This window comes from Undibacterium sp. GrIS 1.8 (genome assembly GCF_040544445.1).
Taxonomy (GTDB): Bacteria; Pseudomonadota; Gammaproteobacteria; order Burkholderiales; family Burkholderiaceae_D; genus Undibacterium.
This window is the reverse complement of record NZ_JBEONQ010000011.1, coordinates 57,672-115,342: the sequence shown is the minus strand read 5'-3', so window position 1 is coordinate 115,342 and position 57,671 is coordinate 57,672. Positions and strand designations below refer to the sequence as shown.

The window sequence follows — 57,671 nt, the reverse complement described above, 5'->3', positions numbered from 1 at the left end:
CGGATCATTACAAACTCAATTTAAGCGTCGTGAATCCATTGGTAGACACTACATTCCGCTTTGTCACAGTTGACTGGGATGGGCAAATACGCATGGATCCGTCCTCGCCTTATGCCATGCATAACCTGACTGCCTTAAAGGATTGCTTTGATATTGCCTTTGCCTGTGACACCGATCACGACAGACATGGAATCGTCACGCCCAAAGTGGGACTATTGCCGACCAATCATTATTTATCGGTAGCTATCTATTACTTGTTTCAACACCGACCTCAGTGGAGTAAAAACTCTGCTGTAGGAAAAACAGTCGTCAGTAGCCAGATGATTGATCGTGTGTCAGCCAAACTGGGGCGACAATTAATTGAAGTGCCCGCTGGCTTTAAATGGTTTTCTGCAGGATTAGCCGATGGTAGTCTGGCTTTTGCGGGGGAAGAAAGCGCTGGCGCCAGCTTTGCCCGGCGTGATGGCAGCGCCTGGACGACGGATAAAGACGGTATGGTTTTAGCCTTGCTCGCAGCCGAAATCACTGCAAAAATGGGACATGATCTTGGCGATGTGTATAGCGATTTAACCCATGAGTTTGGTGAGCCTGTGGCTGACCGTAAGCAGGCGTATGCTAGCTTCGAGCAAAAAGCCAAGTTATCTAAACTGTCGCCAGAACAAGTGCAATCAACCAGCTTAGCCGGCGAAACCATACAGGCCATTTTGACCCGCGCACCTGGTAACGATGCCGCCATTGGCGGATTAAAAGTGATTACAGCAAATGGTTGGTTTGCTGCCCGCCCTTCAGGTACAGAAGATATTTATAAAATCTACGCCGAGAGTTTTCTCGGCGATGTGCATCTGCAAAAAATACTGGACGAGGCACAAGTTATCGTCGATCAGGCGCTGGCCGCTTAAAAGCTGATCCAGCAGCTGATTGTGTAGCTGGTACTGTCGCTGATTCAGCCGACGATTCGGATGAGTTTTTAAGCGTATCAGCACAAAAACTGGCAAGCTCAATCAGCGTCGTACGTATCGCCTGATTTGCGGCCACTACGCCACCATAGGAATTATCGCTCTCCGCATTGACGTTGGTATCAAACTCACGCCAGGCGATGATTTTATGGCTTGCGGTATCGGACAAATGCGCACGTAAAGTGAAGTGAACACGGCTTGGTTGGCTGAAAAATTCTTGCTGTAGCCGTACCACTTCTAAATCTAGCCGATACTGACTGACGATGGTGGTAGGCGATTGCATTACCGCACCAAATCGCCCGCTCTGCTCTATCGCATTGACCGCTAGTGGAAACAACATAGCAGCAGGCATATCTACCCATTGGCTTTCACGAAAATATTCCAGTAGATGCGGCTGGCGCATATACATCATTTGCTGCGTATCAAAACCGGCGGCCGCACGCGGGATACTCACAGTTAATGTTGGTCCACTTATGGCATTAGCAGATTTCGCTGGTAGCGACACTATTGGTTTGGTGTTTACATTCGTTTGTACCGCATCAAAAGAGTACAGCATCGGTGGTGGCACATTGGCTGGCAATAGGGAGGAACAGGCGCTCAATGTCACTATTGCCACTACAGCCAAACTTATGCTTAAGCCAATAGCCTTATGCGAAGCGGGTTTGCTGAATTGATATTGCAATGACGTACCTGTTTTTGGTTTAGCTAAATTGATCATGGTGTTTTCTTCTCTCCCGTTTTTTTGCCAAAACTCTCGCCAGAGCCATCTTTAGTACTGCCTAGTGATCTATCACCCAGTCCTTCACCTGGACCATAAGGAACTGGTTGGCGACCACGTATCAAGCTGCTTGGATTTTGTTTGGTCTGCTCACTTAAACTTTTTAGTGAGCTTGATAAGTCCCCTAATTCTGTCAGCAATCGATTTAACTCTGGGACCGTGTCATTGCTGATCTGGCGTACTGCAGAACCGGCATCGTCCACTGTTTTTTTAGTGCTGATACTGGCCGATGTCGCCTCTTTCGCCAATTTTTCTATTGCCTCTGCGCTGCTGGAAATACGTTGTAACAGCGGATCAAGCTGTGCCGATGCGCGTGCTGCATTGTCAGCCGTCTTAGACGCATTAGCGATACCACTGCTCATCGCATTTTTTTGCGCTGCCAAAGTACCGGTGACAGCTGATGTATCCGCCAGAATTTTGGTAAACGCAGCGCGATTCTCATCGTTTAACACCGCATTGATATTGGCGGCAGTACGATCAAGATTAGCCAGTACCGAGCTGAGCACATTTTCTAGTCGGGCACCCAATGACGGTTTAGTGCGGATCACCGGCAACTCATCTGGCCCGGTAGCGACCAAAACTGGCGCATTGGGCGAACCACCGCTTAACTCAACATAGGCGATACCCGTCAATCCTTGCGTCTTCAGTACCGCTAAGGTATCGATTTTGATCGGCGTGCCTTGCTCAATCGCAAATTGCAATAGTACTTGCTGCGGGTTGGCCGGATCAAGTTTGATATCTTTCACTTTTCCGATATCGACTCCCAGATATTTAACAGGGGCATCAACGTTCAGTCCGGCAACCGATTCATTCACAATCGCAAGATATTTTTCATAGTGTTTTTGCTTGCCTAAACCGACCGACAACCACAAAATACCCGCAATAAATGCCGCACCAAGCGCCAAGACAAATGTACCTACTGCTGCGTAATTGACTTTTGTTTCCATCATGTTTCCTTTTTACTTTCTTCAATTACGGTTTGCATTGTTTTTGATACTCGCTGCTGTTTTTTTTGCTCCTGGCCTGTCTGTTGCTGTGCCGCACGTCCACGTGCACCATCAAAGTATTGGCGAATAATCGGATGATCCATTTTGGACAATTCACTCATAGAGCCAACAGCAAGCACTCTGCCCTCACCCAATACAGCGACCCGGTCAGTGACTTGCCACAACAAATCCAGATCGTGCGTGATCATCACAATGGTTAAGTTATATAAAGCGTGTAAGTCTCGAACTAGGCTGTCAATACCCGCTGCACCAGCTGGGTCTAGCCCTGCGGTAGGTTCATCTAGGAACAGCAATTCAGGATCAAGCGCCAGAGCACGCGCAAGTGCCGCGCGCTTGAGCATACCGCCGCTTAATTCAGAGGGATACCGCGAGCCAGAGTCTGGCTCCAGCCCGCTAAGAGATAATTTCCACGCGGCGACTTCATCAATGATTTGATCGTCTAATACGGTGTGCTCACGTAAAGGCAGGCCAATATTTTCAATCACGTTGAGCGTGCTAAATAAGCCGCCTTTTTGGAACATAACACCCCAACGCTGGCGTAATAGATTGGCCTCTTCGTCCGATGTAGTGGCAAGGTCGGTTCCAAAAATTTTGATTGATCCGGAGTCTGGCTTATGCAACAAAATCATTTCGCGCAGCAAGGTTGATTTGCCCGATCCACTACCGCCGACAATTGCAAAAATCTCACCTCGCCGGATATCCAGATCAAGATCTGTGTGTACTGTCTTGTTGCCAAATCGGGTGCATACCTTGCGCATCTCGATGATGTTATCGGGCTTGGCGTTGTTATTGACGTTGTTATTGACGTTTGTGTCAGGCTTGCTATCAGCCTTATCCTCATTAGCGCTAAGAATTTTTGAGAAATTTTGTGCTTCCATCACAAATCCAATAAATTAAAAATGACGGAAAACAGCGCATCCAACACAATCACCACAAAAATCGCCTGCACTACACTACGTGTAGTCTGGCGGCCAACACTATCGGCATTGCCTTTTGTGCGGAAGCCCTGAAAACAGCCGATCACTGCAATCGCAATTGAAAACATAGCAGCTTTACCAACTCCAATTAATAAGGTCTTTAGCGGAATTTCTGTGCCAAATCGTTCTGCAAATTCATGAAAACCGACACCCAGCTGTAAGCTTGCCATTACCATGCCGCCCAAGACCCCAATCACATCGGCGAAAATGGTGAGCAAAGGTAGTGCGATTAATAAGGCAATCACTTTGGGTATGACCAGCAAATCAATCGGCACGATGCCGATGGTACGCATTGCGTCTACTTCTTCGGTCACAACCATAGTGCCGATTTGCGCGGCATAAGAAGAGCCTGAACGTCCGGCAATAATGATGGCCGTGATTAAAGGCGCAAATTCACGCAGCATGGAATAGCCGACCAGTTCGACCACAAAGATATTGGCACCGTAATGTTTGAGTTGGTCCGCGCCTTGATAAGCGACTACGATGCCCAATAAAAAAGAGGTAATGCCAACAATTGGCAATGCCTCAAATCCGGCAAGCTGAATATTGTGCAGCACCGGTCGCCAGCGCCAGCGTTGAGGGTGCGGCAATAGTCGTGCAAAGGTCATCGCGATTTCGCCGACAAAGCTGAGCAATGCCAAACTATCTTGCAATACGCTCTCGGCTTTTTCCCCAATATGTTCAACAAAAGAAGAATTTACCGAGACTGGTAGCGCAGCATGTTTTTGCTGGCTGACGATGTCCCACATTTTTTGATATTGCGGCGACCATCCTGATAACTGGATGACGCCCCCTTGATCACGGAAGCTTTGCAAGCGCCTCTGTAAGACCCAAATGCCGATGCTATCAATACTAATTAATTGCGAACCATCGATTTGAATTGTGGGCTGAGCAGCAGGCTTACCGGACGATTGATCCAATACGGCATCAGATAATAGCAAGGCCGCTAAATGCGGGTCGATATCGCCAATGGCGCGTGCGGTCCAACTACCAGAAAGAACAAGTTGGCCAGGCGCAGGCTGAGCAATTGCGGCAACGAGTGTCTCAGTAGTTGGCATAAAACGCGACATCTCTCAGGATTAAATAATTATCCTCAGATTGCCTTAAGGAAGACACCTCATCTGTTCGGCAGCGTACGTAGTTCACGAGACGATACTGCTATTGACGCTGATAAATCAATAGCAGCTAGCCATGTATCCGGTACGCATGTAGATTAACTAAGCTTAACCAAGCTTGATCAGATTTTGTAGCAGTAATGGTCCAGTCAATTGCAAAAGACGTCCACCTTCTGCCACCTTACCTAACAAAATTGGAGCAAAGCCAAGCTGTGCGGCAAGTCGTCCAACAGTCGCGCTAGCGTCATCGTCATTGCCCGATACAAATACAACCCGGCGACCCTCATGTTGAGATGGATTGCTTGCCAGAAGCGCCGCAGGCAATTGATTGAAAGCCTTAACTACCTTAGCACCTGGCAACGCCGCTGCCAACACATCAGAAGACGCAAGTCCGCCCAACTCCTCCATCGGCACGCCATAAGGATTCATCGTATCGATGACGATCTTACCGTCCCAGTCAGTCACTTCGCGTGCAATTTGGCGATGTGCCAGAAATGGAATCGCAAAAATAACGATGTCCGCTTTAAGCGCGTCTTGTACTGTTGCTGGCGTCACTTTTTCGCCAAGTTCTTTTGCTAATGACTGAAGTGTGTCTGGGCCACGGGTATTCGCGATAACGACGTCGATGCCAGTGCGGGCGAAGTGACGAGCAAGTGCGGTACCAACTTTGCCTGAACCGATGATGGAATAAGTCATGATAATTTCCTTGTAGTTTAAAAAAGATACTTAAATCGCAGAGCGCGAAACAAGCTGATGTAATCGTACTGCTCGCAAATAGATCTGAGAAGCCGGGATATTGCGATACAAACCATCTATTTTTGAGATATATCTAATTGCAAATCCGGTTGTAAAACAAGCTCAACACGCCCATTAGCGTGACGAGCGAATCTCTCTGCTCAGATCCGTGAACGGGAGCATTGCTTGGCCAGGGCCAACCACCAAACTGCGTACGGCGGTAGTCAGCGTAGGCCTGTCGGAGCTCTTCATCGGAATTCATCACAAAGAGGCCATGCTGCGCAACTGGCTCACCAATCGGAGTGCCTTGCAGCATTAATATTTCGCTTGGTTCTGAGCCGTTAATCAGCTCGACGGTGCTGGTACCGCGCACTTCAATCGCGGATTGTTGTGGAACGATCTGACCATCAATATTCAGACTCGCGCCCTTGAAGAAAAATAGTTTTCGGCGGGTGTTCGCATTCAATGCAGCGGGAAGCGACCAGATTGCGCCGAGCACTTGGTTGGAACGGGTCACTACCCAACAACGCAGCAGGAAGTTGATTGAAAGTTTTGACCACCTTTGCTCCCGGCAATGCCAGCGCAAGGATATCGCTGGATTCTCTCCCGCTTAACTCTTCCGGCGTAAGATCGCGCGCATTCATCGCATCGATCACAATCTTGCCGCTCCAGTCCACCATAACACTGGCAATTTTTCTATAGGCGCGAAAAGGGACAGCGAAGATCACAACCTCGGCCTTGAGTGCGTCTTGTAAGGTCGTTGGCATCACCTTTTCCCCAACTCATTTGTGAGGGCAGTAAGTGAGTCGGAGCCGCGCGCGTTTGCGATACAAACCTCAATATCGCTGCGCACAAACTGACGGGCAAGAGCAACGCCGACGTTGCCAGAGCCGATGATGGAATAGGTCATGGTCGTTCTTAGTCAGCAATAGCAGCAATATCTTTCAGAGCATGACTAATAGCAGCTTCTTTGGCTTCGGGACTAAATGCCAAGCCTTCAGCGCGAATGACCTTGAGATTAGTAATACCCAGGAAGGAAAGTAGTCCGGCCAGGTAACTGTCGTGATGTTCTAGGGCCGCGGCAGGACTGCCTGCAGCATAAACACTCCCGCGGGATGATGCGATAAACACTTTCTTATCTTTGGATAACAAGCCTTCTGGACCATTAGCGCCATAACGAAATGTTTTGCCTGCGACCGCTACCCTATCTATCCAGGCCTTCAGTTGGGTCGGGATAGAAAAGTTATACATCGGTGCGCCGATTACGATGATGTCTGCTTCGAGCAGTTCTTCTATATAAGCACTCCCTTTGGCTAAATCAGCGACAAGGGAAGCATCTTCGACCGCGCCGCCCTGCCAGACTGCCAGATGTGCTCCCGATAAATGCAAAGTGGGGTCCAAAGCAAGGTCGTGATAAATAACTTGGATATCTGGATGCAAAGCGACTTCGCGCGCGACGATGGCGGAAGACAACTGACGGCTAACTGAATATGCGCCGAGAATACTGGAATCAAGATGTAAGAGTTTCATGATTAAACCTTTAGTGTTTTTGGGGTTGATAGGACATGTTCCGCATCATCTGCTTTTTGTGAATAGCTGAGAAGATGATATATTGAGATGGATACCATCTATATTTGAGATACATTAGGAGGATATATGCTAGACGGCGTGTCGCTAGACCAACTCAGAACCTTTGTTGCCGCTGTCGATGAAGGCAGTTTTTCTGCTGCGGCGCGCAAGCTCAACCGGGTTCAATCCGCCGTCAGCGGCTGGGTAAATAGTCTGGAAGAGCAAATCGGCGTGGTTCTTTTTGATCGCTCGGGCAGATATCCCAAGCTCACAGCAGAAGGCATGCTGCTATTGGCCGACGCACGCAATATCGTCGCTGGTGTAGATACACTGAAAGCGCGCGCCAAGCTGATGGCATCTGGGCTAGAACCCGAACTATCGGTGGTAGTAGATGTTTTTTTTCCTACGGTGATGATCGCCGAGGTCGCTAAGGATTTCTCCAGGCAATTCCCTTATACCCCTTTGCGGCTGTATGTTGAGGGTCTGGGCGCTGCTTACCAGCCTGTTATGGACGAACGCTGTAGCTTAGGTATTTTGGCCTCCTTGCCTATCACTTTTCCGTCATTGACAAGCACACGTCTGGCGGAAATGTCTTTATTGATGGTCGCAGCGCCGACTCATCCCTTGGCCTTGTTGGGTAAAACAATGAGCGGACCTATTCCTAAGAAAGCGTTGGAAAAACATATCCAGCTGGTTCTGACCGATCGTTCCGATTTAATGGCTGGACATGATTATGGCGTGATATCTCCACAGACCTGGCGTTTGGCAGACCTGTCCGCCAAACATGCCTTTCTCCTCAACAGCGTTGGATGGGGCAGCATGCCGCTACATATGATTGAGCAGGATCTGGCATCTGGCGCTTTGCTTGTTTTGAATATGGAAGATACGCCGCAAGATGGCTTTAAGCTGCCGATGTCAGCGGTCTATCCGACTGCCGCACCACCGGGACCAGCGGGACAATGGTTTATTGAACGTTTAAAGCTTTGTATAGAGCAAAGAGAACTGCTTAAAGCAAAGTGAGCTATTTCACTCGCCTATTTTTTTAGGAATGAAGCAAAACCGCCTCAGTTGCGCTGCAATCTCTATTGGAACATCGGGTATTAAAGTATTGTTCTCCTATACGCCTTGCGGAGGCAATTCCACTCAAGTCCTATTCAATAAAAAACATATACTCCCCAATATTGTTTAAAAAATTGACCTATTACCCACTGATTCTATGGACAACTTAAATATACTATTTAGGAGTATATATTTAGCTAAACTATGCTTAGCGTCGAAATGTAGCCTTTGGCACTACCGTTCGATACCGGATAACAAACGCGGTAGCAAACGCAAAAGCCTGTTTATGTACTGACCTCCATCCAGCGCCAATGTCTAATCTCGGGTAAGTCCTCACCGTGCACATCTATGTATTGCTTATGCGCGGTCAGTTTGTCACGCACAAACTGTTTGGCCCCGGCGATCTTTGAGGTCAGTTGTGGTAGCCGCATAATTGCCAGCTCAAATAAATGAAATCTATCCATCTCATTTAACACCACCATATCAAATGGCGTCGTGGTTGTGCCCTCCTCTTTGAAACCGCGTACATGCAAATTGTGATGATTAGTGCGGCGATAAGTCAGACGATGGATTAAGGTCGGATAGCCGTGATAAGCAAAAACAATCGGTTTATCCGACGTGAATAAGGCGTCAAAATCCTGATCGCTTAATCCATGTGGATGCTCGCTGTCTGGCTGTAACTTCATCAAGTCCACCACGTTGATGGTTCTGATTTTTATTTCTGGAAAAAATTCCCATAGCAATTTAACGGCAGCCAAGGTTTCTATAGTCGGTACATCCCCTGCGCAAGCCATGACCAAATCCGGCTCTTGATCGGTATGGTTGCTGGCCCAATCCCAAATGCCGATCCCTGCATTGCAATGCAAAATTGCAGCCTCCATCGTCAGCCATTGCGGTTCTGGCTGTTTGCCCGCAACGATCACATTCACATAATTACGGCTACGCAGACAGTGATCAGTAACGGACAACAAGGTATTGGCGTCTGGCGGCAAATAGACTCGGATCACTTCGGCTTTTTTATTCATTACATGGTCGATAAACCCCGGGTCTTGGTGACTACCGCCGTTATGATCTTGCCGCCATACGTGAGACGACAACAGGTAATTAAGTGATGCGATTGGTTTTCGCCAAGTGATATGATTTGCCGTTTTAAGCCATTTTGCATGTTGATTAAACATAGAATCAACGATGTGGATAAAGGCTTCATAACAAGAAAAAAATCCATGCCGCCCCGTCAGCAGATAGCCCTCCAACCACCCCTCACATTGATGTTCACTTAACATTTCCATCACCCGGCCATCGGCGGCGACATGATCGTCAATCGCAATGACCTCGGCGGTAGAGCAACGATTAGTCACATCAAATATGGCAGCCCAGCGATTAGAGGCAGTTTCGTCCGGGCTAAATACCCGGAAATTAGTCGGATTACTTTTGATAATATCGCGGATAAATTTGCCCTGTACCGCAGTAGACTCAACATCAATAGCACCGGGATAAAGTAGATCAACCGCATAGTCCCTAAAGTCTGGCATCTGCAAATCGCGTAAGAGTATGCCTCCATTCGCATGCAGATTGGCACTCATGCGCTGGTTACCGCTGGGCGCCAGCTGAGCTAAATCGGCGCGTAGTTTTCCACTTGCATCAAACAACTCTTCGGGTTGATAGCTCTGCATCCATTTTTCTAAAATCGCTACATGATCAGCATGACTCATATCGCCAATCGGTACTTGATGCGAGCGAAAAGTCCCTTCTACTTGTTTGCCGTCTACAAACTTAGGGCCAGTCCAACCTTTGGGGGAGCGCAAAATAATCATCGGCCAGCGCTGGCGCTGTGTAAAACCATTAGTACGCGCATCCAATTGAATTGCTTTGATGCTGGCGATTACCGTATCTAACGTGGCTGCCATCAATTGATGCATGGTTTCTGGATCATCGCCCTCGACAAAATACGGAGTGTAACCATAGCCTTGGAATAAGGCCTGCAACTCATCCTGCGGAATCCGTGCAAGTACCGTTGGCCCTGCAATTTTGTATCCATTTAAATGCAAGATCGGCAGCACGGCTCCATCACATACAGGATTTAAAAATTTATTCGAATGCCAGCTAGTTGCCAACGCACCAGTCTCTGCCTCGCCATCGCCGACCACACAAGTAACAATCAAATCAGGATTATCGAACGCAGCGCCATACGCATGTGAGAGTGAATAGCCCAACTCGCCTCCCTCATGAATCGACCCCGGTGTTTCTGGCGCGACATGGCTAGGTATACCGCCAGGAAAAGAGAATTGTTTAAAGAGCCGTTTTAAGCCATCTTCATCTTGTGTAATGACGGGATATACCTCGCTATACGTTCCCTCTAAATAGGCATTCGCAACTAAGCCCGGGCCTCCGTGCCCGGGACCGGTGACGTAAATCATATTCAAATCATCTTGTTTAATCACACGATTTAAATGCACATAAATAAAATTAAGTCCCGGCGTCGTACCCCAGTGCCCCAACAATCGCGGCTTAATATGTCCAAGCTCTAAAGGCAACTTGAGCAAAGGATTATCGTAGAGATAAATTTGTCCGACAGAGAGATAATTAGCCGCCGCCCAGTATTCCTGCATCTTTTTTAAAAGCACTGGCTCTAAGGGCTGATTTTTTGTACCTTGAACTTGTTCAGACTCAATTGGTTTCATTGTTATCTTTAGTAAAAGTAACTGGAGGGGCGCCGGTGGAAATGCTATGAGGAGTTTTAGCAGTATTTTGATGCTTATCTAACATTCGAAAAACAGTTTTGGCGATCATTAATTCTTCATCTGTTTTAATCACACGCACCGTGATTGCGCTACTCTCAGAAGAGATAACTTCGTTGTTGGCGGCATTTTTGATAGGATCAATTTCTATGCCTAAAAAGCCTAATCCGCTACAAATTCTGGCCCGGATTTCTGCTGAATTTTCACCAATACCGCCTGAAAAAACCAAAGTATCCAATCCTTCCAGTACACCGATTAAGCCGCAGAGTGTTTTTTTAGTTTGGTAGCAAAATAGGCCAATAGCCTCAGCGGCACGAACATCATTTAGTTCTTTAGAAATCAAAACCTGCATGTCGGAACTGATTTCTGATACACCCAGCAGACCTGATTCGTGCGTCACCATATGATAAAAATCTTTGATCGCCATTTTTTCTGTGCGCACTAGGTACCACACTAATGCAGGGTCAAGATCACCAGAACGTGTGCCCATCGGCAAACCAGAACTTGGTGTAAATCCCATGCTGGTATCGATACTTTTACCGCCTTGTACCGCAGTCACACTAGCGCCGTTACCAAGATGCGCTAGCACTATCCGGCCTTGTGCTGTGGCGTGGTCAGTAAGTCGTGCTAATTCCTCCATCAAAAAAGCACAAGATAATCCATGAAAGCCATAACGCTGCACACCTTTGTCCTGATACCGCCGCGGAATCGGCAACAGATGCGCCATACGTGGCATATCGTGATGGAACGCCGTATCAAAGCACGCGATCTGGGGCAATTGAGGGAAGCGACGATGGAAGGCCTCTGCCAGTAAAATTTCTTCTGGCAAATGTTCAGTATCAAACGGACTCATATGCAACAAGGTTTTAATCATCGTTAAGTTGATGATTTGTGGCTCCCAATAGTCAGATCCACCATGCACAATGCGATGCCCTACTGCGGTCAAACTTGCGGGATCAATCCGTTTTTGCTGCCACGCCATGAGTAAGCTAATTGCGTTGGTATAGTCAGGGAGATGGGCCGTATGAGTGAAGTTATCCTCGGGTGCCAGACCTTTGGATATAAAGCGGCCAGTTGCCTGCCCTATCCCTTCTAACTGTCCATAGAAAACTCTACGCAAATCTGATCCAGATTCAAATAAAGCGAACTTGATGCTGGAAGACCCGCCGTTAATCGTTAACACGCTTGACTTAGGTGGATTCATATCAAGAACCTTCCGCGATGGACTAAAAACCTGGAGTGGCAATGACTTGGCTGAAATATGCCAAAACGCTTTTGACCTAGCAGGATACAAAATAACAATTCAAGCTAAGCCTATACCTGATCTTGCTTATTGTATGTTCGACAACGTACAGACCCGTCGTATAATCGCGATCATTATTGATAACTATTTAGTCAATAATTAGGATCAACATGCAAATTTTTAGCCTGGAACAAAGCAAGCTAGCGTACCGCGTTGATTTTATTTTCTACAGCATTACATCTATCTTGATGGCGACTTTTCTGATTACATTAAGTCCATCAGAACAATTTTTAAAAACAATCACCTTTATACTCACTGGTTTACTAAGCTGGACTTTTATCGAATACGTATTGCATCGTTTTGTGCTGCATGGTTTACGCCCTTTTAGTACATGGCATCAAGAACACCATCAACGTCCGACAGCCTTAATTTGTACACCGACGATCTTGAGTGCCATGCTTATATTTGGATTGGTTTTTTTACCGACTTTAGTGATAGCTGATTTATGGCGAGCATCGTCTCTTACCTTTGGCCTGCTGACTGGCTATCTTTTATACACAATCACACATCATGCAACACACCATTGGCGAGCGAATTATGCTTGGTTACTTCGACGTAAACGTTGGCACGCAGTGCATCATCATCCATCAAAAAAAATCAGCCACTTTGGTGTAACAAACGCTTTCTGGGATAAGATTTTTGGAAGCGATTCAAATTAATTGAACTTGAACTCCCGATTGTCAGCGTTTAGTCCGACATCACTAAATGCTCCTGAAGAATTTTTTGAAAATCTGCTCCAAGTGGTGACGAAGATCGTTATGCTACAAAGCGAATTTCCAACACGAAGTGTTTGAAAGACTTCACAGATGTTTCAATAAAAAATTAAATCCAAACGGAATTTATCTTAAAACAGTACATTGTTACACTTACTTGAAAACGTAACTAAATCCCTACTTAGAGATACAAATCAATTGAAAAATCCCCCTTATTCTTCGATTTAAATCACCGTAAAAATCGATATACATACAAGATGCCCCAGGGTCTTCTTGGTGCTGTATTAAACGGCGTGCTTAGCGATGTATTTACTCACGTATAAATTATTGAATAAAGGAAAAGATCATGTCTATATCGTCAATTGGTGGAAACATATCGCCTCTTTCAGCTTTACAAACATCCAATGTCTCAGCAATCAACTCCGCAACGCCTACCGTCGATCGTGACGGAGACGGTGGACGAGTTCGCGGTGGTGGCGGTGGCAAATTTGCATCCGCCCTGACTCAAGCGCTAGCGCAGCTTGGCATCAGCGGTACCGCTACTACGGATAGCACAGGCACATCTGGTACATCAGCTACTTCGTCAACTTCTGGTAACTCTAGTACTTCTAGCACCTCGGACGCAACATCGGCACAAGATCCACAGCAGGCATTAGCTGCATTTGCACAGAGTTTATTTGCGGCGCTTCAATCACAATCTAGCTCAGGAAGCTCAAGCACATCGTCCTCAAGCTCGGACTCAGGCACAGATCCCAGCAGCGCAATATCAGGTTCTGGTAGCGGTGGACATCATCATCATGGCGGCGGCGGGATCAGCAAGCTTGAAGGCGGCATACAAAATCTGATACAACAACTATCCTCCTCAAGTACTGACACCTCGGACTCTACCAGCACAGGAACAAGCACATCAGGATCATCTAATTCTGCTATCGACGCACTTAAACAAAGCTTCACAAATTTACTGGCGGCAGATGGTCAATCAGGTAGCAGCGCAACTCTGAGCAGTTTTCTAACCAATATAGAAAAAAATCTGCAAGGTGTGACACCAACCGGCAATGTAGTTAGCACAAAAGTTTAAATCGCTGGTACTTCTAATTTAAAATTAGGAACTGTTAACATTGAAATAAAGATTATGTGTAACTTAAAACGGGTGTTTTGAAGTCAGTGTTAGCAGTGCCTACTACTGTGTAACTGAGTTTTAATTTTTTAAATTGACTTTATTGAATTGCGAAACAGATGAATGACACCGCGTATTTTGTCTAAATCATAGTTCGACCTATTCCAACATCACATTCGCCTTCCAAACACAATTCAGCCTTAGACTTTACCTTAGACCAATTGTCCTAGGATGCCAATTCCTAACACTAGATTACTTGAGCTAGATCAAGCGTTACTCAGATTTTTTATGACACGATTATCTTCGCAATGAAGATTCATAATGCAGACTCATCAATCAAGCTTGTTCGGTACCGAGCAAACCAAAATATAGCCCAACACTATATTGAATCTGGATTTTCGGCTGGATCGCTATCGCCTCATAGAGTCCCTAAAAGCGTACGATGTTGAGAGCAATAACACCATCGTGATTTGCGTGCCGACGCTATAAAGACAATTGTAGATGTACTACTAGAAAATCTGGGTTCGAGCCGGTCTTACCTAAAGATGTGTTTTCATTCGCATTTTTTATATCAAGAATGCTCTCTCTTATGCGGTGCATCAATGTTAGGAAAGAAAACTCATGGCTATCGCAACCAATTCGACTAGCGGCCTAAGTACCGATGATGTAGTAAAAAAATTGCGCACAAATGGATGGAACGATTTACCGTCAGCTAAGCCGCGCTCGTTTCAAGCGATCGCGTGGACAATCGTTAGCGAGCCCATGTTTGTTTTATTGATTGCCTGTGGAGCTATCTATTTGGTCTTGGGTAATATAGAAGATGCCGCGATCTTGCTTGGATCCGTCTTCATCATTATAGGAATGAGCTTTTCTCAAGAGAAAAAAAGTGAACGTGCTCTTGAGGCGTTGCGAGATCTTTCTAGTCCACAGGCACTTGTTTTACGCAACTCTACACAACAGAGAGTTCCAGGACGAGATGTTGTTCCGGGAGACATCATCTTACTAGTTGAAGGTGACCGTATTCCGGCAGATGCCTTTCTTATCGAAAGTCAAGGTCTGACCGTTGATGAGTCTCTGTTAAGTGGCGAATCTATTCCCGTTAGAAAATTGGCGAGCGAGCCGTTCAGCGAAGACGTGCTGGCGCCTGGTGGCGATGATCACCCCTCTATCTACTCAGGAACTTTGGTGGTGCAGGGTACCGGCAAGGCACAAGTAGTGGCAACTGCTGGCAATACCGCGCTTGGACGTGTGGGCAATGCCTTATTTACATTGGAAACTGAGCCAAGTCGAATCCAAACTGAGACTCAGCACGCTGTCAAAGTCATCGCATTATCGAGCATCGCTCTGGTTCTCTTTTTGATGGCATGGTATGGCATCTCCCGCAACGACTGGATGACCGGAATTTTAGCGGGATTGACCTTAGCAATGTCATTATTGCCCGCAGAATTACCTTTGATTCTGACGATTTTTCTAGGGATCGGCTCTTGGCGTATCGCAAAGAAGCGTGTCTTAGCACGACGTATTTCTGCAATTGAGATGCTAGGTGCGACGACTGTTCTGTGCGTCGATAAAACTGGCACCTTGACTGAAAATCGCATGGCTTTGTCCCAGATCATTCTTCCTGCACAAGGGACTGACGAACAAGATCTAGTACAGCAATTTAATGACATACAGTCCTTGAAACCAGAACAGTTTCCAGAGAAGTTCCATGAAACTTTGGAATTTGCCATCCTATCGAGTCATAGAAATCCATTTGATCCGATGGAGAAAGCTATTAACGAAACTGGAAAAATCGCTCTGCGTGGAACCGAACATCTACACGCAAATTGGAGCTTAATTGAGGACTATCCTCTGTCACCTGAATTGCTTGCAATGTCACGCGTGTGGCAATCCCCTGATCTTGTGGATTATGTGATCGCAGCAAAAGGTGCCCCTGAAGCAATCATTGATTTATGCCATCTATCGGAAAGCGCGACGCAACAGATTAACATTCAGGTTAATCAGGTTGCAAAGCAAGGACTACGCGTACTCGCCGTGGCCAAAGCAAGCTTCCGGCGTGGCGACCTGCCCGAAATTCAACATGATTTTAAATTTCAGCTAACCGGATTAATCGCTCTGGCTGATCCCCTGCGACCTAGCGTCAGGAAGGCTGTTACGGAATGTCATGCTGCTGACATTCGTGTGATTATGATTACCGGTGACTATCCAGCGACAGCACTTAGTATAGCAATGCAAAGTGGACTGGACGTTACGTCGGGCGCCATTACAGGATCAGAATTAGAGACGATGAGCGATATTGACTTGGAGCAGTGCTTACAAAGCGAATCATCGAATTCAATCAACGTATTTTGTCGAATACAACCAGAACAAAAATTAAGGCTCGTCGTCGCATTAAAAAATATCGGAGAAATTGTAGCCATGACGGGTGATGGCGTGAACGATGCACCCGCGCTAAAGGCAGCTCATATCGGTATCGCCATGGGCGGACGAGGCACGGATGTCGCGCGAGAGGCATCCGCCTTGGTGTTACTCGATGACGATTTCAGTTCTATTGTGGCGGCGATTTCTTTAGGGCGCCGGATTTTTGATAATGTACGGAAAGCCGTCGTATTTGTCATTGCCGCACATATCCCGATAGCAGGCATGTCGATACTGGCCGTAATGATGGGATGGCCCTTGATCTGGTTGCCGGTACATATCGTTTTTTTTGAATTGATGATTAATCCAACCTGTTCGATTGTATTTGAGGCGGAGCAAGAGGAAGCGAATGTAATGAACCGCCCTCCACGCTCTACAAAGGCGAAAATATTCGATAGGCCGTTGTTCATGATGGGGCTACAGCAAGGCGTTTTTTTGTTACTTATCTTAGTAGCAGTTTATATGGGATCTACGCAATTAGGACTTCATACTGAGCAAGCCAGAGCTTTAACTTTTTCAGCAATGATTGTTGGTGACATTTGGTTGATCTTGATCAACCGATCCTCATCATTACCTTTTTTCGCCTCATTAAAGTTACCCAATCCTGCATTATGGTGGGTGATCGCCTCAGGAGTAACCATGCTGGGACTAGCCCTATTTGTACCCTTTATGAGTCAGTTATTCCATTTTTTGTCCCCACCATCCAGTGTTTTATTGCTGATGCTGATCAGTGTCAATATGCTGTTGACCTTGTTCGTCGTTGCAACCAAATTTCTCTCTCCCAGAGGAGTTTGATTCAAAAATCAAATTTATCTTTGAATATTTTTAACCTACTAAAAAAGAGTATGTATGAAATTACGCAATAACAATTCGAACTACGGTTCGCTGTCGATTGGACTGCACTGGTTTATGTTGATCTTGATTGTGGCCGTGTACGCCTGTATGGAACTGCGCGATATATTCCCGAAAGGAAGTCAAGAGCGGGACGCAATGAAGACCTGGCACTATATGCTAGGTATGTCGGTCTTGTTGTTTGCATTGGTGCGCGTCATAATTCAAGCGATTCAGACAGCACCGATAATTACTCCTGAGCCAGCCAATTGGCAAAAAATGCTCGCCAAATTAATGAAGATTGCGCTCTACGTCCTAATGATAGGCATGCCAATCGCAGGATGGCTGATACTCAGTGCGAAAGGGAAAACAGTCCCATTTTTCGGTTTGCAAATACCAATGTTAATTGGAGAAAATAAATCGACAGCAGGGTTAATCAAGGAAGTGCATGAAACAGCCGCAACAATAGGATATTTTTTGATTGGACTACATGCCTTAGCTGCCCTATTTCATCATTATATTATTAAGGATAATACTCTGATCAGGATGCTGCCACGCCGTGATTGATTGACGACAATCTATTCAACACTCCTCAAAAATATTCTCGATCTCTTCGAGAATATTCTCTTGTCATGTGACATTAATCTAAGCCGTTTATAATCATCCCGGAATAAGCATATGCAAATAAACGCTCACAGGTTGTTTGCTGGATGTGACGTGCGCATTTTCCGTTTTAAAAATAGACTTCCTTGTTATTGCCAAGATTTTCTCCTGACTGATCCAAGAATAATGGCTGATAGTGAAATCAACTACTGTATGGATCGTTCAAATCCGTTTTAAGACGAAAGGAATTCCATGAGCAATGTTGATTTTGACTTTGACTTTTTTGTGATTGGTGGCGGTTCCGGCGGTGTTCGGGCCGCACGTGTCGCAGCAAGTCATGGCGTGAAAGTCGCAATTGCAGAAAGCGACCGTTACGGTGGCACCTGCGTTATCCGAGGTTGCGTTCCCAAGAAACTCTTAGTTTATGCCTCACATTTCGCTGATGATTTCTCCGATGCAGAGGGCTACGGCTGGACAATTTCTAAGCCAACTTTTTCCTGGAAAAAATTAATTACCGCTAAGGACAAAGAAATTGATCGTCTTAGTCGGATTTATCAGGACTTGTTAAATAATTCTGGTGTGAGTGTGCTAAACGGTCGTGCGCATTTTGTTGACGATCATACTGTTGAGGTGAATGGTCAGCGTATCCGTGCAAAATATATTTTGATCGCAACTGGTGGCAGACCTTACCGTCCATCAATCCCTGGAATTGAATATGCCATTACCTCGGACGAAGCTTTTGAACTGGCCGAGCTACCAAAGAAAGTTTTAATTGTCGGCGGAGGTTATATCGCGGTCGAATTTGCAGGTATTTTTAACGCGCTTGGTGCAGAGGTGACTCTGTCTTATCGAGGCGAGCAGATACTACGTGGTTTTGATCCCGATCTTGGCTTACATCTGCAAGAGGAAATGCGTAAAAAGGGAATCACGATTGTACTTAATAGCACAGTAAGCGAATTGATTAAGCAAGACGATGGACTAATCAAGGTCAATATGGACAAAGGTGATCACGGCCATCTTATGTTCGATACTGTCATGTATGCGACTGGCCGAATTCCACAAATTGACAATCTGCATTTAGAGAAGATTGGTGTCGATGTCATAGCGGGCGGCGTGCGCGTTGATCATACGTCGCGTACCAGCGTCCCACATATTTTTGCAGTTGGCGACGTGACCAATGGCATTGCCCTTACTCCTGTGGCAATTCGCGAGGGCGCTGCGTTGGCGAACTCGTTGTTTGGCCCGACTCCAAGCTTACCCGATTTCAGTATTGTTCCTTCTGCCGTATTCAGTCAGCCTCCTGTGGGAACTGTTGGCCTAGGTGAATTAGACGCGCTCGATCAATATGAAGAAATCGATGTCTACAGTAGTAACTTCAAACCACTAAAAAATACCTTATCCGGTAATCATGAGCGAACATTGATGAAGCTTATTGTCGATACCAATACCCAAAAAATACTGGGCGCACACATGATCGGTCCCGATGCGCCAGAAATTATCCAGGGACTCGCAGTCGCAATCCGCATGGGAGCAACCAAAGCAGACTTTGATAAAACAATCGGCATTCACCCGACAGCGGCTGAAGAATTTATGACGATGCGTGAGAAAAAAACGAAGCTAAAATGTGGCTCTTAAAACAGGGTTCTAAAAAACATGAATCTTAAAACCGCCATGTCTGATATAGAAAATCTGCAACGTATCGAAATCATAGAGGGGCTAAGTCAGCCATCTGCACAGATTTCACCAAAATATTTTTATGACACAAAAGGCTGCGAACTGTTTGAAGCGATTACGCGTTTGCCTGAATATTATCTGACGAGAACAGAGCAATCCATCATGGCCAGCTGTAGCGAACAAATCGCACAAGCCGTTGGAAAAGACCGGACTATTATTGAATTAGGTGCCGGCAGTTGCGAAAAAGTTCGTCATTTGTTCCGATCTATTCATCCTGCCAGATTTATTGCCGTTGATATTGCATCCGATTTCTTGGTCGACTCAGTCCGTAATTTGCGACAAGAGTTCCCAGAAATTGATATCCGTCCAGTAGTAGCTGATCTTACCTCTGACGTAGCATTACCAGACGATTTACCTATGGGAAAACGCTTAGTATTTTATCCAGGATCGTCTATTGGCAATTTTGATCGACCAGACGCATTGGCTTTGCTAACCCGTATCCGAACATTGATTGATGTCGACGGCGCATTATTGATTGGTGTCGATTTAAGAAAAAATAGTGCAATTCTGGAAGCTGCCTATGACGATGCAGCAGGCGTTACGGTGGCATTTAATCTCAATGTGTTAAATCATATCAATCGTCTTATCGCAAGTGATTTCAAGCTGAATCAATGGCGACATCTTGCACTTTTCAATATGGACGAGTCACGTATTGAAATGCATCTGGAGGCAATCGAGGACACTCAAGTATCGTGGCGTGGCGGTAACCGTCATTTTAAAACCGGTGAGAAAATCCATACAGAGAACAGCTACAAATATACACCCGAAGCATTTATAGATCTTTTGGCGCAAGGCGGATTTAAACATTCTCAGATGTGGACTGATGAGAATAATTTATTCGCCGTGATGCTGGCCAGACCTTAAAATTTTCATCAAAAATCACTGTAAAAAAATTTAAAATTTCTGCTAATTCGTCAATACAATTTATATTCCATCAATTCAATCAGTTCAACCACTAATCGTCCGGCCAATGATATCTACCAATTCACATCATAATTACACCTCAATCCGTAATCAAACGATGTCTCTGGCTGCACCACTCTCAGCAGAAGATTGTTGCGTGCAGCCTATGCCGGACGCTAGTCCAATTAAATGGCATCTGGCGCATACCACCTGGTTTTTTGAAACCTTTGTGTTAGAGCCTTGGGAGCTAAAATTTACGCCCTATCATCCAGCCTTTCGTGTTCTGTTTAATTCCTATTACAACGCCATCGGTGACAAGCATCCTCGTTCGCAACGCGGTATGCTAACTCGCCCCAGCTTGGATGAAGTCATCGATTATCGCGCTAATGTCGATCAACGGATTCAAGCATTATTAGTGTCCAATATCGATAACCAAGCCCTATTGCAAATGATAGAACTGGGACTGCATCATGAGCAACAACATCAAGAATTGATGCTAACCGATATTAAATATTTACTCTCACTCAACCCTTTATTCCCTGGTTATAAAAATACCTCCAAGTCAGCTGAACTACCGAATAAATTACCGACTAAATTGCCAAAAGCCACACAGGATTTAGTATGGTGTAATTTTGATGCTGGACTTGTTGAAATAGGTCGTAATAGCTCAGAAAATAAGTTAGAAAATACGGAATTTTTCTTTGATAACGAGACACCACGACATCAGGTTTATTTACAAGCGTATCAACTGGCTTCACGTTTAGTGACCAATAGCGAATACGCTCAATTTATTGCTGAGGGTGGTTATCAGCAAGCGCAATATTGGTTATCAGAAGGATGGGATTGGCTTAAAGCACAAGATCGCCATCACCCTTTATATTGGGTGCAAGAAAGTAATGCTTGGAATGAATTCACCTTGAACGGACTAGTTCCACTTAATCCTGATCAACCCGTCGTACATATATCTTATTTTGAAGCCGATGCGTATGCTCGTTGGGCAGACGCACGACTACCGACGGAGGCTGAATGGGAGAATGCCGCTGAGAACTTGCCGTTAAAAGGCTATTTTTCTGACAGCGGATTATTTCATCCTATGCCCGATCAGGATCTTCACAATCCGTTGTCTGCGCATGAGCTAAAGCAGATGTTTGGTGATGTATGGGAATGGACACAATCAAGTTATGCTCCCTACCCTGGCTTTCGCGCAAAAACAGATGCCGTTGGTGAGTACAACGGTAAATTTATGGTCAATCAATATGTATTGCGAGGTGGCTCATGTGCTACACCAATAAACCACCTCAGAGCTAGTTATCGTAATTTTTTCCCTGCGCATACTTGTTGGCAGTTCTCTGGCATCCGCCTGGCACGATAACTGATTACCTAATCAAATTACTTTTTTATACTCATCTGATTAGTTACTTTTTGTACGCCTTCAATCGTTTTGGCTACTTCGGTTGCACGCACAATTTGTGTATCGCTATCGACAAAACCACTGAGTTGAACGTCACCTTTGCTAGTGATCACGGCAATATCTAAACTTTTAATAGAGGCATCAGCGATCAAGGCAGATTTCACTTTTGCGGTGATAACGCCATCGTCAATTTTATTGCCGATGGTTCTTGATTCTTTCAGCATTAATTTATTATCGACAGACTTAACACCTTCTACATTTTTCGCAATCGCAACGCTGTGATCAATCTGACTTTGACTATCAACAAAGCCGCTTAACATTGTCTCGCCTTTACGAGTAGCTACTTTAATGTCATACGCTTTTACCTCATTGTCAGCTAATAAAGCAGAAGACACTTTGGCGCTGACAACAGTATCGTCAACTTGCGTACCGACAGAGATATCCGGTGCTGAACTACCGGCAACATCGGTTGGCTTATTGCACCCAGCCAGTAAGATTAACAGTGCGCCGGTTGCACCCCAATATAGTCCTGTGGATAATTTTTTCATGACATGTCCTTTGATTTTATGAGTACGTAAATCGATCAGCACAATGGAGCACTATCTATAAATGACGTCCATCCGTGCTTTAGAGAGGCTGGTCTTGTTAATGGTTTTGATCTTATTCAGATCATTAAAATTCAGCCCCACTGGTGACTTAATCATGCCTTTAGCCATGTTGATACTCTGTTCGCTAACGCACACAAATTTTTAATTTTTTTATGAAAATAAACATATTCCAACTAAATTAAAGCATCATCAAAAAATCCAAAAAATGAAACAATTTGAGAACATGTCCGAGCAAACTTATAATCAATTAGTAAATCCCAATTCCTCCTTGATCAAAAAAATGATTAAAGTCATTTTTCTTTCTATAAAAGAATGGATAAACCATAGAGCGGCAAGTAAAGGTGCCGCCTTGGCGTTTTACACCTTGTTTTCTATGGCGCCGATTTTGGTATTGGTGTTGGCAATTGCAGGCTTCTTTTATGGCAAACAAGCGGCTCAGGGCGAGATATTTAGTCAGCTGCAAGGCCTGGTAGGTCACAATAGTGCCGAGACGATTCAGATGCTGTTGGCTGGTGCACGTAACCCGGAGGATGGGCGTATGGCGACCATCATTGCCAGCGTATTGTTATTGATTGGTGCGACCAGCGTTTTTGCAGAATTGAAAGAAAGTCTGGACGAAATTTGGCAAGTACCAAAAACACGTCAATCTAGTATTTGGGTAGTGATACGTACGCGCTTATTATCGTTTGGTCTGATATTAGTGCTGGCATTTTTGATGCTGGTATCGCTGGTTGTCAGTGCGGTGCTGGTATTTTTAGAGCATTATTGGGATGCCTTGCAAATCGATGTTGCGGTAGTTTTAATGCCATTGTCCTCATTAATTGGGTTTGGTGTTATTGCCTCACTTTTTGCAGTGATTTTTAAAATGCTGCCGCAGGTAAAATTATCCTGGCGCGATGTCTGGATTGGTGCCGCTGGTACCGCAGGATTATTCACTATCGGCAAATATGGCATCGGTGTGTATATCGGGAACAGCGGCATAGCAAATAGTTTTGGTGCTGCCGGATCGATGATTGCATTATTGCTGTGGGTTTATTATTCAGCGCAAATATTTTTATTAGGTGCAGAATTTACCCGTCAGTATGCGCTGTGTTTTGGTAGCTTGCGTGACCTGAGTTTAGATACAGTCATAACTAAAATTACAAAACCATAAAAATTTTTACAAAGTAAAACGGCTAGAACAATGTTTTGTTCTAGCCGTTTTACCTATCTGAAATAAATCAGAAATAATCTAACTATATTCTCACCGCATATTTTATATATGGGCTAGCAAAACATTACTGAACGCGACGTTCAACAGTAATTTGCTCTACTTCTACGCGGCGATTTGGTTCCAGGCAAGTAATTAAAGCGGCCTTATTCTTTTCAGTACACTGCACGACTGGATTTGTTTCGCCCTTACCTTGCGCTGTTAAACGTGTAGCAGCAACACCTTTATCGATCAAATAGGCTTTGACGACATCTGCACGACGTTGTGACAATTTCAGATTGTATTTAGGCGAACCGATACGATCGCTATACCCGCTGACGACGACATCATTGATTTGCGTATTGTTGTTTAACACGTAAGCAATTTCATCTAATTTCGGTTGTGGCATACCTAGTTTTGCGCTGTCAAAACCGAATAATTCTGTTGCAGACAATGTGACTTTTTCAAAACGTGGTGGCGGTGGCGCAGGTGTTGGCGGCACTGGTGCTGGCATTGTTTCTGTAATTGGCATTGGCTCCGGAGCGGGCTCTACACGGGCAGCACGCTGCACTGGCTTGTCAAATGTATAGACCAGACCGACATTCAAATAATTATTATTCGAATGACTAAATCCTAAATCATCACCACGGATAAAACCATGTACACGACGGATATCAGCTTGCATTGCTAACTGGTCGGTAAAGCCATATTGAAAACCAGCACCTGCGTTGATGTAAGGAGAAGTCGCATCACGTTCGCCAAGTGGCGTGTTGATTTTGTCATATTGAGCGCCGCCGCCGATCAAGACAAATGGGCGGAAACTCTTACGCGAAAACATATACATCGCATCGACGCCTAATGTATTTTGTTGATAACGTGTACCGTTTTCACGCTTACGTCCGTAGCTAGTACCAAATTGCAAATCCCAATCTTGGGAGATCGCTTTACCAAAACGTATTGCAGCAGCTTGACCATGTCCTGTCACGCCATAGTGCGTATCTGCGTCTAATACACCCAAACTAGGTGCGACATACCAAGATGGATTGTAGTCATAATTTTCTGGCGCACGCTGTGCCATGCTGCTGGATACTACTCCGCACAATAAGCTGGCTGCGAGCGCGATTTTATTAAATTTATGCATATAAGACCCTGAGTAGAAAGTAGTTAGAAAACGAATTAGAAAACATTGAAAAAATAAAAATATTGATGACGGAGAAATTTAAAAATTCTTCCTATAAACAACCAGAGAAAATTTCACGGCAACGCATGAGAACGGAGCTTACGGAGTTGTACATATGGCTTCTGTGCGCTAACCAACATAGAAATTAAAAAATTAAATTTTTTAAAAATACGCAATACCGCATGCATATACAGCGCGTACATGAGGTAGCGCGCACTGACTTGCTAAAGGTAATTTGTGGGGAGGTTAAAACGGAGTTAATGCAGCCAAGACCTCTGAAAAATTGAAGTCGACACCGAATTTATTGAGAAATATTTTGAATAATTTTTATTTATCTATGTCGTCCGCTACAGAAAAAATCTGTACATGAGCAATCAGACCAATAGGGAATTATGTTTTTATAGAATAAATTAAAATGATTTCTAACTGTTAGTCGTTTTACCTATACTCCCCATCTATTTTATTAAAAATACCATACTGGCCAGATAATTCATGGACGACTAATAAATACTCGTTATCAGTATATAAAAAAGCCAGAGTAAAAATCCTAACGACGTTGTACACAATGGCGTAAAAAATGCGGTATTTTATGCATCTTCTACGCATTAAGTATCGGATATTTTCTCTGCTTACTATATTACGTTGCGTGTTGCTTTACCTGAGTCATCCACTTAAGTTTCAACACCACCATCAGCCAACGCAAGCGGTTTCAGGTTGACTAACATAATCTCGACAATATGCTCTTGCTGATCATTGATCAGCGGTATAAATGCGGAGTCTTGCATGACGCCATCCACTGAAATTCCTTTACTGACTTCGCTACCGAGTTGTTGTGTCACGTTGATCTTGTAGCTGGTTTCTTTGTATCGATAGCGTAATTTAAATTCTGTCCAATCGACAGGCATACAAGGTGTGCAATATAGTTTTTCTCCATCGAGTGTCAAACCTAATAATGACTCCGTGATAAAGCGGTACATCCATCCAGATGATCCTGTATACCAGGTCCAGCCACCGCGTCCGATATGTGGTGATACTGCGTAGACATCGGCTGCGATCACATACGGTTCTACTTTGTAAGTGGCAACTGCTGCGGGAGTGAGTGCATGATTAATTGGATTAATCATAGTCATTAATTCCCAGGCTTTTTCGCTATCACCTAGTTTGGCAAATGCCATCGCAGTCCAGATTGCAGCATGAGTATATTGCCCTCCGTTTTCACGTACACCAGGTAGATATCCTCTGATATAGCCAGGATTTTGATCAGATTTATCAAATGGCGGATCGAGTAATTGGACTAAATCGTGGTCACGACGAACCAGATGTTGATTGACTGCTTGCATAGCAGTATGGGCACGGACAGGATCGCCAGCCTCCGACAAAATAGACCAGCTTTGTGAGATTGAATCAATCTGGCACTCAGCGTTGCTGGCAGAACCTAAAGGTGTGCCGTCATCAAAATAAGCACGACGATACCAACCTCCATCCCAAGCGTGCTGCTCGATATTAGTTTGTAATTTTTGAGCCTCTAGCTGGCATCGGTAAGAGAAACTTTGATCACCTCGTTGCTGTGCGATAGCAGAAAATTGCATCAAGACTTCGTACAAGAAAAATCCTAGCCAGACACTTTCGCCCTTGCCTGCGGCGCCGACTTTATCCATGCCATCATTCCAATCGCATGAACCTATCAACGGTAATCCATGTGCGCCAAATCGTAAGCCATGTAAGATCGAGCGAACACAATGGTCGTACAGCGAGGCGGATTGATTAGATTGTCCAGGTAAGTCGTAATAAGAATCTTCATCTGCATTCAACTGACGACCCTCAATAAAAATAACCGACTCATCTAGTATCCGATGATCATGGGTACTTGTCAGGTAACGGCAAGTCGCTAGCGGCAGCCACAAATAATCATCAGAGCAATGGGTGCGTACCCCGCGATTCATAGGCGGATGCCACCAATGCTGTACGTCACCCTCAATAAATTGATGCGCGGCGCAGACCAAAATATGTTCGCGAGCCATTTCCGGACGGGTATGCATGATCGCCATCACATCTTGCAACTGATCGCGGTAACCGAATGCGCCACCGGACTGATAGAAGCCACTCCGTGCCCATAAGCGACAAGCGATGGTCTGGTACATCAACCATCCGTTGGTCAACATATTGAGGGCAATGTCTGGCGTCTCTACTTGCACTGCGCCCAAAGTATGTTGCCAATAATTTTTGACTTTAGTGAGTGTCTCCTGGGTCGCTAATTTACTGCGGAAGCGTTGTATTAAATTGCTGACGTCCGCGCTACGTTGTCCCGCAACACCGAGCATAAAAATAATCTCATGCTGTTCACCGTCACCTAATTCAAATGGCACTTGTATCGCGGCACAAGGATCGAGACCAGCACCTAACTTTCCTGACAATCGGGATCGGCTCATTGCTGCAGGATTTTGCAGACTACCATTGCGACCAATAAATTCTGTCCGGTCGCCACTCATCGTCAATTTCATCGCATCGACATAGAAGAAACTTGTGCGATCACAAAATTCTGAGTTATAGAAGTTTCGGGCAAATATGGCGCCTGTGGCAGGATCGGCTTCAGTCACGATATGCATGACGGATTTTTGGCGAACATCACCCAAGACCCATTCCACATAACCGGTTGCGGATAAGCGTCTTGTCTCACCAGTATCATTGCGTATTTTAAGTACCGAAAATTTAACCGCAGCATCCGGCGCAACAAAGACCGACAATTCGGATGTAATACCTGCCTCAGTATGTTCAAATACGCTATAGCCAAAACCGTGGCGCGTTACATAGTCGCCTTGACCACGGCGCGGTAAGGGGCTTGGCGACCAGAAGTGTCCGGTATCTTCATCACGCAAATAAAATGCCTCGCCTCCATTGTCAGAAACTGGATCATTAGACCAAGGTGTCAGTCGGAATTCATGCGCGTTCTCACCCCAGGTATAAGACTGGCCGCTCTCTGAAATGACGGTTCCAAAATGTTGATTGGCTAATACATTGACCCACGGTGCGGGAGTCAGATTGGACTCATTTGTACGGATAATATACTCACGACCATCTTTACTAAAACCACCTAAGCCGTTCGGCAAAATCAAGTCTGCCAGATCAGTCAGTCTACTAGAAATCGGTGACTGATTAGTATTTGACGATACTGAAGTTGCTTGCCAAGCTGCAGGTAACTGTCGGGTCACTGTCAGTTGTGGAGGACGTACTTCCACTTGTCCACGTCGGTTGATTTGCTCTGCCAGAGTACCGCGACTATCAGACAAAATAGCGCGTGCAACAGATTGCAATAAGATCCTGTCATCATTTGGTATCTGATCAGCAAGACGTACAAAAATACCGCCCGGACGCTCCATCGCATGCGCCTCAATACCTGAAGCAACTAAACCCATGATTTGCTCTTGTAATATCTGGCGATAACCAGCACGGTCTTCATTCCAGATCACTAAATCGACGGCTAAACCTTTCATACGCCAATAGGCATGTGCCTGCACCATCTGGCGTACTAATTCAATATTTTCTGCATCACTGATATGCACTAAAACAATAGGTAAATCACCGGAGATTGCATAACTCCACAGACCAGATTGACCACGACGGTTTTTTACTAAAATACTGGCGTCGGCGCGCAACAAAGCATTCGGATAAATAATTGAGCTAGCCAGGCGCTCATACAATTGAGCATCAGCTTCGCTGGCATTGAGCTGGCGCAATACCACCTGACTATGCGTCCAGGCCAATTCAAATACACGGTCAGCCAAATGCATATCTTGATATTTTTCAATCATGCTGAGGACTGCGTCACGTGTCTCTGCTACGCCGGTCACAATATCAACAATCGCAGTTTGTTCTGGCGCTAAGGTGATCTGATGACGAATCGCCACAATCGGATCAAGCACTGATCCCTGGCTGCCAGATAATGTCTTTGTCGTCATTGCAACAGGCGCTGCGACGGTATTGCCGCGTCCGATAAATGCCATGCGATCTGTCTCGTAAGAGACCGCATCACTGGTCGCGCCATGCACCACCATCTGATGGAACATGGTCGGCGTAAAGTCATTCTCAGAACGCGGACGACGTACACACAAAATCGCCTGATGCTGAGACAGGATTTCTGTTTGTACAAACAGATTACTAAAAGCAGGATGCATCGTATCTGCGGCAGCAGGTGCCAACACCACTTCTGCATAACTGGTCAGGTCAATTGTTTTTGTGAACCGGGTCCGGTTGGTGATACGGGTGCGGCGCAATTCGATATCGTCCTCCGGCGACACGACGATTTCGGTATGCATGTCAAAGCCATTATCGTGACGTCGAATTTCTGCCCGACCTTCTGAAAAAATCACTTCATACGTTTTAGGTAATTTTAAAGTCGGGTGATATGAGGTGGACCAATAACTAGAGTCGGACTGATCGCGCACATAGCAGAACGTGCCCCAATTATCGCAAGTACTATCTTCACGCCAGCGTGTAATTGCCAAATCGCGCCAGCGACTGTAGCTGCCGCCGGTATTGGTGACCATGACGTTATATCTGCCGTTGGACAATAATTGAATTTCAGGCAAACGCGTATCGACTCTGTTGATAATGCGCATAGGCATTTGCTGTTCGCTGGCAGTAGAGCGGATATCCGCCAGTTCTGTGGTGTTTGAATAGTGACTACTTGGTTTTGGAATCCGCTCTTTCAGCAATAACAGCGTTGCCTGGAACAGAGGATCAGATTCAAAACGTTTTTGCATAGGCCGATCCAGCAGCACATACGCAAGCGATAACAAACTCATGCCTTGGTGATGTGCCATATATGACCGGATCAGTGCTTGCGTTTGTCCGCGCGGCAGACGGGATGGTGTGTAATCGATCGCCTCAAACATACCAAAACGTCCTTCGGCACCCTCCTCCACTAATCGCTGGAGGTTGGTGCAAGCTTGATCTGGCGCCACCATCAGTGCCATTGCAGAGGCATAAGGTGCAACCACAAGATCATCTCCCAAACCACGCTTCAATCCTAGACCAGGCACGCCAAACGCGCGATATTGATAATTAAGACTAGCATCAAAGGCGTGATAACCCGATTCAGAAATCCCCCAAGGCACGGCGCGCTGCGCACCGTATTCAATTTGTCGCTCGACAACGGATTTATAAGTTTGATCGAGTAAAGTATTCTGATAATTTGGCATCACCAACAGCGGCATCAAATACTCAAACATCGATCCGCTCCACGACAAGAGAATCGGTTCGCCACCGGCAATCGTTAACTGGCGCCCTAGCGCAAACCAGGTTTCTTGCGGCAACTGGCCTTGCGCCACAGCTACAAAACTACATAGCCTTGCTTCCGATGCCAATAAATCATAAGACCCGGTATCACGCCTACGTTCTGTCACGTTATAACCAATCGCTAACAGATGGGTCGCTGCGTCATATAAAAAGCCGTACTCCATACGCGCAAACTCTGTGGCCTGTAAAGCTAAGCGTGTAATTGTGCCCATACGCTCAGTTGCGCGCCGACTGCCTTCTGCTACGAAATCCATCACATTATTCCAATGCGTTTGCTGATCCAAAGCTAACGCTGATGATGACTCTTCTATGCTAGAGACCAATGTCTGTATTTGTGCCCGCATTTTTGCGTCTAGTCTTGCCAGATCACTCAGATTTAAAAGACTATTTAATTCGGGCAAATACTGAATTAAATTTCCTACATTCGGCATCGCGAGCCAAGGTGCTAACAATAATAAATCCTGCTGCGCCTCATGGGATTGCTTTATCAAAGCATTTGCCCACCAGAGCATCTCGGCTTTTTTATCATTACTGAGACCGGGGTCAGACGCGATCGCAGCAGTTAAATCACTGGCCTTACTCAGGAATATTGCTAGCAATTCATATGCTTCAGATAAGGTCGCTGGTGGCGTCGCTGATGTCGTGGCTAATTGCTTCTTGAACTCAAGCATGCTATCGCTAACAGCAGCGGCAATATAATTAATATTAGTCGCAGAAGCGTCTGTTTTATTTTGCTTTGCCAAGTCGAGTAACACGCTAAATGTGTGGCCCAAGCCAGTGAATATGCTTGGTGACAAAATACTTTGGTCCGGCAGCAATAATAATCCGGCACGCATTGTTAACAAGTGTCCCGCCAGGTTGCCACTATCAACGGTCGATACGTAGACAGGATTTAAAGGCTTTAGACTTAGTGTGTCATACCAATTATAGAAATGACCTTGATAACGTTCTAACTGCCCCATGCTGCGCATCGTATTCTCAGTACGTATCAGCAGTTGCCCCATGTCGATATAGGCAAAGTCGTAGGCAGAAAAATTCGCCAGCAGCGCCAATCCAATATTCGTGGGCGAGGTCCGGTGAGCGACGACGGCAACTGGGTGTTCTTGCATATTATCAGGCGGAAGCCAGTTGTCCTCAGGCCCGACATAGGTTTCAAAAAATGCCCAGGTTTTACGTGACAGACGATGCAAAAACACTAGCTGATTCGCCTCTAAAGCAGAGTGCCGTTCAGGAATAGGCAAACTAATGCGCCAAGCAATCACAGGCGAAATCATCCACAACAACAAGAATGGCAATGCAAGGGATAAGGCGCCTGGACGTAAGCTAATAATTGCCACTAAAACCAGAATGGCAAATACGGGTGCGCTCCACATAGTGCGGATTGATGCAAACAGCGTTGTACCGGCTTTTTGATTTGATTCGCTAGAGGGATTCCACTCCAGCAAGCGGCGATGTGAAATCCATTTTCGCCATACCGTTCTGAATATCGCATCCAAACTATAAAAAGCTTCATAAGGAAGGAAGGCGAGGTTTAATAGTGCATTCGTCGTGTGTTGCTCCATAGACCGGAAGCTGGCGACCAGATGCTGACGGACTAATACTTCACGCGGTTTTCTGAGTAACTCCAATACAGATGCTGCCAACGAAGGTAAAAATAAAACGGCAAGAACAGAAACACTCCACAACCACGACGATGGTAATTTTATCCAGCCCAGTACCAATAGTGTTAGCAAGACCGGCGACGTCAAACTACGTCGTAAATTATCTAAAATTTTCCAGCGTGACAAGGTAGATAGCGGATTTGGTTTGCGGATGCTGTTACTTATTTTAACTGGCGCAATTGAGGAGCTAGCTTCAAACTTCGCATTTTGATCAACGATAGATCCACTTTGAGCAGCGGACGATTTCTTAGAAGTTGATGCAGCACCCAAGCCATCAGGACTACTTAATACTACAGGGACTTTTGGCATGAGCCAAGATATTAGTTGCCAGTCACCACGAATCCACCGATGGCGGCGACTGACATCTGCGCTATAGCGTGACGGATATTCTTCATGTAATTGCAGATCACTGATTAACCCGGCGCGGGCATAGCAACCTTCTAGCAGATCATGACTGAGAATACGATTTTCTGGCAATTGCTGATGCAATGCCTGCTCGAACGCATCCACATCATAAATACCTTTACCAATGAATGATCCCTCTTGGAATAAATCCTGATACACATCAGACACCGAGCGCGTGTAGGGATCAATCCCGGCCTCCCCACCACATAATTTTTCATATATTGAGGCGTTGGCACTAGGCAGACTAGCCACCACGCGCGGTTGTAATATGCCGTAGCCTTCCACCACACGTTGCTTAACTTCGTCATAACGTGCCTGGTTTAGTGGATGCGCCATCGTTGCAATAAACTGGCGTGCTGAATCGCGTGGTAATTGTGTATCGGAATCTAAGGTAATGACATACTTAACGCTGGTCAAAGCGAGTACATCGCCGACAATACGCTCAAACAAAGCATCCCGTTGCTCACATCCTTCGCCAGTTAATATATCGCAAGAGCCATTGCGTAAAAACGCATTTAAGTTAGATAATTTGCCGCGTTTGCGCTCATATCCCATCCACATTTTTTCTTGAGGATTCCAGCGACGAGCCCTGTGTAACAATAGAAATGGACTACTCTTGTTTGAGGCGGTGATTGTAGTGTAGCGTTCATTTAATGCGGTAATTAATGCCACTGCTTGCTCTACCAAAGCCTCATCGGCTGGCGTCGTTTCAGTCTTGGCATCCGGCAAATCTGTCAATAAGCAAAATCGTAGATTGTCGTCCCGATTAGCGAGATAACGCACCTCTAAGGCTTCGCATAAAAACTCAATATTCTGTACATGAAACAACATCGTCGGCACCACTACTAAAGTACGTGCCGAAGGCGGAATACTTTTAGAAAAATCCATCCGCGGCAAAGCCTGCGGAGTTGCCAATACAGTGACCAGCCAATTGATTAAAGCGATCGCTAACTGACTGCTGGCGATAACGACAATCACGCCCAGCAATACGAGCATGCCGTCACGTACACCATCGTCGTAAGAATGATTCAGCAGAATAGATGTGAAAATGATTGTCAGTAAAGCGATGGAACCGAGATAAAGGTGTAAAGGAATTTTTTTACACTTTTGTGCCACGTTCTGGAATAAACCATACCGGACATTAATGCGTTTTTCTAACGCCGATAGGCCATTTCCAATCAGGTAATAACCGATGTGTGCAGTACGAATATCAACACTTTCCTCATCACCATTAAGTTTAGCGGCCAGCTCAGACAATAACAGGGCTTGCTGTGCGACTTCGACTTCCGTCAATGATGAACGTTTCGCAAGATTTTCTATCACATGTCGATAAGAATCGCGGGTAGAAAAATCCATCTTGTTATAGATGTCTGCATGATCAAGGCTAAGCACATACTCAACATGGCTCATGGTTTCTACAAACTCACGCCAGTCCATCATTCCCAAAAAGCGCAAACTGCAAATGCTATTACTGATGGATACTTGGTCCGCCGCCTGCCGCTGGCTCTCTAATTGAACCAAATGCTCTATCGTGGTACCGGATTCCGCTAAGCGCTGCGATATCCAGGTCAAGGGCAGCGTCAACGCAGGACTTTGTCCTTGCAGACGACGCGCCACCTCGGCGACAAATGCACTGTTCAAAGTCGGTTCTGAGCGCGCCATATCGGCGACTAATAAAATTAATTTACTCGGATCTTTTTCTGCAGCCTCGATCATCTGATCGGCCCAACTACCAGCCAAATTTCTATCGACCCGACTAGATGCAATACGGGTCGCTACACGACGTAAATTTTCAATCAACGCTAAGCGCAGCATGATGGGAATAGCCCATAGCTCACCTAATTTGAGCACAGTCACTTGTTGATATGCGGCGACAAATCGACTTAAGCCTTCAGGATCTATCCTGCCGTCACCATGTGAAATAGTCTCTAGCGCAATGTCGTATACCCTTGGGCGATTGCTATATGTGCCTTTAATCAAGCGAGGTAACTCTTTGCTGTACCCTTTTGGAAGATGCTGCTTTGCCGTGCGAATCTGCTCTTCAATCAAATAAAAATTATCCAATAACCATTCAGCTGCAGGCGTAATTTGACGATTATCTTTTAATGCGGAAGTCAGTGCGGCACAGGCATTGATCAATGCTTCTTCATTATCAGCCAGGCGAGATAAAAGCTGATCTGGCTTTTTGTCATGATGTACTTTATGGGATTTTGCCAGGACGCCACCATGATGTTCCATCTGAGCGGCACTAAACAACTCTGACTTTAGTGGCGGCAATGAGTTTTCTTCGTCTGAGTCAAGGCTTAAAACAGTAATTTCTTTTAACATGGGAGTCGGACTTTACGATGATGGTTCCTGCACTCGAGGTGTCTAGATTATTAAAACAAGACATACAAGTTATGCAGAATTGACCATGAGTGAATGCAACGCATAAGTAAATAAATTACAAATAGATAGTGCTTTCTTATAGGCTTTAACTTTTAAAAACTCGGTACGCCAACGTACATAGCGACAATCTTGATCAAAACGAGCTACTACGTTGATTTGCAGAAATATCCTTAAATATGTCAGCGTCGCGCTCAAGTAAGAGCAAAGTTTGAGGAGATTTTTAAAGCAACTGTGCGTTATCGTACAGATCATTTAATCAACATTCTTTAATCTGTAATTACTGAATTTGAGAGAGCTTTAAAAATAGTCTGTGCAAACACTTTTAACGTTTCGCACACGAGCTCCCCCCATCAGTTGTTTAATTCATTGCGAAGTAAGTTGATGGAATTGTCCATTATTTAAAGGAGAAACAATCATGAATAAAGACCAAGTCAAAGGCGTAGCAAAAGAAATTTCTGGCAAAGCACAAGAAGGTGCCGGCAAATTAGTTGGTAGTAAAGAACAACAAGCTAAAGGTTTGTTGAAGCAGGCTGAAGGCAAAGCTGAGAAAAATATTGGCAACGCCAAAGAAGCAATTAAAGATTCACTCAAAAAGTAATTTGGATAAAACGAGTGACGTAATAAGCTAAGAAGCCAAGTTACGTTGAAGGGGGCATTGATTGAATGATCGATGCCCCTTAATTTTTTTCGTCTGGTTTTATCGAGAAACTACATATAAATCCACGTATACAACTCGCTGCAAAAAAATATAAGTAATTAGATCTTAAAGATGAAGTCGACATCTACTTAATATTGATCAGATACATATACTCCCCTCTATTTATAATAAATATCAACGATAGACCATAAAATATATGGACAATATAAATATACACACCACCAGTATATACATTAGTAACATAGAGAATAACGCTGAGGCCAAGTAAAACCCAGTGTAAAAATATAAGAACCTCAAACTATTTCTGTGTTTTTTTATCTTCAACGCGAGGCATCTTCACTCAGTTCCTCTTCATTTTTTACTCCAAATAAATTCTGCTGACTTAAGGCTTTATTCAAACTATAATATAGTCCCCTACCCTATATTTAGAGATCAAACATGGGTCATACTGTCCGCAATAAACAGAAGCTTCTTAACCGTGTACGCCGTATCCGTGGACAAATCGATGCGATTGAGCGTACTTTGCTTGAAGAAAGTAGCTGTATCACCGTACTGCAGCAGCTCACGAGTTGCAGAGGCGCGATGAACGGCTTGCTTGCTGTTGTATTGGAAGATCACATCCGCACTCATCTGGTCGATGCTGAGCCGCATGATGGCGAAGAGAGTGACGGCAAAGAACAATTGGTAGAAATCATTCACAGCTATTTTAAGTAGGCTGAAGCTTAGAGATTATTAAAAATTAGTAGAAATAATTATTAAAGGTAACGCTATGAGCAGTTTGTACGAAACACCCTTCTCGCTTGGTCATGACCATGTTTTTCTGGGTGAAAGTCACGACAAAAATGGCCGTAAAACCTGGGCTGTAATTGTGCTGTGCAGCGCCATGATGATTGCAGAGATCATCGGTGGTAGCTTATTTGGCTCTTTGGCGCTGGTAGCAGATGGCATGCACATGTCAACCCATGCAGGTGCGATGTTAATTGCGGCGCTTGCTTATACCTATGCCCGCAAACACGCGAACAATCCACGCTTTGTCTTTGGTACAGGCAAGTTAGGTGATCTGGCAGGTTTTACCAGTGCGATTATCTTAGCGATGATTGCACTATTGATTGGATATGAGGCGATTTCTCGCCTGCTGTCGCCGGTGCCAATTCATTTTGATGAGGCAATTCCCATCGCTGTCGTGGGCTTATTGGTCAATATTGTCAGTGCCTGGTTATTAAGTGGCGATCACCACGGACATAGCCATGGGCACTCTCATGGCCATACTCATGCGCAGCATGAAAAACACGAAGACAATCACGATCATGCCGAAGAAGTCCAGCAGATTAAGACCTCCGCTGGTGTTATTGCACTCTCGATTTTTGAAGATGGTATCCCACCGGTATTTCGTATCGCCTTACACAATTTAAAAGTCGCATTATTACCGCAGGATGTAACGGTAACGACGATCCGTCCTGATGGCACACGCCAAGTTTTTGGGTTTACTCAAAAATCTGATTATCTTGAATCAACGGTAGCAATTCCTGAGCCGCACGAATTTAAAGTACTTCTTGCGCTACCTAATGACGAATATAGCGCTACGTTTGAAGAACATGCGCATGGTGACGAAGATAACCACGGACATGCAGAACACGACGATCATGGTGTCGATACGCGCGACCATAATATGCGAGCAGCTTACGTACACGTCATCGCGGACGCTGCCGTATCCGTGCTAGCTATCATCGGCTTAGTTTTAGCGAAAATATATGGCTGGTTATGGATGGACCCATTGGCAGGTATTATCGGCGCTCTCGTCATCGCCAACTGGTCTTATGGCCTGATCCGTGACACTGGCGCAATTTTGATGGATGTTAGCCCAAGTGATGCGCTTGCAAATAAAGTGCGCATCGCGGTAGAAACTGCTGGTGATAAATTAGTCGATCTACATGTATGGCGTCTTGGCCCCGGGCACTTTGGTGCAGTAGTATCAGTCGTCACTAAAGTCGCAGAGCGCAACCCAGCTTTTTATCATACCGAATTAAAGCAAGTAAAAGGACTGTCACACATTACGGTTGAAGTCCATTCCGAAGCGCTTGTTGGACCAACGGCAATTTAAAATCCCAGCAGATAAAAATATAGCCGATGAGTGCCAAATCACCTTGTATTGAGGTCTGTAAGTTTGATGGTAAGACCGGATATTGCGTCGCGTGTCTGAGGACACGAGACGAATGTAAAGATTGGAAAAAAATGAAAGATAATCGACGCCATCAGATACTGCAAGACCGTCCAAGACGCGAAATTAAATTGCAAAAATAAGGTGGCTCAAACACCTTAAAAATATTTAAACTTCCATTTCAATCAACCTTAATTGATCTGAACTAATCCGAACTGATCTCAATGTATGTCATTAATATCCTTGATGATCTGATAGCACTCACAAGATACCGAGGCTAAGCCTGCTTCATCAAGAATTTTTATTTGTCCTCTGCTATAACCAATTAGATTGCGTCTTTGCAGCGCACTTGCTGCTTTGGTGACGCCGACTCTTCTTACACCGAGTGAATGAGCGATAAATTCATGGGTTAAATGAAATTCTGACGATTGTAAATGGTCCTTGGTCGTCAACAGCGATCGCGCCAGACGAGCTTCTAGCATATGGAATGTACTACAGACAGCAATTTGAGTTGTCTGCGCTAAAAACCGGTTAACGTAGTTAAATAAAATCAATTGCAATTGAGGATTTTTTTTACATTCAACGATCAGATTTTCCGAAGAAATTTTAATCGCTCTGCCCGCTTTTTGGACAACGGCCCTGGTTTGCACTTTGAAAGTCACCACCCTATTTTCAGCATTTTCTGTGCTGTCTTGAGGAGCTGGCGCAATCAAATTCGGTGACATCCCAACGACACCCTCATTACCGACCAATCCTACCTCAAGGCTGGTTCGCATATTTAATATGCCAAGAAGAGAAATCAGACAATCCTCTGGAAAATAAACGTCCTCAATCTGCTGCCCAGGTTCAAATAATACCTGTCCATATTCCAGATGAACGACATCGCAATGCTTACCCAAGTGCTCTTGTTCGTCGCTGGATAAACCAGCGAGCAAACGATTGGCCAGAGGAGTGTAAAACTTCATCTATTAGTCCTCAGTAGTGTTCGACAATTGACGGTCGGAGTATGTTTTGTAGAATACATAAGCCATCTAATACCGTATGTACGTTAACGAACAGAACAGAGAATCTATCTTAGGATTGTTATCCAGGGTCTGTTTTGAAGAGCAAATTTTTCTTACTCTGCATTGAGATTAATATTAGTATTAGCAGCTTTTAATATGGGTAGTCCATTAGCAAGCAAGGTAGCAAAAGCCTGTGCTGGAAGTGGTCGGCTAAAAAAATAACCCTGACCTTCTTCACACAAATTTTCTTTTAAAAAGTTCAGTTGAATTTGTTCCTCAACACCTTCAGCAACCACTTTTTGTTTGAGACTATTACCCATTGCAATCACCGCATTCACAATAAAACCATTATTTTTTGTGTTGTCGATATCTTGCACAAATGAGCGATCAATTTTAAGTACATCTATCGGAAAACGGTTCAGATAACTTAAGCTCGAATACCCCGTACCAAAGTCATCTACTGCCAGCTGTATCCCCATTTTTTTTAATTCTTGCAAAATACTGGTGCTGCATTCCGCATCACGCATCAAGACACTTTCAGTGATTTCCAGTTGCAGATAACGCGCCTCTAAGCCAGTATCTTTTAGAATCGCAGCGACACCCTCGACGAAATCGTGGAATCGAAATTCTACTGCAGAGATATTGACTGCAATTGAGTCAAGTTTTAGTCCTTCCTTTTGCCATTTTTTCAGTTGAGAGCAGGCTTCCTGCAACACCCAGCGACCGATCGGTACGATTAGGCCACACTCCTCAGCTATCGCGACAAAACGCCCTGGAGACACCAAGCCCCATACTGGATGCATCCAACGCAGTAACGCCTCAGCACCCGTAATTTCGTCAGTAGCCAGATTGATTTTTACCTGGTAATAAAGCAAAAATTCTTGTCTCTCAATCGCGTGCCGTAAGTTGGTTTCGATCAATTGCCTTTCAACTGCACGGATATTCATTTCGTTTTTAAAAAACTGAAAATTATTCCGGCCTTTTTCTTTGGCTTGGTACATTGCAGTGTCGGCATTTTTAATCAGCGTCTCTGCATCTTGCCCATCCGCAGGATAAACACTAATGCCAATGCTTGTTGTCACATGCAACTCATTTTTAGTAATGGCATGAGATTCTGCCATTGCAACTAATATTTTTTCAGCGGTGATAGAAGCATATTCCGCACCCTGGTCTTCCGATACCAAAATAACGAATTCATCACCGCCCTGTCGGCTCACTGTATCCGAGCCTCTTACACATGCGGACAAACGACCTGCAACCGACTGCAATAGTTTGTCGCCTGTGGAGTGACCCAAAGAATCGTTGATATGCTTAAAATTATCCAGATCCAAAAACAAGATCGCCAGATGGGTACCGCGCCGCTTTGCTAAATTAATCGCTTGGGCAATACGATCGTTAAGCAATACGCGGTTAGGCAAATTAGTAAGAAAATCATGTTGCGCCAGATGCGCCATCTTCATCGCCATCGCTCGCGCTGCCGTAATATCGTGAAACACGATCACAGCTCCTGCAATTTTCCTATTGGAATCATGGATCGGCGAGGTCGAATCCTCAATCGCAATCTCGACACCGTCGCGTCGGATCAATACAGTGTCAGGCGTCAGTACGGTGGCTTTATCTTCATGCAAAACCAGAGTCACCGGATTAGGTTTAGGCTCACGCGTTTGCCCATTGATGATGGGCATAATATCGCTGATAGGGTGACCACGTGCCTCCTCTCTGGACCAGAGCGTCATATGTTCAGCAGCGATATTCAGATAATCGACGTTACCTAACATATCTGTACCGATCACCGCATCACTAATCGAATTAAGTGTAATTTCTGCGCGCGCTTTTTCAAGATAAATATTTTCTTCTACGGCTTTACGCTGAATAATATTCCGTAAGGATTGAGGCACCAGATAACTACCAAAATGACCTTTTGTCAGGTAGCCTTGAGCGCCTTTTTGCACCGCTTCAGCCGCCATTGCCTCACAATCCTCATCGCCGTCATCACATAAGGTCAAAATGGGAATATGAGGTACAAGCGCAAACAGACGATCAAACGTAGCGGTGCCATCGCAGTCGGGCAAACTTAAATCAACCAAAATCGCGTCTGTTTTATCTTCTTTAAGATGGTCCAGTGCATCACAAAGCTGTGTGACAGTTTTTATCTCAAAGGGTCCATCACTAGCTCGCGACAAAACATCATTAAGTATTTGGGCATCGGCACGATCATTTGTGATCACTAAAATTCGATTCCCCATATCAGTCAGCTCCAACTATAAAAGGGGACGTATTAAACCAATTGAACTTATAGAGAGCATACTGATTCAAATGCATATTCATGATTGTTTTCCAGGCTCGTAGATGGTAGGAATCTTTGGTCGCCGCCGTAAAGGATGGATACCCAATTTGGTCTTAGTTTAGTTTTCTATTGCCTGTATGGGAGACATTAAACCTGCATACATTTAGTCAACTATCCTCATCTATCAGAACCTACGCATCGCCCAAACGCACGTCTGTACGATAGCGAACATAGTTAAAAATGTTGTCGTCAAAGTCGGTCTAAACTGGCCGCAAGTACAACAAATAAACCATTAAATTCGATTTTTTTAAAATCATTTATTCATGTGTGCTGTACCGCGCATAATTTTTTTATCGTTCGTGATAGCCTTTAAAAGATTTCTAATTAGAATTTTATTTCCGTATTCAGCAAGACCAAAAAATTTCACAAATCGTTAATGCAAATTTCTTACAGTCCAACCCAAAATCATCTGCTTGCAGCATTGTCTGTTGCCGAATTTGAGCGTCTGTCCGCTCACTTAGAGTTAGTCTCTTTTGAGCAGGGAGAAGCCCTGTATGAATCGGGAGCACAGCTACAATATGTGTACTTCCCTGTCTCATGTATCGTATCGCTGCTCTATGTCCTGGAAAATGGCGAGTCAGCCGAAGTTGCCGTGGTCGGCAAAGAAGGCATCGTTGGAATATCGTTATTCATGGGTGGGGACACGACACCGGATCGGGCTACGGCACAAAGCAGTGGTTTTGCCTATCGCTTAAAAGGTCAAATACTGAAGGAAGAATTTGATCGTGCCGGGCCGTTATTGAGACTGCTTTTGCGCTACACCCAGGCACTGATTATACAAATGACACAGACATCGGTATGCCACCGGCATCACTCTGTGGAGCAGCAGTTATGTCGCTGGTTACTGCTCAGTCTGGACAGGACATCAACCAACCAACTCACCATGACCCAGCAAATGATAGCGAATATGCTCGGTCTGCGAAGAGAAAGAGTCGCCGAGGCAGCCGGCAATCTGCAACGTAATGGCATCATTCAATACAGCCGTGGCAGTATTGACGTACTAAACCGCCCTGCTTTGGAGGGAGCAGCTTGTGAATGTTATTCCGTAATTACACAAGAATTTGATCGTCTGATGACCGATATACCGCGCTTAGATCCAGTTGCAGCCTAAGTCATTTGCGACTGATTATCTGTTTGAAATCGTAAGAGCAGGACTTAAGCAAAATTGTCCCAGCGGTGTAGTATCAACTAGTCGTATTAAAGTACCGCCTTCGTTGCTACTTCTTGCCGGGACAATTCTGCCTAAGTTCTAAAAAAATAATATCAGCGATTTTTCGTCGTCGCTGTTCAGCGTTGTTTGCTCGCCGTGCTCCAAATCTAAACCTGCGTCCAGTTAATTAAGCCGTAACCTTAACCAGGTATCAAATCTCTGATCACCGACCTTCAGTGTCTTTTAGCAAGCGTTGAATAAAAAGCGGGTAGAGTTGATTATCTTTTTAGTTCGACTTTTACCCCATTACAGAATAAATCATTCATAGTCTGGCTGAGGCTAAGAATTGGGGAAATATGCTCGCATCATCGGCTCTAAATTTTCACCTTTTTGTCTAAAATTTCTTCCAAAGCAGCTACTATTTGACATATGTTTGATAACGCACATACAAAGCGTCACCTAATTGGTATTCTGCAAATAGATAATCCAGTCTAAATAATCCATGTGATCTTGAAACGATGATTGCAGCACTCTACTTATCCCATGTCAACATCCGATAGTCCAATGCAAAATCTTCTGCTCGCAGCTTTACCTCGAGCCGAATTTGACCGTTTGTCTGTGCATTTAGAATTAGTCAAAATGTCTTTGGGCGAAGTACTGTACGAGGCAGGTGGATTACTCAAGTATGTCTATTTTCCGACCACCTCTATCATTTCTATGTTGTACGTTTTAGAAAATGGCGCATCGGCAGAGATAGCAATTGTCGGCAACGAAGGCATACTAGGCATTTCTCTCTTCATGGGTGGTGAGACGACCCCCAGTCGCGCTGTGGTACAAAGCCAAGGCTATAGTTACCGGCTTAAATCAGAACATCTGAAGGATGAGTTTAATCGTGCCGGTCCAGTGCTGCGCCTATTACTGCGTTATACCCAGGCATTGATCACACAAATGACACAAACAGCGGTATGCAACCGCCATCATTCTATTGAGCAGCAATTGTGTCGGTGGTTATTGTTAAGTCTGGATCGCTTACCATCAGATAATTTAAAAATGACGCAAGAACTAATCGCTAATATGCTGGGTGTAAGACGTGAAGGCGTAACCGAGGCCGCGGGTAAACTACAAAAAATGGGATTAATCAAATACACTCGTGGCAACATCGAAGTTATTGATCGTCCTCGCTTAGAAAAAACCGTTTGCGAATGTTATGCCGTCGTTAAAGCAGAATTTGACAGGTTACTCAAAGATATTCCACAAGGTGATCCTAAGCATATATTGGGAGCCTCCGACAGAAGGAGTAATCCTAAACGGTCCGATAAAGTAGATACCAACAACCGGCAAAACGACAACTAAAACTACAAGCAAAACCCGCAAGCAGATTAAATTAGTTAAGTAACTACATGGTAATAATCACCTTCAACGCCTGAGTCTCTGCCGCATGCTGAAAAGTATCATAGGCTTTCATGATGTCGTTGAGTTTGAACCGATGGGTAATCAATAATTTGGGGTCGATCTTTTTTGACTGCACTACGTTCATCAACATTGGCGTACTAACCGTATCAACCAGTCGCGTGGTGATGGTGATGTTCCGATCCCAGAGATTTTCCAGAAATAAATCCACCTTAGTGCCATGCACGCCCACATTGGCGATGGTGCCACCTGCTGCGATTATTTTTTCGCATAGTTCAAATGTGGCAGGAATACCGACGGCTTCTATCGCGGTATCCGCCCCGCGCTGATCGGTTATCTGCATCAGGGATTCGACCGCTTTGCCATTCTTGCTGTTAATCGTATCGGTCGCACCAAACCGTTTTGCCACTTCCAGACGATGATCGTCCAGATCAATCATGATGATTTTTGCGGGAGAATAAAATTGTGCTGTCAGCAAAGCAGCTAGCCCGATGGGACCAGAGCCGACAATCGCGACGATTGATCCGGGGGCGACTTTGCCATTGAGGACGCCGCATTCAAACCCGGTTGGCAAAATATCGCTGAGCATCACTAAAGCTTCTTCATCTGCGCCAGCCGGTATTGGGTAGAGACTGGTGTCTGCATGCGGAATACGCACATATTCTGCCTGCGTTCCATCGATCTTATTCCCTAAAATCCAGCCGCCTGTTGTGCAATGCGAATACATACCACGACGGCAGTATTCACATTTACCACAAGAGGATATACATGAAATCAAGACATGATCGCCAACCCGAAAAGCGGTAACACCTGCGCCGACACTATCGATTACGCCTACGCCCTCGTGCCCGAGAATGCGTCCCGGTGTGCAGCTTGCTACATCGCCTTTGAGAATATGTAAATCAGTACCGCAGATAGTCGTCTTTAGCATCTTGACGATGGCATCACCGGCCACTTGTATGACCGGTCTAGGTCGATCCTCAAGCGCCTTCAGTCCTGAACCACGATATACAAATGCTTTCATCATCTTCCCCTATTGTTCTTACTATATGGACTGCAATAGAGGTGACAATGCGCTGTTGGTATCGGATATGTCTGTTCGGTGTCTAACTTATGGAATCGCTTGATTTATGTGTCTTTTTTATGTGTCTTTTTTATGTATCTATTTAAAAAGCAGTCAGCTGTGAAGGAAAATAATTTCACACCATATTTTCTGGTCGTACCCACTCGTCAAATTGTTCTGGCGTCACATAAGCCAGTGCCAACGCCGCCTCCCGCAAAGAGCTGCCGTTAGCATGGGCGTGCTTGGCGATTTCTGCCGAGCGGTCGTAGCCTATGTGAGGATTTAGCGCCGTTACCAGCATCAAGGAGTTGCCCAGCAGTTCGGCGATGCGTATGCGGTCTGGCTCCATGCCGCGTGCGCAATGCAGATCAAGACTCATCATGGCATCGGTCAGCAAGCGTACGCTTTGTAAAAAGTTGTGCGCGATCATGGGTTTAAATACATTCAACTCAAAATTACCCGATGCACCACCAATGCTTAAGGCGACATCATTGCCCATCACCTGACAGCAAACCATCGTCACGGCTTCGCATTGGGTTGGATTGACTTTGCCTGGCATGATAGAGCTGCCCGGCTCATTTTCCGGGATATGTAGTTCGCCCAAACCACAACGCGGGCCAGATGCTAACCAGCGTATGTCATTGGCGATTTTCATCAAAGCGACCGCCAGGGTTTTGAGTGCGCCATGCGCGCTGACCAAGGCATCATGGGATGCGAGCGCGGCAAAGCGATTGCTGGCACAACGGAATCCCTGTCCGGTTTCGGCCCCCAATTCTGTCGCAACGCGATCGCCAAATTCTGGATGGGTATTCAAACCAGTGCCCACCGCGGTACCGCCAACCGCCAGATCAACTAGCGAACTTAAACTATTGGTAATTACCTGATCTGCGTGATCTAACTGCGCCACCCAGCCCGACATTTCTTGTCCTAAAGTGAGTGGCGTTGCGTCTTGCAAATGGGTGCGACCGATTTTGACGATATCTACAAATGCCACCGCCTTGTTATGTAAAGAGGTACGCAAATTACCCAGCACAGGTAGTAAATCATGAACAATGCTCAGGCTCGCTGCCACATGCATGGCTGTCGGAAAAATATCATTCGATGATTGTCCCAGGTTGACATGGTCGTTAGGGTGAACCAGACGCGCGGTACCACGGCTGCCGCCCAAGATTTCAGAAGCTCGATTCGCCAGCACCTCATTCATATTCATATTGGTTTGGGTACCCGATCCGGTCTGCCATATCGATAAGGGAAAAGCATCAGGATGCATACCTGCCAGCACCTCGTCCGCAGCCCGGATAATCGCCGACGCCAAGCTAGCATCTAGCAAACCCAGATCGTCATTGACCACCGCGCAGCTACGCTTAACACGCGCCAAAGCCATTAGTAAGGCAGTCGGCATACGCTCGGTAGAGATCGCAAAGTGATGCAGCGAGCGCTGTGTCTGTGCGCCCCACAAAGCATCAGCAGGGACTTCAATATCGCCGAATGAATCGTGTTCTATTCTTATTTCTTCGTTCATGGTCTTGTCCTTTTTTATCTACTCTTGATCTGCTTGCCTCTGGTATCCAGAGTCTAGTATAGGCAATTACATCAATATTTCTATCGGCATTCAATCAGCAGTCATGTGGATAGTTTTACGGCGGCGGATTGAGCATATCCGCTCTTACACTCGTAACACTCTTTTACGACTTTTTATTGGCATTTTTTTGCGCCAACTTCCATGATGCAACTATGTAGCAATGATCAGGTAATGTATCAGCCAATACATCAGCTAACACCGGTTTGAAAAAAAGCAAATTGCCTTAGCTAATCAAGTAACTATAATAATTATTCGTCCTCACCCTTTATTTGGAGTCCTCTATGTACTTTGCGAGCTGGTCAACTAAATTAGTACGACAGTTGCTAACGACCAGTTTAAGCCTGGCCTTCAGTATTCCTGCCGCTGCGGCTACAGCTAGCTCAGTGACGACCGATATGCTGCCCACCAAGAGCGACGTCGGTGTCATCCCCAATACCGAGGACGCCGCACTGCATGTGCTTAACCGTCTAGGCTACGGACCCAAACCAGGCGACATCAATAAAGTCCTGCAAACGGGGGTAAAAAATTACATTCAAACCCAGCTTCATCCAGAAACGATTCCCCTGCCTGACACATTGGTCAGACGACTAGACTCCTTAAGCACAGAAGAAAGCACTACCGGCCAAATGCTGGGCGACTACCTGATGGCACGTAAAGAAGTAAAGGAAGCTAAGACCGACAAAGACGGTAAGGAGAATGCGGACAATAAAGACGACAAGCAAAAAGGCCGTGAGATCTTGGTCCGTATGGCAGAAAATACCGCAGAATCCCGATTGGCACGCGCTATAGAAAGCCCACGACAACTAGAAGAAGTAATGGTCGATTTCTGGTTTAATCACTTCAATATTTTCGCTGGCAAGGGTTTAGATCGCGCACTCATCCTCAGCTATGAGCGCGATGCAATTCGCCCCAACGTATTTGGTAATTTCCGCACTTTATTAGGTGCAACTGCTAAGCATCCGGCGATGTTATTTTATTTAGATAACTGGATGTCAACCTCGGCTGACTACCAGCCTCGCCGTGGCCGAGGTGGCAAATTCGGCCAGCTTAGTCCGGCTAAAAATAAGCCCACAGGTTTGAATGAAAACTATGCCCGCGAGTTAATGGAGCTACATACTTTGGGTGTGGACAGCGGGTATAGCCAGAAAGATGTAACAGAATTAGCGCGCATGCTCACTGGATGGACTTTTAACCAACGTGATTTAGTCCGCAGCGGCGTCCAGTTCACCTTTAACGCTGATGCGCACGACAACGGCCACAAAGTATGGATGGGAAAAGACATCAATCCACGCGGTCAGCAAGAAGGCGAATTCGCGCTCGACATCCTGGCGATGCACCCAAACACCGCGCATCACATCGCGTTTGAACTGGCACAATATTTTGTCAGCGACAATCCGCCAGAGGCCTTAGTCAACAGAATGGCACAACGCTATTTAGACACCAGAGGAGAAATTCGCCCTGTGCTGGAAGTCTTATTTTATAGCCCAGAGTTTTTCGATAAAACTGCCATCGGCAATAAGTTTAAAACACCGTACCAGTTTGTCTTGTCCTCCGCCCGTGCCAGCGCATTGCCGATCAATAATATCCGTCCTCTGTTAGGCGTTTTATCGCAATTAGGGATGCCTTTATATGGCAGCGTAACGCCCGATGGCTATAAAAATACTGAGGCAGCGTGGCTCAATCCCGATGCCATTACCCGCAGAATTAATTTTGCGACAGCCTTAGCATCTGGACGTTTACCGCTGGATAAAAAGCTGGATGAGACTAACCAGACGATGGGCAAAAAGCAATTAGAGAAACAAGCCGACGGCAATCAGAAAAATCGCCCCGACCTGCAAGCCTTGGATGCAAACGCTTTATTGGCGACCTTAGGTAGTTCAATCTCGGCACCGACGCGTGAGCTGATTAATGGCAATAAAGAGCAATTACGCGGTGCGTTGGTGTTGGGTAGTCCTGATTTTATGCATCATTAATTCAGATCATCTGTTTGGATAAGCTAATTAAAAATCAGCGAGACTGTTTCAAGTACAGCATAAGTTTAGTGAGTCATTGACATTATCTTTAATCGACCACCCTCACCCTGACCTCTCTCGAAAGCGGGAGAGGAGTTTGTTGTACGGTATGCGCGCTGTACGACATTAAGGAGATACTGGATTGCAGCCTGCGCTGGAATGACAAACGATAATTTTTGTAGTGATTATCTGGATGATTAAGCATACTCCCAACATGTATATTTTAATCGTCCATACAATATTTGGACAATACGGCAATTTAAGTAAAAATAATGGGGAGTATATGCTTATATAGACGTGCATTCATCTATCAACATATCTCCCTACCCATTTAATCCGTACTGAATCTGTACCGAAGCACCACTGAGCCGTTTGCGAAAAAACTGAAGGAAATTCCATGTTACGTCGACACTTTTTAAAAACACTGGCGCTATCGTCGGGCATTATGTTGCCGCTGTCACGTAGCGCTTTTGCGCTGCAATCGTCGGACGGTGATGTCGCCCAGAAAAAGCTGATTGTGATTATGTTGCGCGGTGCAGTGGATGGTTTAAACGTGGTGGCGCCAGTGGGTGATGCCAACTACCGCCGCTTACGCCCGAGTATAGGATTGGCTAAACCGGGAACAGAATTTGGCGCGATCAATCTGGACGGTTATTTTGGACTGAATCCCGCCTTGGCAGATTTGACGGATTTATGGAATGAGAAAAAACTCGCCTTCGTCCATTCCAGCGGATCACCGGACACGACGCGTTCGCACTTTGATGCGCAAGACTATTTAGAGACGGGCACACCTGGTAGAAAAAGCACACAAGATGGCTGGATGAATCGCCTCTTGTCTACTTTGCCTGGTGATAAATACCCTACCCGCTCGCTCGCCATTGGTCCGGTAATGCCGCGGATTTTAAGCGGCAATGCCGTAGTCACCAATATCGCCAACGGTGCCGCAGGCAGCAAAGCGACCTTGCTGGACAATCCGGCTATTGGCAACGCGTTTGACAAAATGTACCAAGGCAAAGCGGTCTATTCGCAGCAATATCAGGACGCCAAATCTGCGCATAAGGACATCATGACGGCATCGATGGAAAAAATGGACAAAGTAGAGATGGCGGCCAGCAATGGCGCCCCGCTACCGAATGGATTCCCCGGTGACGCCTCGCGCCTCGCTACATTAATGAAGAATGATCCAAAAATCCAGATGGCATTTTTTGCCTTAGGTGGCTGGGATACGCATGTTAATCAAGGTTCTGATAAAGGCAAACTGGCAAACTTGCTGAGTCCTTTAGGAAAAGGATTAGCTACGCTATCCAAACAACTGGGCCCTTTATTTGACGACACTACGATCGTAGTGATGTCAGAATTTGGCCGCACCGCGCATGAAAATGGCACCGGCGGTACAGATCACGGACATGGCAATGTGATGTGGGTATTAGGCGGCAAAGTCGCTGGAGGCAAAGTCCACGGACGCTGGAGCGGCTTGGATGAAAACAGTTTGTACGAAGGCCGCGATCTGGCAATTACAACGGACTTTCGTAGCGTCTTGTCGCAAGTTGCAGAACGCCATCTGCAACTCAGCGACAAACAACTTGCTACGGTCTTCCCCTTAATGCCACGTGTTGATGGAGGTTTGGCCTTGTTTACCTCCTAAGTTGTAGCGTAAGTTGTAGTCTAAGTTAAAGCGTAAATTAAAACGTAAACCAAGCTCGCACACTTATTTTTTGCTGACGACCAATACCGTAAACATATTATTCATTATCGTTGGCAAATAAATCGTATTGGACGAATGGTCCATCGCCATGGTTCTGGCACCTTTGTTGGTCGGTACATTGGCTACTACGGAATAGTGATTTGCGTCATCCTGATGGATCACCGTTAGCGTTCCGGTTCCGCCGCCATTGGATGTAAATATGGTCGCTGTTTCTGCATCAAAGATCGCGGCGTCCGGGTGTTCTCCAATCGCTACATCGACTACGCGCTTACCTGTCTTGGCATCGGTCACTGCCATGATTTTATTTTGGCAGGTTGAGAATAAACGTGCATTCACAGTATCAATCGCCATGCCAGTCGGTTCTTCACAACCACTTAATGGCCATTTAGAGACTAGCGTATTAGACGCCACATCAATCACATTAATACCCGCGTTATCTTCAATATTAAGATAAATTTTTCCTGCTCCATCACTCACTGCAAACTCTGGCTTGCCCGTGACTTTGATGCTGGCAATCTCTGTCAGCTTGATTGCATCAATCACGCTAACGTCTTTACTCTTTCCGTTAAAAGTAAATAATTTATGTGACGCAGGTTCGTAAAAAATAGCATCTGGATTGATGCCCGATAACTTAATTTCTGCTTTTGTCTGCATGGTGTCCAGATCAAACACGGTAACGCTATTGCTCGCACCATTACTCGTAAATCCTAACTTCAGGTCTTGCGCAAATGCGATGCCGTGGACACCTTTGGTATTGGCAATATTAGCGACTTGCTGCCCAGAGGGAAGATCAAGTACCTGTACATGATCACCACGACTAAGGTACAGCCGATGTCGCACGCTATCGATATCGGCATAGTCCCATTTAGTCGGAGCACCCAAAGAAAACTGCTGTTGCAGAGCGTAGCTAGACAAGCCAGCTGGCGCGGCTATTGCAGAATTAAGTATAAGTGCGGCAGCAGAACTGAAGATAGTTACAGCGACTAAGGAAGTTTTAGTGATCATGATTTTAAGAGGTGATTTTAAGAGGTGAGTTTGAGGTTAAAGAAGGGAACGAAGAACCTGATAAACAAATCGCTGGTAACAATAGCAGATTTTTAAATTCGATATTTTTTAGTGCGTATTAGAAACCTATTAGAAACGTATTAGAAACGCATTAACACGTATCTGGCACATCGCTACCGCCAAAGAAACAATTGCTTACTTCCGAAATAATTTGAATGTAATACAGTTTAGGCTCAATAACGTTGAGTAATCAGTGAGGCAAAATTCACTTATTTTCAAATCAAAATGATTGCACGATGATTGAAATAGCCGAATTGATAATTGAATTAAGAAATAAGGAGCAAGGACAAAAAATGAATAACAAACTGAATAAAATTTTATTCGTGCTGGCCGTAGTTTCATTGGTTGGTTGTGCCACCACCGTCAGAGAACGTGTCGTCGTCAGAGAGCAGCCACCACAAGTCATCGTCAGGCAAATGCCAGCGCCGATTACCGAAGTGATCGATGTGCAGCCAGGTCCTGGTTATGCATGGGTGCAAGGACATTGGGCCTGGCATGGCAATGCATGGGTATGGCAACGTGGCCATTGGTACCAAGGTGCGGTTCGTCCTATGCCAGCGTTGATCGTAGAACAAATGTATGCAGCACCTAGCCCTCGTCATTATTGGGTACCAGGTCATTGGCACTGGCGCGGTAATGACTGGGCTTGGGAAAAAGGCCGTTGGGTAGAGTGATTTGATGAAGGTTTGAGCTGTAGTCGAGCTGTAGTCGGCTCAAACTCAATCCAAACTCAAGTAATATTTGGATACCATAGCGGATTACTATAGATAATCTGTTTTTCGCTATGGCATCTCAGGGGCTTAATAAAACCAGTTAGCGAGTTCGCACGCTAATGTTGGTCACATGCTTGTAATGAATACCCCGTAGAGTTCGCCATTCTTAATTATTGATGTTGAGGATGTGATGACTTTTAAATTTGCAACGAACTTAACTTTGAATGTAACGCCGAAGTTAACTCGCTTAACTCCCATCGCTGCAGCGATTGCTACACTGACGATCGGTCTGGCTGGTTGTGGTAGCACTACCCCATCCTTACCAAGCGTTGCAGAAGGTACGACCTTGCAAATTGGTTTGCTGGAAACGACCGATATCCATTCTAACGTTCTCAGCTATAACTATTATTCCTTAGCCGCTGATACCAGCCTTGGCTTAGAGCGCACATCCACTTTGATTCAATCTGCCCGTGCAGAAAATCCAAACAATGTTTTATTGGATGACGGCGATGTTATTCAAGGCACCTTGTTAGGCGACTATCAGGCAGTAGCCGCACCGATCACTTGCAGCTCTACGCTGGCCGTACATAAAGTCATGAATGGCTTACAGTTTGACGGTGGCGGTATGGGCAATCATGAGTTTAATTATGGTCTAGGCTTCTTAAGTCAAATCACGAATACTGATTTTGGAGTGACCGGCGTGTCTAAACCTGCTGGCACTTGCGGCGCACCCAACTTCCCGGTTGTTCTGACTAACGTGAATAGCGTCTCCAGCCAAAAACCGATTTTTCAACCGTACGCGGTATTGCCGAAGCAATTCACCGCGACAGCGCCGGATGGCAGTAAAGTCAGCGTCAAACTTAACATCGGCATCATGAGTTTTGTCCCGCCACAAATTATGGATTGGGATCAAAAAAATCTGGCTGGAAAAGTCTATGTCAATGGCGTACAAGAATCCGCCAAACAATACGTGCCTGAATTGCGTAGCAAAGGTGCTGATTTAGTCGTTGCACTCTCGCACGGTGGCTTAGACGCTACTGCCTACAGTCCAAAAATGGAAAACGGTAGTCTGTACTTAGCCAATACCGGGATTGATGCATTGATGATAGGTCATGCTCACTTAATCTTCCCAAAAGGGAAAGAAATTGGAGCCGCAGCGCTCGATCCTTCTTTTGCTGCATTCCCTGCCAGCGCCAACGTGGATGCAGTCAATGGTTTCGTCAATGGCGTACCAACGGTGATGGCGCAAAGCTGGGGCCGTCGCTTAGGCATCATCAAAATGACCTTGATTTACCAAAGTGGTAAATGGGTAGTTCAGCCAGCTAAAACAACCGTTGAATCACGTGGCTTTAAATATCTCGACGGTACTAACATCGTCGCTGCTGACGCTAAGATTGCACCATTGGTCGCTACCGAACACGCAGCTACCATTGCCTATGCCAAACAACCGCTCGGCGTAAGCACTGATTTTGAAATGTCGTCTTATTTCTCTCTGGTGGGTGACGTCAGTGCAATTCAATTGGTAAATCAGGCGCAGCTAGACTACGTGAAAAACTTTATCGCCAGCAGCACTGATGCAACTCTGGCTAGCTACAAAAATATCCCGGTGATTTCTTGCAGTGCACCGTTTAAAGCAGGACGCAACGGACCAACCGACTTTACTGACGTAGCGCCGGGTGCAGCGCCTGCTTCAACATTTGCTTTGCAAGTGCGTAATCCTGGTGATCTGTATTTGTATAGCAATAATAATTTGCAGGCAGTCAAAATCAAGGGTGCTGATCTTAAAAATTGGCTAGAAACGTCGGCTAAACAATTTGCGCAAATTGACATCACAAAAACTGCAGAACAAGATCTGGTTCCGTCCTACTCTACGATTTATAACTATGACGTGTTCTATGCTGAGAACAATGCACTGCAATATCAAATTGATGTCACTAAGCCCGTCGGAAGCCGCATTGCTAATTTAACTTATCTGGGTAAAGCAGTCGCAGACACCGATGATTTTATCGTCGCAACCAATGACTACCGTGCAGGTGGCGGTGGTAATTTCCCTGGCATTGACGGCAGTAAAACCATCATTAAATCGCCAGATGCCAATCAAACTGTGGTCAGCAATTATTTACAAAAGCTAGGCGCACAAACGGGCAAAGTCAGTTTGGTCAGCAATGGTAGTGCGAAAAGCTGGAACTTCGTCAAAACCGCTACTGCGGGTCCAGTGATACTGCGCTCCTCACCAGGACATTTGGCACTAGCAAAAAATGCCGGTCTCAATCTGGTGACCGTTGAAGGTGGATTGGATGCCAGTGGTTTTAGTAAATATGCGATTGATCTGAGTAAGTAAGTTCAACTACGTAAATTTAACTACCTAAGTTTAAATACATGAGTTTAAATCCCGTTTAAAGACTTTTAAACACAGACGCGTCAAGACAGGAGGAAATCAAGGAAAGCTCATTTTAGTTTAATAGCTTTCTCTTGATTTTCTCTGCGTCTTTGTAGCGGAGTCTTTTACAATTTACGTCTTACGATTCAAACTCGCTTCACCCCTATTTCTACGTCTTTATGCCCTCACCTATTCACCACTTCTGGCTCGCATCGTCGCTTTTAGTTTTAGCTACGGGCTTTAGCTTATCTGCCTGCCAGATCGAGTCGAATAATCCCTTCAATAATCAGGCTAACACGCAAATAAGCAAGCAAGTCAATTCGGCAGAGATAGAATCGACCGGTATGCTAGCCATGCATGGCAGACAAGCCAAAGCAGAAACGCAGTTACGGCTTTGGGCAGAAGCAGGTATGCCTGTCGCCCAACGAGAATTAGCTTTGCTGTATATGACACGCCCCACACAACGCTCAGCAGCAATGGCATTATTTGAGCAAGCGGCAAATGGTGGTGATGCCGAGGCGGCATTTCAGTTAGGTGAGTTATATCGCCTGCCGCATGTAGATCATCCCAGCGATTTTTCTAAGGCATGGTCCTGGTACCAAAAAGCAGCAGAAAGCAATAGCCCGAACGCTGCACTCATGCTGGCACGTATGGCAAAAAATGGTGAAGGCGTTGCACGTGATGACGTCTTAGCCGTAAAGTGGCTGACGACTGCGAGCGATCTTGGCAGTCCGCAAGCGATGTTTTTATTATCGAATGCCTACCTCGCAGGTCAAGGCGTCAAAGCCAATCCAGGCAAAGCCCGCGAGCTATTAGAAATGTCGGCAAAACTGGATTACCCGGTTGCGATTCACGCTCTAGCGATGGCCTTACAAGGCGGCGACATGCAAATCCCCAAGGATGATATTCGTGCTGGTCACTTACTCAAAGAAGCGACTGAAGAAAGACATAACAACTGGAATAATCTTTAAAGAATCACTCCCTCCTATTAATATCAATCCCCCATCGCTCTCCATTTAAGCGCTTGTTTGGTACGCATGCCAAAGTCAGTCATAAAAATATAAGGCAGCACATAAAGCTATGCCAACGATATAGAGCAACCAGGTGTCTGATACCGCAAAGGGATACAGCATTAAACCAACGGCGATCCATTTAGTTTTTGTGCGAGAAGTTTTTTTGCCGTATCGGTATGCGGCAATCCCGATGATACTGAACAGTATCATGCCGATGAGATAAGCCGGTGTGGGAAGAGTTAAGCCCAAACTGCTCAGGGTGTTTAGATCATCCATTTTGTATAAAAATCTGCTGCGCAAATTTATTGTTCAATATCGAAAAGAGCTTAGCCTAGATTACCGTTCCCGATCAGGCGATTCTGTAACAGATTGTCTTTTTCAATATTAGTGCCCAGCACCACATGCGATGTGACATCACCCTGCTCGCAATAATTAAATGCATACCAGCTCAGCGCCCCGCTTTGTTCCGCCGCATATAAAACAAGTTCATCCTCACGTCATAATTCTAGCGCATCATTTCCGCAGTGCAACAAATAACTTATTACAAGTTATTTGCCGTGATTTGTTTGCAGTCTTATATTTGCAATCCTGTTCTGAAGTGTGGAGGCCTTATATGGATTTTTTTCTAAAACCGTCAATTGCACTAATGCAGCGATTACGTCTATTCCCTAAATTTGTCTTGGTGGCCGTGTTATTTGCTGTTCCGGTTATCCTCGTCACTGGATTGCTGATCAATGAATTAGATAAATCCATTTCGTTCACCGAGCAAGAGCGCTTGGGCCTGCAGCAGATACGAAAAATTCATGAACTAAGCAAACTAGCCCAACAACATCGTGCGCTGCGCCGTCTGGCGCTCGCAGGCAATGCGGCAGCTAGTGATAATGCCTCTAAAATCCAAAATGCGTTGAGCGCAAAGTTAAAGACTAATTTAGACCCAATAAGCATATCGCAACTGACAAGTGGGCAACTGAGAACCCCAGCGTCTGAATCAGAAAATACTGTTAGCAAAATTAAACAATCATGGCTTGATATAGTGCGCAAGCTGACGTCCTCAAAGGCTAGCGAGAGTTATGCTGACCATACCGTATTGATTGATCAGTTAAATAAGTTATCGACCACGATTGCCAATCACTCCAAACTGAGCCTGGATCCAGAGGTCGATACTTATTATTTAATTGGATTATTTGCCAAAACCTTCCCTGAGTTAGCTGAAGGAATTTTTGACATTGCTAGCAGAGGTGCACCATATATTGATACTGGTTTATTAGAAGCGAATGAGGATGTTTTACTCAATGCCGACGTGATGCTTGCTAAGCGTGATATCGCTCGCATCCCTGCGCAATTTGAGGCGATGTTCCAGGAAAATCCTACTTTTAAAACACAGTTAAAAAATCCACAAGAGCTACTGGCAAATAATCTTGCGTTTTTGGAGCGTGCAAAAAATGAAATTTTAAATACGCTAAATCAAACTTCTGGCACCGAGTTTTTAGCTGCGGGAAGCAAAAGTGCAGAAGGCTTGTATGACTATGCTGACGCGGCGGCAGATTTGTTAGATGTGACGTTGACGGCACGTATTGACCGAGCCATTTTTCATCACAATATATTGTTGGGGCTAAGCCTCATTGGATTATTAGTATCTGCCTATTTATTGGCGGGATTCTATGCCTCGTTCTCGCAAGAAGTCAGAAAACTCAGCGCCTCAGTTGCCAGTGTTGCAGGTGGTGACTTGACGACCTCGATTGATTCCCAAGGCAAGGACGAAGTCGCGCAATTACTGCACGCATTTGATCTGATGCGCATCAATTTAGCGACACTAGTTAACAATATCCGGCATGGCACTGAAGCAATCGCCAGCGCCTCCAGCGAGATTGCACTTGGCAATGCCGATCTCTCTACGCGTACCGAGCAGCAAGCCGGATCATTGGAAGAAACTTCAGCCTCAATGGAAGAATTAACCAATGCCGTTAAACAAAACGCCGCCAGTGCAGAACATGCAAACCAAAACGCGGTCACGGCAAGCGCTGTCGCTAAAGATGGCGGAATAGCGGTAGCAGAAGTTATCAATACGATGGCAGCAATTCAGCAATCATCCAAACGTATTAATGACATCATCGGCGTAATTGACGGTATCGCTTTTCAAACTAATATTTTGGCTTTAAATGCCGCAGTCGAAGCAGCACGTGCCGGAGAACAAGGGCGCGGATTTGCGGTAGTCGCCAGCGAGGTGCGCAACCTGGCACAACGCTCTGCCAGTGCAGCTAAAGAAATCAAGGTGTTGATCACGACGTCGGTAGAACAAGTCGGGGTCGGTAGTCGACAAGTGACAGCGGCAGAACATACGATGGCGCATATCGTAACTGCTATCCACAGCATGGCCGATAACATGAGCGAGATCACTACCGCCAGTGTGGAGCAGCGTTCAGGCATTGAACAAGTTAATCAGGCGCTAGGGCAAATGGACGATATTACCCAGCAAAATGCAGCCTTGGTCGAGCAAGCCGCAGCGGCGGCACAAAGCATGCACGACCAAGCTTTGCATCTAGCCAAAGCCGTCTCTGCATTTAAAACCGCAGATATGATGGAGAAAGAATCTCATGATGATTTTGCAAAAACTGACCAACACCCACACACCGCCAATAGCCCGGTGAGACTACGTCAAAAAAATATTTCCGCACCAAGCTCAATGTCAATTAGGGTAAGTGCAAGAGATCAAAAAAC

General features: G+C 45.4%; 43 protein-coding genes (2 of these 43 cut by a window edge). 23 read left to right on the top strand and 20 right to left on the bottom strand.

Annotated elements, in window-relative coordinates:
- On the top strand, positions 1-899 hold the 3' portion of the coding sequence (gene pgm / locus AAKU64_RS07400; RefSeq protein WP_354332013.1) for a phosphoglucomutase (alpha-D-glucose-1,6-bisphosphate-dependent). It extends 766 nt beyond the left edge of the window; the window shows 899 of its 1,665 coding nt (coding positions 767-1,665); its start codon lies beyond the left edge, outside the window; its stop codon occupies positions 897-899.
- Here pgm and AAKU64_RS07395 read toward each other — a convergent pair.
- A complete protein-coding gene (locus AAKU64_RS07395; RefSeq protein WP_354332015.1) occupies positions 871-1,410 on the bottom strand; it encodes an ABC-type transport auxiliary lipoprotein family protein in 540 nt (179 codons plus the stop codon). The genes pgm and AAKU64_RS07395 overlap by 29 nt on opposite strands.
- A 19-nt stretch (positions 1,411-1,429) precedes the next feature.
- On the opposite strand from AAKU64_RS07395, the gene AAKU64_RS07390 reads away from it, so the two are divergent.
- The gene (locus AAKU64_RS07390; RefSeq protein ID WP_354332017.1) at positions 1,430-1,630 is read left to right on the top strand and encodes a hypothetical protein; all 201 of its coding nucleotides are present in this window, start codon (positions 1,430-1,432) and stop codon (positions 1,628-1,630) included.
- 40 nt (positions 1,631-1,670) lie between these two features.
- On the opposite strand, the gene AAKU64_RS07385 is transcribed toward AAKU64_RS07390, so the two are convergent.
- From AAKU64_RS07385 to AAKU64_RS07350, 8 genes are all read right to left on the bottom strand, one after another.
- Complete coding sequence (locus AAKU64_RS07385; RefSeq protein WP_354332019.1) at positions 1,671-2,681, bottom strand: MlaD family protein; 1,011 nt, start codon at positions 2,679-2,681, stop codon at positions 1,671-1,673.
- Positions 2,681-3,619, bottom strand: coding sequence for an ABC transporter ATP-binding protein (locus AAKU64_RS07380; protein ID WP_354332021.1), 939 nt, complete (start codon positions 3,617-3,619; stop codon positions 2,681-2,683). The genes AAKU64_RS07385 and AAKU64_RS07380 overlap by 1 nt, the downstream gene beginning before the upstream one ends.
- Positions 3,619-4,788, bottom strand: coding sequence for an ABC transporter permease (locus AAKU64_RS07375; RefSeq protein WP_354332023.1), 1,170 nt, complete (start codon positions 4,786-4,788; stop codon positions 3,619-3,621). The genes AAKU64_RS07380 and AAKU64_RS07375 overlap by 1 nt, the downstream gene beginning before the upstream one ends.
- Before the next feature lie 153 nt (positions 4,789-4,941).
- Positions 4,942-5,529 (bottom strand): NADPH-dependent F420 reductase, encoded by a 588-nt coding sequence (locus tag AAKU64_RS07370; RefSeq protein ID WP_354332025.1) that lies wholly within the window; start codon positions 5,527-5,529, stop codon positions 4,942-4,944.
- 133 nt (positions 5,530-5,662) lie between these two features.
- A complete protein-coding gene (locus tag AAKU64_RS07365; protein WP_354332027.1) occupies positions 5,663-6,034 on the bottom strand; it encodes a pirin-like C-terminal cupin domain-containing protein in 372 nt (123 codons plus the stop codon).
- On the bottom strand, positions 5,976-6,335 hold the full coding sequence (locus AAKU64_RS07360) for an NAD(P)-binding domain-containing protein (RefSeq protein WP_354332029.1): 360 nt from the start codon (positions 6,333-6,335) through the stop codon (positions 5,976-5,978). Before AAKU64_RS07360 ends, AAKU64_RS07365 begins: the two co-directional genes overlap by 59 nt.
- The gene (locus tag AAKU64_RS07355) at positions 6,335-6,478 is read right to left on the bottom strand and encodes an NAD(P)-binding domain-containing protein (RefSeq protein WP_354332030.1); all 144 of its coding nucleotides are present in this window, start codon (positions 6,476-6,478) and stop codon (positions 6,335-6,337) included. Before AAKU64_RS07355 ends, AAKU64_RS07360 begins: the two co-directional genes overlap by 1 nt.
- Before the next feature lie 8 nt (positions 6,479-6,486).
- Positions 6,487-7,098: an FMN-dependent NADH-azoreductase gene (locus AAKU64_RS07350; RefSeq protein WP_354332032.1), complete on the bottom strand. Its 612-nt coding sequence runs from the start codon at positions 7,096-7,098 to the stop codon at positions 6,487-6,489.
- A 126-nt stretch (positions 7,099-7,224) separates the two neighbouring features.
- Between AAKU64_RS07350 and AAKU64_RS07345 the strand changes: the two genes are divergently transcribed.
- Positions 7,225-8,157, top strand: coding sequence for a LysR family transcriptional regulator (locus tag AAKU64_RS07345; protein ID WP_354332034.1), 933 nt, complete (start codon positions 7,225-7,227; stop codon positions 8,155-8,157).
- Between the two features lie 323 nt (positions 8,158-8,480).
- Here the strand turns inward: AAKU64_RS07345 and AAKU64_RS07340 are convergent, their stop codons facing one another.
- Together AAKU64_RS07340 and AAKU64_RS07335 are read right to left on the bottom strand one after the other, a co-directional pair.
- On the bottom strand, positions 8,481-10,877 hold the full coding sequence (locus AAKU64_RS07340; protein WP_354332036.1) for a phosphoketolase family protein: 2,397 nt from the start codon (positions 10,875-10,877) through the stop codon (positions 8,481-8,483).
- Positions 10,864-12,138 (bottom strand): acetate/propionate family kinase, encoded by a 1,275-nt coding sequence (locus AAKU64_RS07335; RefSeq protein ID WP_354361949.1) that lies wholly within the window; start codon positions 12,136-12,138, stop codon positions 10,864-10,866. The genes AAKU64_RS07340 and AAKU64_RS07335 overlap by 14 nt, the downstream gene beginning before the upstream one ends.
- 209 nt (positions 12,139-12,347) lie before the next feature.
- On the opposite strand from AAKU64_RS07335, the gene AAKU64_RS07330 reads away from it, so the two are divergent.
- The 7 genes from AAKU64_RS07330 to egtB all read left to right on the top strand — a co-directional run bounded on the left by AAKU64_RS07330 (position 12,348) and on the right by egtB (position 21,928).
- A complete protein-coding gene (locus AAKU64_RS07330; protein WP_354332040.1) occupies positions 12,348-12,896 on the top strand; it encodes a sterol desaturase family protein in 549 nt (182 codons plus the stop codon).
- 400 nt (positions 12,897-13,296) lie between these two features.
- Positions 13,297-14,028: a hypothetical protein gene (locus AAKU64_RS07325; protein ID WP_354332042.1), complete on the top strand. Its 732-nt coding sequence runs from the start codon at positions 13,297-13,299 to the stop codon at positions 14,026-14,028.
- A gap of 660 nt (positions 14,029-14,688) precedes the next feature.
- Positions 14,689-17,280: a cation-translocating P-type ATPase gene (locus AAKU64_RS07320; protein WP_354361948.1), complete on the top strand. Its 2,592-nt coding sequence runs from the start codon at positions 14,689-14,691 to the stop codon at positions 17,278-17,280.
- Positions 17,281-17,334: 54 nt separating this feature from the next.
- Positions 17,335-17,883: a cytochrome b gene (locus AAKU64_RS07315; RefSeq protein ID WP_354332046.1), complete on the top strand. Its 549-nt coding sequence runs from the start codon at positions 17,335-17,337 to the stop codon at positions 17,881-17,883.
- Positions 17,884-18,171: 288 nt separating this feature from the next.
- Positions 18,172-19,554, top strand: coding sequence for a glutathione-disulfide reductase (gor, locus tag AAKU64_RS07310; protein ID WP_354332048.1), 1,383 nt, complete (start codon positions 18,172-18,174; stop codon positions 19,552-19,554).
- Between the two features lie 18 nt (positions 19,555-19,572).
- Positions 19,573-20,517, top strand: coding sequence for an L-histidine N(alpha)-methyltransferase (gene egtD, locus AAKU64_RS07305; RefSeq protein ID WP_354361947.1), 945 nt, complete (start codon positions 19,573-19,575; stop codon positions 20,515-20,517).
- Between the two features lie 106 nt (positions 20,518-20,623).
- On the top strand, positions 20,624-21,928 hold the full coding sequence (gene egtB / locus AAKU64_RS07300) for an ergothioneine biosynthesis protein EgtB (RefSeq protein WP_354332051.1): 1,305 nt from the start codon (positions 20,624-20,626) through the stop codon (positions 21,926-21,928).
- Positions 21,929-21,945: 17 nt separating this feature from the next.
- Here the strand turns inward: egtB and AAKU64_RS07295 are convergent, their stop codons facing one another.
- Positions 21,946-22,515 (bottom strand): BON domain-containing protein, encoded by a 570-nt coding sequence (locus tag AAKU64_RS07295; RefSeq protein ID WP_354332053.1) that lies wholly within the window; start codon positions 22,513-22,515, stop codon positions 21,946-21,948.
- 340 nt (positions 22,516-22,855) lie between these two features.
- Here AAKU64_RS07295 and AAKU64_RS07290 point away from each other — a divergent pair, with 340 nt between their 5' ends.
- Positions 22,856-23,728, top strand: a complete 873-nt coding sequence (locus tag AAKU64_RS07290; protein WP_354332121.1) for a YihY/virulence factor BrkB family protein — start codon at positions 22,856-22,858, stop codon at positions 23,726-23,728.
- Positions 23,729-23,852: 124 nt separating this feature from the next.
- On the opposite strand, the gene AAKU64_RS07285 is transcribed toward AAKU64_RS07290, so the two are convergent.
- The gene (locus AAKU64_RS07285; protein ID WP_354361946.1) at positions 23,853-24,905 is read right to left on the bottom strand and encodes an OmpA family protein; all 1,053 of its coding nucleotides are present in this window, start codon (positions 24,903-24,905) and stop codon (positions 23,853-23,855) included.
- 710 nt (positions 24,906-25,615) lie between these two features.
- Positions 25,616-34,633: a glycoside hydrolase family 94 protein gene (locus tag AAKU64_RS07280; RefSeq protein WP_354361945.1), complete on the bottom strand. Its 9,018-nt coding sequence runs from the start codon at positions 34,631-34,633 to the stop codon at positions 25,616-25,618.
- 475 nt (positions 34,634-35,108) lie between these two features.
- Here AAKU64_RS07280 and AAKU64_RS07275 point away from each other — a divergent pair, with 475 nt between their 5' ends.
- The 4 genes from AAKU64_RS07275 (at position 35,109) to AAKU64_RS07260 (ending at position 37,652) form a co-directional block, all read left to right on the top strand.
- On the top strand, positions 35,109-35,291 hold the full coding sequence (locus AAKU64_RS07275; RefSeq protein ID WP_354332058.1) for a CsbD family protein: 183 nt from the start codon (positions 35,109-35,111) through the stop codon (positions 35,289-35,291).
- Positions 35,292-35,789: 498 nt separating this feature from the next.
- Positions 35,790-36,065 (top strand): metal/formaldehyde-sensitive transcriptional repressor, encoded by a 276-nt coding sequence (locus AAKU64_RS07270; protein ID WP_322118451.1) that lies wholly within the window; start codon positions 35,790-35,792, stop codon positions 36,063-36,065.
- Between the two features lie 55 nt (positions 36,066-36,120).
- Complete coding sequence (gene dmeF, locus AAKU64_RS07265) at positions 36,121-37,452, top strand: CDF family Co(II)/Ni(II) efflux transporter DmeF (RefSeq protein WP_354332061.1); 1,332 nt, start codon at positions 36,121-36,123, stop codon at positions 37,450-37,452.
- A gap of 26 nt (positions 37,453-37,478) precedes the next feature.
- Positions 37,479-37,652: a DUF1289 domain-containing protein gene (locus tag AAKU64_RS07260; RefSeq protein ID WP_354332063.1), complete on the top strand. Its 174-nt coding sequence runs from the start codon at positions 37,479-37,481 to the stop codon at positions 37,650-37,652.
- Between the two features lie 78 nt (positions 37,653-37,730).
- Here the strand turns inward: AAKU64_RS07260 and AAKU64_RS07255 are convergent, their stop codons facing one another.
- Both AAKU64_RS07255 and AAKU64_RS07250 read right to left on the bottom strand, forming a co-directional pair.
- On the bottom strand, positions 37,731-38,474 hold the full coding sequence (locus AAKU64_RS07255; protein WP_354361944.1) for a Crp/Fnr family transcriptional regulator: 744 nt from the start codon (positions 38,472-38,474) through the stop codon (positions 37,731-37,733).
- A 152-nt stretch (positions 38,475-38,626) separates the two neighbouring features.
- On the bottom strand, positions 38,627-40,759 hold the full coding sequence (locus tag AAKU64_RS07250) for a GGDEF/EAL domain-containing response regulator (protein ID WP_354361943.1): 2,133 nt from the start codon (positions 40,757-40,759) through the stop codon (positions 38,627-38,629).
- A 477-nt stretch (positions 40,760-41,236) separates the two neighbouring features.
- Here AAKU64_RS07250 and AAKU64_RS07245 point away from each other — a divergent pair, with 477 nt between their 5' ends.
- On the top strand, positions 41,237-41,971 hold the full coding sequence (locus AAKU64_RS07245; protein WP_354361942.1) for a Crp/Fnr family transcriptional regulator: 735 nt from the start codon (positions 41,237-41,239) through the stop codon (positions 41,969-41,971).
- Between the two features lie 582 nt (positions 41,972-42,553).
- Positions 42,554-43,363 (top strand): Crp/Fnr family transcriptional regulator, encoded by an 810-nt coding sequence (locus tag AAKU64_RS07240; protein ID WP_354361941.1) that lies wholly within the window; start codon positions 42,554-42,556, stop codon positions 43,361-43,363.
- A gap of 43 nt (positions 43,364-43,406) precedes the next feature.
- On the opposite strand, the gene AAKU64_RS07235 is transcribed toward AAKU64_RS07240, so the two are convergent.
- A complete protein-coding gene (locus AAKU64_RS07235) occupies positions 43,407-44,444 on the bottom strand; it encodes a zinc-dependent alcohol dehydrogenase family protein (protein WP_354361940.1) in 1,038 nt (345 codons plus the stop codon).
- Between the two features lie 175 nt (positions 44,445-44,619).
- Entirely contained in the window at positions 44,620-46,005 is a 1,386-nt protein-coding gene (fumC, locus tag AAKU64_RS07230; protein WP_354361939.1) for a class II fumarate hydratase, read from the bottom strand.
- A 341-nt stretch (positions 46,006-46,346) separates the two neighbouring features.
- Between fumC and AAKU64_RS07225 the strand changes: the two genes are divergently transcribed.
- Together AAKU64_RS07225 and AAKU64_RS07220 are read left to right on the top strand one after the other, a co-directional pair.
- Positions 46,347-48,038, top strand: a complete 1,692-nt coding sequence (locus AAKU64_RS07225) for a DUF1800 domain-containing protein (RefSeq protein WP_354361938.1) — start codon at positions 46,347-46,349, stop codon at positions 48,036-48,038.
- A 436-nt stretch (positions 48,039-48,474) separates the two neighbouring features.
- A complete protein-coding gene (locus tag AAKU64_RS07220) occupies positions 48,475-49,722 on the top strand; it encodes a DUF1501 domain-containing protein (RefSeq protein WP_354361937.1) in 1,248 nt (415 codons plus the stop codon).
- A 63-nt stretch (positions 49,723-49,785) separates the two neighbouring features.
- On the opposite strand, the gene AAKU64_RS07215 is transcribed toward AAKU64_RS07220, so the two are convergent.
- On the bottom strand, positions 49,786-50,787 hold the full coding sequence (locus AAKU64_RS07215) for a YncE family protein (RefSeq protein ID WP_354361936.1): 1,002 nt from the start codon (positions 50,785-50,787) through the stop codon (positions 49,786-49,788).
- A gap of 353 nt (positions 50,788-51,140) precedes the next feature.
- Here AAKU64_RS07215 and AAKU64_RS07210 point away from each other — a divergent pair, with 353 nt between their 5' ends.
- The 3 genes from AAKU64_RS07210 to AAKU64_RS07200 all read left to right on the top strand — a co-directional run bounded on the left by AAKU64_RS07210 (position 51,141) and on the right by AAKU64_RS07200 (position 54,911).
- On the top strand, positions 51,141-51,521 hold the full coding sequence (locus AAKU64_RS07210; protein WP_354361935.1) for a YXWGXW repeat-containing protein: 381 nt from the start codon (positions 51,141-51,143) through the stop codon (positions 51,519-51,521).
- Positions 51,522-51,750: 229 nt separating this feature from the next.
- Positions 51,751-53,901: a bifunctional 2',3'-cyclic-nucleotide 2'-phosphodiesterase/3'-nucleotidase gene (locus AAKU64_RS07205; RefSeq protein ID WP_354361934.1), complete on the top strand. Its 2,151-nt coding sequence runs from the start codon at positions 51,751-51,753 to the stop codon at positions 53,899-53,901.
- Between the two features lie 218 nt (positions 53,902-54,119).
- Complete coding sequence (locus AAKU64_RS07200) at positions 54,120-54,911, top strand: tetratricopeptide repeat protein (protein WP_354361933.1); 792 nt, start codon at positions 54,120-54,122, stop codon at positions 54,909-54,911.
- A 75-nt stretch (positions 54,912-54,986) separates the two neighbouring features.
- On the opposite strand, the gene AAKU64_RS07195 is transcribed toward AAKU64_RS07200, so the two are convergent.
- Positions 54,987-55,229 carry a hypothetical protein gene (locus AAKU64_RS07195; RefSeq protein WP_354361932.1) on the bottom strand — a complete coding sequence of 81 codons (243 nt, stop codon included), beginning with the start codon at positions 55,227-55,229 and terminating at the stop codon, positions 54,987-54,989.
- Positions 55,230-55,566: 337 nt separating this feature from the next.
- On the opposite strand from AAKU64_RS07195, the gene AAKU64_RS07190 reads away from it, so the two are divergent.
- On the top strand, positions 55,567-57,671 hold the 5' portion of the coding sequence (locus AAKU64_RS07190; protein WP_354361931.1) for a methyl-accepting chemotaxis protein. It continues 7 nt past the right edge of the window; only the first 2,105 of its 2,112 coding nucleotides appear in the window; the start codon lies at positions 55,567-55,569; the stop codon falls past the right edge of the window.

Excerpts from the sequence above, each read along its gene's own strand:
- AAKU64_RS07225 (WP_354361938.1), top strand. The coding sequence starts at position 46,347 with ATGTACTTTGCGAGCTGGTCAACTAAATTAGTACGACAGTTGCTAACG.
- AAKU64_RS07320 (WP_354361948.1), top strand. The coding sequence starts at position 14,689 with ATGGCTATCGCAACCAATTCGACTAGCGGCCTAAGTACCGATGATGTA.
- dmeF (WP_354332061.1), top strand. The coding sequence starts at position 36,121 with ATGAGCAGTTTGTACGAAACACCCTTCTCGCTTGGTCATGACCATGTT.
- AAKU64_RS07390 (WP_354332017.1), top strand. The coding sequence starts at position 1,430 with ATGGCATTAGCAGATTTCGCTGGTAGCGACACTATTGGTTTGGTGTTT.
- AAKU64_RS07205 (WP_354361934.1), top strand. The coding sequence starts at position 51,751 with ATGACTTTTAAATTTGCAACGAACTTAACTTTGAATGTAACGCCGAAG.
- AAKU64_RS07280 (WP_354361945.1), bottom strand. The coding sequence starts at position 34,633 with ATGTTAAAAGAAATTACTGTTTTAAGCCTTGACTCAGACGAAGAAAAC.
- AAKU64_RS07235 (WP_354361940.1), bottom strand. The coding sequence starts at position 44,444 with ATGAAAGCATTTGTATATCGTGGTTCAGGACTGAAGGCGCTTGAGGAT.
- AAKU64_RS07375 (WP_354332023.1), bottom strand. The coding sequence starts at position 4,788 with ATGTCGCGTTTTATGCCAACTACTGAGACACTCGTTGCCGCAATTGCT.
- AAKU64_RS07275 (WP_354332058.1), top strand. The coding sequence starts at position 35,109 with ATGAATAAAGACCAAGTCAAAGGCGTAGCAAAAGAAATTTCTGGCAAA.
- AAKU64_RS07200 (WP_354361933.1), top strand. The coding sequence starts at position 54,120 with ATGCCCTCACCTATTCACCACTTCTGGCTCGCATCGTCGCTTTTAGTT.
- AAKU64_RS07220 (WP_354361937.1), top strand. The coding sequence starts at position 48,475 with ATGTTACGTCGACACTTTTTAAAAACACTGGCGCTATCGTCGGGCATT.
- AAKU64_RS07250 (WP_354361943.1), bottom strand. The coding sequence starts at position 40,759 with ATGGGGAATCGAATTTTAGTGATCACAAATGATCGTGCCGATGCCCAA.
- AAKU64_RS07255 (WP_354361944.1), bottom strand. The coding sequence starts at position 38,474 with ATGAAGTTTTACACTCCTCTGGCCAATCGTTTGCTCGCTGGTTTATCC.
- AAKU64_RS07340 (WP_354332036.1), bottom strand. The coding sequence starts at position 10,877 with ATGAAACCAATTGAGTCTGAACAAGTTCAAGGTACAAAAAATCAGCCC.
- AAKU64_RS07240 (WP_354361941.1), top strand. The coding sequence starts at position 42,554 with ATGTCAACATCCGATAGTCCAATGCAAAATCTTCTGCTCGCAGCTTTA.
- AAKU64_RS07245 (WP_354361942.1), top strand. The coding sequence starts at position 41,237 with ATGCAAATTTCTTACAGTCCAACCCAAAATCATCTGCTTGCAGCATTG.
- AAKU64_RS07380 (WP_354332021.1), bottom strand. The coding sequence starts at position 3,619 with ATGGAAGCACAAAATTTCTCAAAAATTCTTAGCGCTAATGAGGATAAG.
- AAKU64_RS07195 (WP_354361932.1), bottom strand. The coding sequence starts at position 55,229 with ATGGATGATCTAAACACCCTGAGCAGTTTGGGCTTAACTCTTCCCACA.
- AAKU64_RS07370 (WP_354332025.1), bottom strand. The coding sequence starts at position 5,529 with ATGACTTATTCCATCATCGGTTCAGGCAAAGTTGGTACCGCACTTGCT.
- AAKU64_RS07290 (WP_354332121.1), top strand. The coding sequence starts at position 22,856 with ATGATTAAAGTCATTTTTCTTTCTATAAAAGAATGGATAAACCATAGA.
- AAKU64_RS07285 (WP_354361946.1), bottom strand. The coding sequence starts at position 24,905 with ATGCATAAATTTAATAAAATCGCGCTCGCAGCCAGCTTATTGTGCGGA.
- AAKU64_RS07210 (WP_354361935.1), top strand. The coding sequence starts at position 51,141 with ATGAATAACAAACTGAATAAAATTTTATTCGTGCTGGCCGTAGTTTCA.
- AAKU64_RS07295 (WP_354332053.1), bottom strand. The coding sequence starts at position 22,515 with ATGAAAAAATTATCCACAGGACTATATTGGGGTGCAACCGGCGCACTG.
- AAKU64_RS07215 (WP_354361936.1), bottom strand. The coding sequence starts at position 50,787 with ATGATCACTAAAACTTCCTTAGTCGCTGTAACTATCTTCAGTTCTGCT.
- AAKU64_RS07335 (WP_354361949.1), bottom strand. The coding sequence starts at position 12,138 with ATGAATCCACCTAAGTCAAGCGTGTTAACGATTAACGGCGGGTCTTCC.
- fumC (WP_354361939.1), bottom strand. The coding sequence starts at position 46,005 with ATGAACGAAGAAATAAGAATAGAACACGATTCATTCGGCGATATTGAA.
- AAKU64_RS07270 (WP_322118451.1), top strand. The coding sequence starts at position 35,790 with ATGGGTCATACTGTCCGCAATAAACAGAAGCTTCTTAACCGTGTACGC.
- egtB (WP_354332051.1), top strand. The coding sequence starts at position 20,624 with ATGATATCTACCAATTCACATCATAATTACACCTCAATCCGTAATCAA.
- AAKU64_RS07325 (WP_354332042.1), top strand. The coding sequence starts at position 13,297 with ATGTCTATATCGTCAATTGGTGGAAACATATCGCCTCTTTCAGCTTTA.
- egtD (WP_354361947.1), top strand. The coding sequence starts at position 19,573 with ATGAATCTTAAAACCGCCATGTCTGATATAGAAAATCTGCAACGTATC.
- gor (WP_354332048.1), top strand. The coding sequence starts at position 18,172 with ATGAGCAATGTTGATTTTGACTTTGACTTTTTTGTGATTGGTGGCGGT.
- AAKU64_RS07315 (WP_354332046.1), top strand. The coding sequence starts at position 17,335 with ATGAAATTACGCAATAACAATTCGAACTACGGTTCGCTGTCGATTGGA.
- AAKU64_RS07345 (WP_354332034.1), top strand. The coding sequence starts at position 7,225 with ATGCTAGACGGCGTGTCGCTAGACCAACTCAGAACCTTTGTTGCCGCT.
- AAKU64_RS07360 (WP_354332029.1), bottom strand. The coding sequence starts at position 6,335 with ATGCCAACGACCTTACAAGACGCACTCAAGGCCGAGGTTGTGATCTTC.
- AAKU64_RS07330 (WP_354332040.1), top strand. The coding sequence starts at position 12,348 with ATGCAAATTTTTAGCCTGGAACAAAGCAAGCTAGCGTACCGCGTTGAT.
- AAKU64_RS07260 (WP_354332063.1), top strand. The coding sequence starts at position 37,479 with ATGAGTGCCAAATCACCTTGTATTGAGGTCTGTAAGTTTGATGGTAAG.
- AAKU64_RS07355 (WP_354332030.1), bottom strand. The coding sequence starts at position 6,478 with ATGACCTATTCCATCATCGGCTCTGGCAACGTCGGCGTTGCTCTTGCC.
- AAKU64_RS07385 (WP_354332019.1), bottom strand. The coding sequence starts at position 2,681 with ATGGAAACAAAAGTCAATTACGCAGCAGTAGGTACATTTGTCTTGGCG.
- AAKU64_RS07350 (WP_354332032.1), bottom strand. The coding sequence starts at position 7,098 with ATGAAACTCTTACATCTTGATTCCAGTATTCTCGGCGCATATTCAGTT.